This is a genomic window from Streptomyces sp. NPDC001508 (assembly GCF_040298665.1).
Taxonomy (GTDB): Bacteria; Actinomycetota; Actinomycetes; order Streptomycetales; family Streptomycetaceae; genus Streptomyces.
Genome location: NZ_JBEPAP010000008.1, coordinates 143,284 through 200,954, shown reverse-complemented (window position 1 = coordinate 200,954; position 57,671 = coordinate 143,284). Strand labels below are relative to the sequence as shown.

Here is a 57,671-nt window from a genome sequence, read left to right as displayed (position 1 = left end):
TCACAGTGCCTCTGAGGGGCGGTCAGGGCGAGTGCCCGCACCGCACACCCGCGTTCCTGGAACGGGGGGTTGCCATGGCCGTGCAGCGCATCAGTGAGGCTTCCAGCGCGGTGCACGCGACCGTGTACCGGACGTTCCTCGCGGTGCTGTCCCGGCACGGCCGGTGCGGGTGCCTCACCGACGCCCACGTGAACCGGCTGTTCACCGCCGCGCAGGCCAAGGGCGAAACCGCCAGGCACTGCACCGACGCGTGGACCAACGCCCGCACCGCACTGGGGATGTAGCCATGTCCGAGGACGAGAAGACTCCGGCCCGTCAGATCATCACCGACTACGCACAAGCGCACTTCCGGTACTTCCGCACCATCGACGGCACCGTGTACGCGCAGAAGAACGGCCACCCCGTCGCCCGGCCCATCCGCTCCCAGGGCACGACCGGCAGCCACCGGCAGGAACTCATGGTCGGCCTCTTCAAGGACGGCATCGGCGTGTTCAACGGCACGGCACTCAAGGAGGCACTCGACTTGATCGAAGCACTCGCCCTGACCGAGGACGTACAGCCCACCCACATCCGCGTGGCGCCCGGGTTCAACGGCGCGACATGGCTCGACTTGGGCCGCACCGACGGGCAGTCCGTCCGTATCCACCCCACCGGATGGGACATCCTCACCCCCGACCCGCAGGAAGTCTGCTGGCGGCGCACCCAGCTCACCGGCGAACTCCCCCTGCCCGCCAAGGACACCAACGGCAAGGGCATCGACCTCCTGCTCCGCCTGTGCAACTTCGCGAGCGCCGAGACTGAGTGCCTGGCCATCGCCTGGCTCATCGGCTGCCTGGAGCCGTCCGTGCCCGTCCCCGCACCGTTCCTCACCGGCCCGCAGGGGGCGGGCAAGTCCACCGGCGGCCGAATGCTCGTGCGGATCATCGAAGGGATGAGCGGCGACCTGCGCCGCGCGCCGAAGGACGAAGAGAACATGATCACGGCCGTCGCCGCCGGATGGGTCACCGCCCTGGACAACCTCTCCCACCTGCCCCCGGACCTGTCCGACCTCATGTGCTGCATCGTCACCGGCGCCGAGAGCATCAAGCGTGCACTCTTCACCGACGGCGACGTCGTTCGCTCCCGATACCGGCGCCCCATGCTCCTGACCGGAATCGACGTCGGCGTCATCCGCCCCGACCTCGCCGAACGCCTCCTCCCGCTCCGTCTCGTGCGGCCCCGGGTGCGGCGCACCGAGGCGGAGCTGTGGGCCGAGTACGCGGAGGTGCTGCCCGTCGTTCTCGGCTCGCTCCTGGACCTGACGGTCAAGGTCCGTGCGGTCGAGGCGGAGACCCCCACCGATCTGCGGATGGCGGACTTCGCCCACCTGTGCGCGCAGCTCGATGCGGCTACCGGCTTCGGCTCGCTGGCCGCGTACCGGGCCAGCCTCGATGACCTCAACGACGACGTCATTGAAGGAGATCTGCTGGCTCAGACGGTTCTGCAGTACGCCGCCGGGCTCGACGCGGGCGCGGAAGTCCGTATGACGTCATCGGAGTGGCTGCACTGCCTCACCAGCCTCTACAGCGGCGAGGAGTGCCGTCCCCTGCCCAAGGGCTGGCCCACCACCGGCAAGGTTCTCTCCGACCGGCTCAAGCGGCTACAGCCGACCCTCGCCGCACGCGGTGTCCTCATCGACTGGGGCCGCACCCGCTCCGCCCGCTACATCGAGATGACCCGCCCCGCCGGTCCGCCCCCGCACGAGCAGGAAGCGGCGTTCTGACCTGCGCCACCACGGCGCTGCACCGAACAAGCAAGAGGAGCACCCCCGGCCCAGCGTGCTCCTCTTGCTGTTCCGGCGGCGGCCGCCGTTGCACAAGACGCGCCGCGCAGCGGCTCCTTCTTCACGTCCTGAGCCGCGCACCACCACAGACACCACCCCTTCTCTTTCCTAAGAGAAGAGACACTACGTCACCCACGTCACCAGCCACACGAAACCGATCCCTGACCAGCGGCTACAACGATGACGCACGACGGCCAAACCTGCGTCATCCCGCGTCACCCGTGTCACACGTGACAGAGCCCCGCCCCCACCTGTGACACGCCCCAAGCCGCCCGCGTCACCACATAAACACAGGTCAGACCCGCAAATGACGTGCGTGACGCGATGACGCAGAAATCCCCACCTCGGACACACGCAGCCTCCTGAGAAGCCCCCAAGAGCGCCTGAGGAGTACGCCCCGATGAGTACCCCCGTACTGGCCCACACCCAGTTGCTCTACACCCCGGAGGAAGCCGCCAAGGTTCTCCGCCTCGGCCGTTCCACCGTGTACGAGCTGATGGCCACCGGCGACCTCAAGTACGTCAAACGCGGCCGATCCCGCCGCATCCGCTGGGACGTACTTGAGGCATACGCGAACAGCCTCGAACTGCTGCCCAACTGAACAAGTCCACCCCTAGGCCGCCCCGGACCCCTGCTCCGGGGCGGCTTCCTGCATGGAGGAGTGCATTGAGCACCCGCAACCCCAACATGGAGTCGTCCATCTATCTGGGCAATGACGGCTGGTGGCACGGCCGCGTGACCATGGGCGTCAAGGACGACGGCAGTCCCGACCGGCGCCATCGTCGTGCTCGGACGGAAGCCGAAGTGAAGCGCAAGGTCCGCGAGTTGGAGGATCTACGCGACAAGGGACGCGCGCCCAAGGCCGGTCGCAAGCCGACCGTAGAGAAGTGGATGAACACCTATCTCACCGACATTGCGTCCCTGAAGCTCAAGCCTCGCTCCCTGGACGACTACTGGTCCAAGACCAGGAACGACATCATCCCGGGTATCGGCAAACACCGACTCGACAAGCTCCAGCCGGAGCACTTGGAGCGGATGTACCGCGCCATGCTCGACGAGGGACACGCGCCGTCCCATGTCCTCAAGGTGCACCGCATCCTGTCGCGTGCTCTGAAGATCGCCCACCGTCGCCGCCTGGTAGTTGAGAACGTGGCGACACTCGTAGACCCTCCGACCGTTGACGAGACCGAGGCGAACCCGTTCACAAGCGAAGAAGCCAAAGCGTTCCTGGAGGCTGCGGCCAAGCGCCCCACCTTCATGCGCTGGTGCGTCGGCGTCGGCATGGGCTTCCGGCAGGGCGAGACCCTTGGCCTCAGGTGGCCGTACGTCGATTTCGAGAACGAGCTGTTCCGCCCTCAGTGGCAGCTTCAACGGCTCACGTGGCGGCATGGGTGCAAGAACCCTCAGGCATGCGGTGCGAGGTTCCACCGGTTCGAGCCGTGCCCAGACGGCTGCACCACCCACAAGGGCTACAAGCGCGGCTGTCCGAAGCCGTGCCCGGAGGGCTGCACGGGGCATGCCCGTGCCTGCCCCGACCGGAAAGACGGTGGATTGGTCTTCACCCGCCCCAAGACCAAGAAGAGCCGGAATGCCGTGCCGATCCCGCCGCCGTTCATCCCCTACCTGCGCGAGCACAAGGCGCAGCAGGAAGAGGTCCGCGCCGAAGCGGGGGACGGGTGGGAGGATCACAAGCTGGTCTTCTGCCGTTCGGACGGGCGGCCCCTCGATCCTCGTCAGGACTGGGAGGAATTCAAAGAACTCCTGGCGGAAGCCGGGATCGATGACCGCCGTCTGTACGACGGCAGTCGCCACACCGCCGGCACGATCCTGAACGAACTCGGGGTCGACATGCCCACGATCATGGAGATCCTGCGGCATACCCAGATCAGTCAGACCCGGCGGTATGTCCAGGGTCGGTCGCATCTCTCGAAGGACGCGATGCGCCGCATGGGGGACCACTTCATGCCCCGCCCGACCAGTGCGGACCCCGTGCCGGAACCTCCATCTGAGACCAGAACTGAGACCGCCGATAGTCGCGCGGCCCGCGCCAAGCGTCGTCGTCGCGTCCGCTGAACGAAAAAGCCCAGCTCGGAGGCTGTCTGAGCTAGGCTTCGGTGGAGCCGCTTTCGGGATTCGAACCCGAGACCTACGCATTACGAGTGCGTTGCTCTGGCCATCTGAGCTAAAGCGGCATGCTGCCCGCAACTAGGGTGCGATCGGCAACGTCGGTAAGTCTACACAGTTTCCGAGGGTGCTTCGTACACGCCCCGGAGAGGCGGCCTCCGGGGCGTGCGGCGGGCTATGAGCAGCGTTTTCCGTTGGCCGGAGGGGTTCCCTCCAGCAGGTAGGCGTTGATCGCGGAGTCGATGCAGGCGCTGCCGCGGCCGTAGGCGGTGTGGCCGTCGCCGGCGTAGGTGAGCAGGCGGGCGGAGGAGAGCTGGTGGGCGAGTGACTTGGCCCAGGGGTACGGCGTCGCCGGGTCGCGGGTGGTGCCCACCACCACGATCGGGTCCGCGCCCTCGGCCTCGATGCGGTGCGGCTCGCCCGTGGCCCGCACCGGCCAGTACGCGCAGTTCAGGGACGTCCAGGCGAGGCCCTTGCCGAAGACGGGGGATGCCTTCTCAAAGGCCGGGAGCTCCTTCTCGACCTGCTCGGGGTTGTCGAAGGCGGGCGGGAGGTCGAGGCAGTTCACGGCGGCGTTGGCGAACATCAGGTTTGTGTACTGGCCGTCGCCGTCACGCTCGTAGTAGCTGTCCGAGAGCGCCAGCAGGCCGGCTCCGTCATTGTTCTTCATCGCCGAGGTGAGCGCTTCGCGCAGCCGCGTCCAGGCCGCCTCGTCGTACATGGCGGCGATCACCCCGGTGGTGGCGAGGGCCTCGCCGAGCCTGCGGCCGTCCGTGTCGCCGGCCGGGACCGGGTGCGCGTCCAGCTTGCGGAAGAAGGCGGCGAGGTGGTCACCGACCTGGGCCGGGGGCGTGCCCTTGCCGCCGAGCGGGCAGTCGGCATGCCGGACGCAGTCCTTCGCGAACGCCTGGAACGCGGTCTCGAAGCCCCTCGTCTGCTCCAGGTTCAGCTGCCGCGCGGACAGCGACGGGTCCATCGCGCCGTCCAGGACGAGCCGGCCCGCCCGTCCCGGGAACAGCCCGGCGTACGTCGCGCCGAGGAGGGTTCCGTAGGACGCGCCCACGTAGTTCAGCTTCCGGTCTCCGAGCACCGCCCGCAGGATGTCCATGTCCCGGGCGGCTTCCACCGTGGACACATGGCGCAGCAGCCGCGACGAGCGGGCCCCGCAGCGCTCCGCGAACTTCTTGTACCGCTCGACCAGCGCGTCTGTCTCCTTGCGGTCGTCGGGCGTGGTGTCCGTCTGCGTGTACGCGTCCATCTGCCGCCCGTCCAGGCACTCGACGGGCTCGCTGCGGGCGACGCCGCGCGGGTCCATCGACACCATGTCGTAGCGGGCACGGACCTCGGCCGGGTAGCCGATGCCGGCGAACTGCTGGAGGTAGCCGACCGCGGAGCCGCCCGGGCCGCCCGGGTTGACGAGGAGCGAGCCGAGCGGCCTGCCCTTGCCGGTGGCCTTCTTGCGGGCGACGGCGAGCCGTACGTCGCCCGCGTCGGGCTTGGCGTAGTCGAGCGGCGCCTTCAGCGTCGCGCACTGGAAGCCCTCGACGCCGCAGTCGCGCCAGGCGAGCTTCTGCCCGTAGTACGGCGCGAGCGCGGGCGGTGTCGAACTCGGCAGCGGGGCCAGCGCGGGCTGTGCCGCTTCACTGGTCGCCGTCATCGAGCCGCCGGCGGAGCACGCGGTGAGGAGCAGCGCGGCCGCCGTGAGGGCGGTGGCCAGGGCGCGGGCCGTGACCTTGGTCGGGCGGGGGGTTCGCCTGGTGTGCATCAACTGAGCGTAACGCTGAGCGACGTACCGGACGCGATGCGTGCTCTTCATGGCTCTTACGGGTGATGACGTCAACGATGCGATGGCCTGACCCCTGGACGAGTGAGCGGCGAGTCCGCGACCGGCGGCCGGGGTCAGCCCGCTCTCAGTGCCATCGTCATCGCCTCCACCGCGAGCAGCGGCGCCACATTGCGGTCCAGAGCCTCCCGGCACGCGGAGATCGCCTCGATGCGGCGCAGTGTCGCCTCCGGTGAACTGGCGTGCGCCACCCGCTCCACCGCCTCCTCGGCGTCCGTGCTGGCCATCGCCACGCGGGAGCCGAACTGGAGGGCGAGCACATCGCGGTAGAAACCGGTGAGGTCGCCGAGGGCGACATCGAGGCTGTCACGCTGCGTCCGGGTTCTGCGCCGCTTCTGCATGTCCTCCAGGTCCTTGATCACGCCCGCCGTGCCGCGCGGCAGCCGTCCGCCCTGGGCCGCGCCCAGCGCCGCCTTCAGCTCCTCCGTCTCCTTGCCGTCCGTCTCCTCGGCGAGTTGCTTGGCGTCCTCGGCCGCCGCGTCGACCAGTTGCTGGGCCGCCTTGAGGCAGTTGCCGACCTCGTCGAGGCGGAGCGGCAGCTTCAGCACGGAGGCGCGGCGCTCCCGCGCGGCCGGATCGGTGGCCAGCCGGCGGGCCCGGTCGACATGGCCCTGAGTGGCGCGGGCCGCCGCGGCGGCCACGTCCGGCTCGATGCCCTCGCGGCGGACGAGCATGTCGGCGACGGCGTCCACCGACGGTGTGCGCAGGTTGAGGTGGCGGCAGCGGGAGCGGATGGTGGGCAGCACATCCTCGATGGAGGGCGCGCACAGCAGCCAGACCGTGCGGGGCGCGGGCTCCTCCACGGCTTTGAGTACGGCGTTGGCCGACTTCTCGTTCAGCCGCTCGGCGTCCTCGACGAGGATCACCTGCCAGCGGCCGTTCGCCGGTGCCGTGAAGGACTTGCGGACGGTGTCCCGCATGTCCTTGACGAGGATCTCGTTGCCGACCGCGGCGACCGTGGACACGTCCGCGTGGGTGCCGATCAGCGCTGTGTGACAGCCGTCGCAGAACCCGCAGCCGGGGGCGCCGCCGAGCGCGCGGTCGGGGCTCACGCACTGCAGGGCCGCGGCGAAGGCCCGCGCCGCCTGGTTGCGGCCCGCGCCGGGCGGGCCGGTGAACAGCCACGCGTGCGTCATCCTGGACGCCTCCGGCGGCGGCGCGTCCGTGGCGGCGGCGGTGACGAGGGCGTCGGCGTCCCGGGCTGCCGCGTCGAGCAGCTCGCTCACCTTCTCCTGCCCGACGAGGTCGTCCCACACGGTCATGGGTCACTCCGCCCTTCCCTCACGTTCCGCATTCGGAATCCATTGTGCGGGTGCCCACTGACAACGGGTCGCCGACCGCCTTCGCCGACCGTATGCGCGGGCCGTATGCGCCAGCCACATTCGGTGACCACATTCGTGAACCGCATTCGGTGAACCGCATTCGGCGACGGCATCCTGCGGCCGGCATCCTGCAGCTGGCCGGTCGCGGCAGAACGCGTACCAAGTACACGCCCAGTACACGCCCACGCGGCCGGCGCCGCGGGGCGGTCAGCCGCGCCGCCCCCGGTCCCGCCGGTCCCGGTTCTCGTCGTACTCATCGGCCTCGTAGGACCCGAGCAGTTCGTCCGCCAGGGACGGCAGGTGGTCCAGCGGTGTCTCCTCGGCCCAGTCGGGCCGCGGGCGGCGCCGGGCCGCGCCGCCGGACTCGGCGTCTGCCTCTGCGTCGACCTGCGGCATCTCGCGCGTACGGTCCTCGGCGTTACCGCCCGCCGCCGAAGGCCGCTCCTCCCGGAAGAAGTCCCGCGGGACACGGTCCGCCGGATCGTCGGCCGGTACGGGCGGCAGCACGGCGGTCTCGTCCGCCGCGCCCGGGGTGACCGGCGGCAGCACCGCCGTCTCGTCGGCGGCCCCCGGCGCGACCGGCGGCTGCGGCAGCTTCGCCGTCACCTCGGACTCGGACTCCGCCTGCCGGCCGGGTCGGGCCCCGCCGTCCCGCTCCTCGCGCACCGGCCGCAGCACCGCCGTCTCGTCCGCCCCGGGCCTCACCACCGGCGTCTCCACGGTCGTGGCCTCCGGCGTCACTCCGGGAGCCGCCGGCCGAGGTGCCACGGGCTGCTGGGCCACGGCATCGGCCGCGGCCGCAGCCTCGGCGGCCCGGCGTCTGGCCTCCTCGGCCCGCAGCAGCGCCTCTTCGGCCTTGCGCTGCTTCTCCTGGCGCCGCGCCTCCTCTTCGGCGCGCAGCCTGGCCTCCTCCTCGGCCTGCTTGCGCCGACGCTCTTCCTCGGCCTTGCGGCGGGCCTCCTCCTCGGCACGGGCCTTCTCCTCGGCGAGGAGCCGCTGCCGCTCCTCCTCCGCCCGGCGCCTGGCCTCCTCGGCCCGCTGCCGGGCCTCTTCCGCCTGCCGTTCGGCCTCGCGCCGCTGCGCCTCCTCCAGCTCGCGCTGCTTGCGCTCCTCCTCCTCGGCCCGCAGCCGGGCCAGCTGCTCCTGGCGCTCGCGCTCCAGGCGCTCCTCCTCGGCCTTGCGGGCGGCCTCTTCCTCGGCCTTGCGGCGGGCCTCCTCCTCGGCGGCCTTGCGGGCCTCCTCCTGTGCCTTGATCTCGGCCTCGGACAGCGGCAGCACGATGTCGAGCCGGTGCCGGATGACGGTGGTGACGGCCTCCGGTTCCTGGCCCGCATCCACGACCAGGTAGCGGCCGGGGTCGGAGGCGGCCAGCGTCAGAAAACCGGCTCGCACACGCGCGTGGAACTCGGCGGGCTCCGACTCCAGCCGGTCCGGGGCCTCCGTGAACCGCTCGCGGGCGGTCTCCGGGGACACGTCCAGCAGGACGGTCAGGTGCGGGACCAGCCCGTTGGTCGCCCAGCGGTTGATCCTGGCGATCTCGGTCGGGGACAGGTCACGGCCCGCCCCCTGGTAGGCGACCGACGAGTCGATGTAGCGGTCGGAGATGACGACCGCCCCACGCTCCAGCGCGGGCCGCACGACCGTGTCGACGTGCTCGGCGCGGTCGGCGGCGTACAGCAGCGCCTCAGCGCGGTGGGACAGTCCGGCCGACGACACGTCCAGCAGGATCGACCGCAGCCGCTTGCCCACGGGGGTGGCTCCGGGCTCGCGGGTGAGCACGACCTCGTGCCCCTTGGCCCGGATCCACTCCGCGAGGGCTTCGGCCTGGGTGGACTTCCCGGAGCCGTCGCCGCCCTCCAGGGCGATGAAGAAGCCGTTCGCGGCGGTCGCCTGCGCCGGGTCGTCGCCGCCGAGCAGCGCATCGCGCAGGTCCTGCCGCAGCGGGACGCCGGCCCGGTCGTCGACCTTGGCCAGCACCAGCGCGGCCACCGGCAGCAGCAGCGCGCCGACCAGCATCAGTGTGAAGGCGGCGCCGCCGTGCGCGAACACGAACCTGCCGTTCTCCAGGCGGTGCGGCCCGATGAGAGCGGCCACCAGGGGCGCGATCAGCGCGCCGATCGCCACGAAGACCCGGACGACGGCGTGCAGGTGCTCGGTGATGCGCGGCCGGCGGTAGTCCTCGGTCTCCTGGTCCAGCAGCGCGTGCCCGGTGTTGGCGGCCACGCCCGCGCCGACCCCGGCCAGCGCAACGATCAGCACCACACTGGTGACGTCCGGGACGAGCCCGGCGACGAGCAGGGCCACACCGGTGAACGCGATGGCCAGCGACAGCAGCCGGCGGCGCGAGAGCGACGGCAGGACGGCGGGGGCGGTACGGATACCGACGACGACTCCGCCGGTCAGCCCGAGCACCAGCAGGCCGTAGAGCACGGGGCCGCCACCGAGTTCCGTGGCGTGCAGCACCGAGACGGCGACGGCGGCGGAGACGGCCCCGGCGACGGCGGCGCAGGCCGGCACCAGCAGCGGGATCGCGCCCGTGCGGCCCTTGTCCACGCCGGTCCCGGTCCTGGGGCGGCGCAGCCCTTCGAGCGGGGACCGCGGGCGCGGCGTACGCGTGCCGGGCAGTTCCAGGAAGGTCACCACCGACAGGGACGCGGCGAACAGCCCGGCCGCCACATACGAGCCGAGCGCCACCTGGTGCTGGTCGAACCAGGCGACACCGGTACCGAGCAGGTTGTTCAGGAGTGCCCCGACGACCAGGGCGGCGGCGGCCAGGGGTACCGCGGCGAAGCTCGTACGCAGCGCAAGCCGGCGCAGGGCGTCCATGTGGTCCGGCAGCGGCCGCACCGTCGCGCCCTCCGGGGGCGGGGCGGGCAGCAGCGCGGGAGCCGCGCTCTCCCGGCACACGGCCCAGAAGCGCTCGGCGACGCCGGTGACGAAGACGGTCACCAGGATGACGGCGAGCGCGTTGTCCGGTGTCCAGTCGATCCACAGCGGGGCGACGATCAGCAGCGCGGCCCGCAGGCCGTCGGCGCCGACCATGGTCCAGCGGCGGTCGAGCGGGCCTTCCTGGGAGGTGAGGGAGGCGAGCGGGCCGAGGAGGACGGCTCCGAAGAGCAGCGTCGCGAGGATGCGGGCCGCGAACACGGCCGTCACCGCGAACGCCACGCCGCGGTAGCCGTCGCCGAAGGAGCCCTCGGCGATGGCCGCCTGGAGGGCGAGCACAACCAGCACCAGCAGCGCGAGGGTGTCCCCCACGCCGCCGACCAGCTGCGCGCTCCACAGGCGTTTCAGCTCCGGCTGGCGCAGCAGGGCACGGACGGCGCGCTCGCGGGAATCCGCCACGAGTGCGTCGTCGGGGGTCGTGCTGTGGGCCGTTGGCTGCTCGGCTCGCGTCATGCGTTCAGCCTATCGGCAGCCACTGACAGCCAGCGGCGGCCGTCCGAACGTGCGCACGCCCCGACACCAAAGTGATGCCTGGGCGTGCCCTTTACGCACCGGATGGACGCGATGTGAGGGCCGACGACGCCGACCCACGCCGGCCCCGCCGTCCTGGGCCGTCAGTCCTCCACGGACGCCTTGGAAGCCGTCGCCTTCTTCGCGGTGGTCTTCTTGGCCGTGGTCTTCTTCGCGGCGGTGGTCGCCTTCTTGGCCGCCGTCTTCTTCGCCGCGGTCTTCTTCGCCGGGGCGGCCTTCTTGGCGGCCGTCTTCTTCGTCGTCTTCTTGGCGGGGCTCTTCGCCCGCTTCTCGGCGAGCAGTTCGAAGCCGCGCTCCGGGGTGATCGTCTCGACGCTGTCGCCGGAGCGCAGGGTCGCGTTGGTCTCCCCGTCGGTGACGTACGGTCCGAAGCGGCCGTCCTTGACGACCACCGGTTTGCCGCTGACCGGGTCCGCGCCGAGTTCCTTCAGCGGCGGTTTGGCGGCGGCGCGGCCACGCTGCTTGGGCTGGGCGTAGATCGCCTCCGCATCCGCCAGCGTGATCGTGAAGAGCTGGTCCTCCGACTGCAGCGAGCGCGAGTCCGTGCCCTTCTTCAGGTACGGCCCGTAGCGCCCGTTCTGCGCGGTGATCTCCACGCCGTCCGCGTCCGTGCCGACGACCCGCGGCAGCGACATCAGGCGCAGCGCATCCTCCAGCGTCACCGTGTCCAGCGACATCGACTTGAAGAGCGAGGCGGTGCGTGGCTTGACGGCGTTCTTGCCCGTCTTCGGGGTTCCCTCGGGGAGGATCTCCGTGACGTACGGGCCGTAGCGGCCGTCCTTGGCGACGATCGGGCGGCCGGTCTCCGGGTCGGTGCCCAGGGAGCGCTCGCCGCTCGGCTTGGCGAGGAGTTCCTCGGCCAGTTCGATGCTCAGCTCGTCGGGCGCCAGGTCCTGCGGGATGTCGGCGCGCTGGTGCTGCTCGGTGTCCTTCTCGCCCCGCTCGATGTACGGGCCGTAGCGGCCGACCCGCAGCACGATGTCGTTGCCCACCGGGAACGACGACACCTCGCGCGCGTCGATCGCCCCCAGGTCGGTCACCAGCTCCTTGAGGCCGCCGAGGTGGTCCCCGTCGCCGTTGCCCGCGTCGGCCGCGCCGCCCGTGGCCGTGCCCTCGCCGAAGTAGAAGCGCTTCAGCCACGGCACGGCCTTGGCCTCGCCGGCCGCGATGCGGTCGAGGTCGTCCTCCATCTTGGCGGTGAAGTCGTAGTCGACGAGCCGCCCGAAGTGCTTCTCCAGGAGGTTGACGACGGCGAAGGACAGGAAGGACGGCACCAGGGCCGTGCCCTTCTTGAAGACGTAGCCGCGGTCGAGGATCGTGCCGATGATCGACGCGTATGTCGACGGGCGGCCGATCTCGCGCTCTTCCAGCTCCTTGACCAGGCTGGCCTCGGTGTAGCGGGCCGGGGGCTTGGTGGCGTGCCCGTCGACCGTGATCTCCTCGGCGCTCAGCGCGTCGCCCTCGGCGACCTGCGGCAGTCGGCGCTCACGGTCGTCCAGCTCGGCGTTCGGGTCGTCGGCGCCCTCGACGTACGCCTTGAGGAAGCCGTGGAAGGTGATCGTCTTGCCGGACGCGCTGAACTCCACGTCCCGCCCGTCGGCGGCCGTGCCACCGATCTTCACGGTGACGCTGTTGCCGGTCGCGTCCTTCATCTGGGAGGCGACCGTCCGCTTCCAGATCAGCTCGTAGAGCTTGAACTGGTCACCGGTCAGACCGGTCTCCGCGGGCGTGCGGAAACGATCACCCGAGGGCCGGATCGCCTCGTGCGCCTCCTGCGCGTTCTTGACCTTCCCGGCGTACGTACGCGGCTGGGACGGCAGGTAGTCCGCGCCGTACAGCTGGGTGACCTGGGCACGGGCGGCGCTGATCGCGGTGTCGCTCAGCGTCGTGGAGTCCGTACGCATGTAGGTGATGTAGCCGTTCTCGTACAACTTCTGCGCGATCTGCATGGTCGCCTTCGCGCCGAAGCCGAGCTTGCGGCTGGCCTCCTGCTGGAGCGTCGTCGTGCGGAACGGGGCGTACGGCGAGCGGCGGTACGGCTTGGACTCGACGGACCGGACCGCGAAGCGGGTGTTCTCCAGTGCGGCGGCGAGGGCGCGGGCGTTCGCCTCGTCGAGGTGGAGGGTGTTCGCGCTCTTGAGTTGTCCCAGGGAGTCGAAGTCGCGGCCCTGCGCGACCCGCCTGCCGTCGACGCTCTGCAGGCGGGCGACGAGCGACGACGGGTCCGACAGATCCCCCGCGCGGCCGGATGGGGGTCCCCCCGCGGGAGCGAAGCCGACCGTGGGGGAGAAGGTGCCCGTCAGGTCCCAGTACTCCGCAGAACGAAAAGCGATGCGGTCGCGTTCCCGCTCGACCACGAGCCGGGTGGCGACGGACTGGACCCGGCCGGCCGACAGGCGCGGCATGACCTTCTTCCACAGGACCGGCGAGACCTCGTAGCCGTAGAGGCGGTCGAGGATGCGGCGGGTCTCCTGGGCGTCGACGAGCTTCTGGTTGAGCTGGCGCGGGTTGGCGACGGCGGCGCGGATCGCGTCCTTGGTGATCTCGTGGAAGACCATCCGCTTGACCGGGATCTTCGGCTTGAGGACCTCCTGGAGGTGCCAGGCGATCGCCTCGCCCTCCCGGTCCTCATCGGTGGCGAGGAAGAGTTCGTCGGAGTCCTTCAGCAGGTCCTTGAGCTTCTTGACCTGCGCCCTCTTGTCGGCGTTGATCACATAGATGGGCTGGAAGTCGTGCTCGACGTCCACGCCGAGGCGGCGCACCTCGCCGGTGTACTTGTCCGGCACCTCCGCGGCGCCGTTGGGAAGGTCGCGGATGTGCCCGACGCTCGCTTCGACTACGTAGCCGGGGCCCAGGTAGCCCTTGATCGTCTTCGCCTTGGCAGGCGACTCGACGATGACGAGTCGGCGGCCGCCCTGTGCGGTCTCGCTGGTCGGGGACAACTTCGCTCTTCTCTCCGGTCGACGCTTGGGGCCTCCCCAGGTCATTGTCCCGGGGTCGGGTGGTGGTGACGCTGCGGAGTGTGACGGTACATCCCGCCCCCGTGTCAAACGGGAAAAGCCCGCAACGGCCACTCGAACGGTAACCCGACTACCGCCATTCCTGCCGCCCGGACCGATGGGCGACCCGTAGGGCCGCGCCCGGAGGATGACGCTCCCCTTACGCCTGGAACAGCAGGCGCGACGCCCTCAGATGCGGGTGAAGCAGTACGCCCCGAGGCCCAGCGCGATCGCCGAAGCGAGGCCGGTGAAAGTCGCCGATGCGACCCGACTCACACCGTGGGCGATGGGCTCACGGCGGTGCAGCCGCGTGCCGGTCCATGCCAGCAGAGCGCCCCCGAACAGGGCGAACACCACTCCCGCGAAGATCGCCGGTCCGCTCTCCATGGTTCCTCGCGCCCCTTTCCCCCCGTCCGTGCGTACCCAGCGCCGGGAGACTGGCACGCGCGGGCGGCGCCCGGGCGAATCCGAGGTGAACGGGCGGTCGGCGAACCTTCCCGCCCACGTCCGAACCCCACCGCTCCCAAACCGGCCGCCCACCTCGTTCCGGACGATTTCCCCACGGATGACACGCAGGTCACAAAAAGCGCCGGCTACGGGTCATGGGGAGCCCATGGACCAGGTGGCGTCAGGGCGGCGCGCGGGTCACGAAGCGCTCGGCTCACAAAGCGCTCGGGTCACAGCAGACACGCCTGCCACAAACGGCGCATCAGTCACACGGCGCGCGCCGTCCCGCCCGGCAGGGGAACCGCAGAGTCACCGCCTCGCGCGCGTCACAGAGGCCACGTAGGCCACAGAGCGCCCCCGGCCAAGGGCGGGCCGCCTCGTCACGCCGGTTCCAGGAAGCCCTGCTCCACGAGGAGGCGGATCTGCGCCGGCGTACGGTCGCGCAGGACCACCGGATCCTCGCCCAGCAACTGGGCGATGGCGTCCAGAATGCGGCCCGCGCTCAGCGTGCCGTCGCACACGCCGGCGAAACCGGCGCCGACGGTGTCCACCTTGGTGGCGCGCCGCATCCCACGGTTCTGGCGCAGCACGACATGCTCCGGGTCCTCGGCGCCGGGCAGACCGACCTGCTCCTGTACGACCTCCGCGACGAGCCGGAAGTGGCTGTCGAGCAGCGCCGCGTCGTCATGCTCCCGGAGGTAGTCGAGGCGGGCGAAATGTGTCCGGACCGCCTCGCCGAGCGGCTGTTCGACCGGATGCGGCCATTCCTCCACGGTGACGGAGGGCGCCAAGGCCTCCGTCCTGCGCAGCGTGATCCATCCGAACCCGACCGCCCTGACCTTGCGCGCCTCGAACTCATCGAGCCAGGCGTCGTACCGCGCCTGGTACTCGGCGGCGTCCCCACGGTGGTCGCCGGCGTCCCTCAGCCACAGCTCGGCGTACTGCGTGATGTCCTGCACCTCGCGCTGCACGACCCATGCGTCGCACCCGCGCGGCACCCATGATCTGATCCTGTCCTGCCAGTCCTCCCCTTCCACGTGCTGCCAGTTGGCGAGGAACTGCGCGAACCCGCCCACGTTCAGCCGTTCCCCCGACTGCTGAACGAGCGAGCGGCACAGATCGTCCCCGCCCATTCCACCGTCCCGGTAGGTCAGCCGGGCGCGGGGCGAGATCACGAAGGGCGGGTTCGAGACGATCAGGTCGTACGTCTCCCCCTCCTTGACCGGCTCGAACAGCGATCCCTCGCGCAGGTCGGCGGCCGGGGCGCCGGACAGGGCGAGGGTCAGCGCGGTCATGTGCAGGGCGCGCGGGTTGACATCGGTCGCCGTCACGCGCGTGGCGTGCTGGGCGGCGTGCAGGGCCTGGATCCCGGAGCCGGTGCCGAGGTCGAGCGCGGCGGCGACGGGCGTGCGCACGGTGATGCCGGCGAGCGTGGTGGAGGCACCGCCGACCCCGAGCACCACCCCCTCGTCCCGGTTCCCGATGCCGCCCGCGCCGCCGACCGCGCACCCGAGGTCGGACGCGATGAACCAGTCCTCGCCGCCCGGACCGCCGTACGGCCGTACGTCCACGGTCGCGGCGACCGCGTCCCCGCCCGTGCGCACCAGCCAGCCGCTCTCCAGGCACTCCGCGAGGGGCAGTACGACCGCCACGCGCGCGTACGGGACGGGCTGCTGGAGCAGGAACAGCCGTACGAGCGTCTCCAGCGGCGTGTCGCCACGGGTCGCCCGGAGCGCGGGCACGGTCTCGCTGCGGGCCAGTGCCGCATAGGCCGGGGCGCCGAGCAGTTCGAGCAGCCCGTCGGCGGTGAAGGAGGCGCCGAGCAGGGCCTCGCGCAGCCGGGCGGCGGCATCGGGGCGGTCAAAGGACGGCAGGGAGCGCAGGGTGGCGTTACTCACGTGTCCCATTGTGTCCGCTCGTGCGGGCGGTGCACGTACCCGAGCCCTCCCGGAGTCGGCCCCGCAACAGCCCTCGGATCAGCCCCCGGATCAGCTCGCGGTCTGCGAGGCCGACGCGGACGCCGACTTGCAGGTCTCCTGCTTGGCCATCGCCTTGCCGACGTCGCCCTCCTCCAGGTTCTTGAGCGCGTCGTTGCCGGTCTCGCTCAGCTTGGACAGCGCCGTCGCGATGTCCTTGAGACCGTCGGCGAACTTCGCCTGGTTCTTGGTGTTCAGCTCGTCGACCTGCTTCTTCAGGGACGCGTACTGCGCCGAGATGGCGTTCAGCTCCTTGACGGCGTCCTGCTGCTTCTTCTCGCCGCCGTCGACGGTGGGCGCCCCGGCCGAGCTGACGGCGGCGCCGATCGCCTTGTAGGCGTCCGACATGTCCTGGAAGGCCTGCGCGTCCGTCTTCTGCACGTCCGCCGGCGCGCTGTTGTCCGAGGTCTGCTTCTGTATCGCGGTGTTGGCGGACGCGATCTTCTTGGCCTGCGGCTGCACCGCGTCGCAGACCTGCTTGGCCCAGGCGTCCAGCTTTTCGTTGGTGTCGTCGCCGCCGCATCCCGTCAGCGCCAGCGCCAGTACCGCGCCGCCGGACAGTGCGGCCGCGAGCTTCTTGTTCACCGGATCGGTCCCTTCCGTGGCTCTCGGCCCCCGGACCCTACACGCCGCACCGTCCGCATCCGCACGTCGTACGTCCGTTAATAACACTTTTGATAGCGTTTGCTCCGAGGGAGAGAAGGCTCACGGTCGCAGTGGGCGGGCGGGCGCATATGAAGCGGGCGGGCGGCGCGTCGATGCGCGCCGCCCGCCCGTTGAGCCTTGGTGAGACCGCCTACGGAACCACCGCGGGATCCGCCGACTCGGACACCCGCTCGGCGTCCTCCTCGTCGTCCCCCACGGCGATGCCACGGCGCTTGGAGACGTACACCGCGCCGACGATGACCACGAGCGCCAGGACCGCGATCAGGATCCGCACGCCGAGGCTCTTGTCGCTTCCGTAGGAGAACTTGATGATGGCCGGCGCGATCAGCAGCGACACCAGGTTCATCACCTTCAGCAGCGGGTTGATCGCCGGTCCCGCGGTGTCCTTGAAGGGGTCACCGACGGTGTCGCCGATCACCGTGGCCGCATGGGCCTCGCTGCCCTTGCCGCCGTGGTTGCCGTCCTCCACGAGCTTCTTGGCGTTGTCCCAGGCGCCGCCGGAGTTGGCGAGGAACACGGCCATCAGCGTGCCCGCACCGATGGCGCCGGCCAGATAGGAGCCGAGCGCGCCGACGCCGAGCGTGAAGCCGACGAAGATGGGCGCCATCACGGCCAGCAGACCCGGTGTGGCCAGCTCCCGCAGGGCGTCCTTGGTGCAGATGTCGACGACCCTGCCGTACTCGGGCTTCTCGCTGAAGTCCATGATCCCGGGCTTCTCGCGGAACTGCCGGCGCACCTCGAACACCACGGAGCCCGCCGACCGCGACACGGCGTTGATGGCGAGCCCGGAGAAGAGGAAGACGACCGCCGCACCCGCGATGAGGCCGACGAGGTTGTTGGGCTGCGAGATGTCCAGCATCAAGGTCATCGGCGCGCCAGCCCCGGAGAGCCGTTCGCCGACGTCGTGCGCCCCGGTCGTGATCGCGTCGCGGTACGACCCGAACAGCGCCGAGGCCGCCAGGACGGCGGTGGCGATCGCGATGCCCTTGGTGATGGCCTTGGTGGTGTTGCCGACCGCGTCCAGGTTGGTGAGCACCTGCGCGCCCGCGCCCTGGACGTCGCCGGACATCTCGGCGATGCCCTGTGCGTTGTCGGAGACCGGGCCGAAGGTGTCCATGGCGACGATCACACCGACGGTGGTGAGCAGGCCGGTACCGGCCAGCGCCACCGCGAACAGGGCCAGCATGATCGACGTACCGCCGAGCAGGAACGCTCCGTAGACGCCGAGTCCGATCAGCAACGCGGTGTAAACGGCCGATTCGAGACCGATCGAGATGCCGGCGAGCACGACGGTGGCCGGACCGGTGAGCGAGGTCTTGCCGATGTCGCGCACGGGGCGGCGCGAGGTCTCGGTGAAGTAGCCGGTGAGCTGCTGGATCACCGCGGCGAGCAGGATGCCGATCGCCACCGCCACCAGGGCGAGGATCCGCGGATCGCCGTTCTTTCCGCTGATCGCCGCGTCCGTGACGCCGCTGAGGTCGGAGTACTTCCCCGGCAGATAGACGAAGACCGCCACCGCCACCAGGGCGAGCGAGATCACGGCCGAGATGAAGAAGCCCCGGTTGATCGCGGACATGCCGCTGCGGTCGGCCCGGCGCGGGGCGACCGCGAAGATGCCGATCATGGCGGTGATCACACCGATGGCCGGTACCAGCAGCGGGAAGGCGAGCCCGGAGTCACCGAACGCCGCCTTGCCGAGGATCAGCGCGGCGACCAGGGTCACGGCATACGACTCGAACAGGTCGGCCGCCATGCCCGCACAGTCGCCGACGTTGTCGCCCACGTTGTCGGCAATGGTCGCGGCATTGCGCGGGTCGTCCTCCGGAATGCCCTGCTCGACCTTGCCGACCAGGTCGGCGCCGACGTCGGCGGCCTTGGTGAAGATGCCGCCCCCGACCCGCATGAACATGGCGATCAGGGCGGCCCCGAGGCCGAAGCCCTCAAGCACCTTCGGCGCGTCGGCCGCGTACACCAGTACGACACAGGAGGCGCCCAGCAGGCCGAGCCCCACCGTGAACATGCCGACGACGCCGCCCGTACGAAAAGCGATCTTCATGGCCTTGTGCGAGACGGTGGTGAGATCCTTTTCCGGTTCTCCCTCCGCCGGTGTCGCCTCCCGGGCCGCTGCGGCGACGCGCACATTACTGCGCACGGCGAGCCACATGCCGATATAGCCGGTGGCCGCCGAGAACGCCGCTCCGATCAGGAAGAACACCGACCGTCCGGCACGCTGATTCCAGTCGTCCGCGGGCAGCAGCATGAGCAGGAAGAACACGATCACGGCGAAAACGCCGAGCGTGCGCAGCTGACGGGCCAGATAGGCGTTGGCGCCTTCCTGGACCGCAGCAGCGATCTTCTTCATGCTGTCGGTGCCCTCGCCGGCCGCGAGCACCTGGCGCACCAGGATCCCGGCTACCACGAGCGCGGCCAGCGCGACGACCACGAAGACCGCCACCAGGACACGGTTGCCGTCGGTCAGGACTGCGGCTGCGAGGGTTGTGGGGTGGCCCAACTGATGAGGGGTAGAAAGCCCCGCCATTCGTCCTCCTTGACGCTTGGGCTGAGCTCAAGATGTGGACGGATTGTAGGTACCGGAACCTGATCAAAACAGAGCGCGGCAAACGGAATTAGCCTTCACTCGCTCTTCAGCAAATGATCGACGCCACGCCACCGAACCCGAAAGCGGTAATGCCTCAAAAGCATTGACGCCCGCATTGCCGCTTGATCAAATTATCGGGTCATTGATCGTGAATTTCTTCACGAATTTCGGGTGGCGGGGGCGGACGACAGCACGAAGGGCCCTGCTGAGCAGGGCCCTTGAGTGTGCCGCCCGACGGGGCGCACGCCACGGACGGCGCCGCTGGGGTGCCGGTGACAGATGATCGCACCGGCGGAGTGCCGGTGCTACGGAACGCCTCAGCCGAGCGCGACCGCCGGCGGCGTGGTCGGCCAGGTCATACGGATCTGCCCGCCGTGTTCCCCGGCGGTCACCTCCACATCGTCGACGAGGCCGCTGATGACCGCGAGGCCCATCTCGTCCTCCTCGGCCTCCGCGTCCGCGTCATGTCCGGATCCGCCGGGCGCCCGGTCACCCGGGGCCGAACGGGGCGCCTCGTCGCCGACCTCGATGGAGAACTGCTTCTCCTCCTCGACCAGCACCACCTTCACCGGCGCGGTGGTGCCGGAACTCTGGTGCAGCCCGACGGCGCGGGAGCATGCCTCGCCCACGGCGAGCCGGACCTCGTCGAGTACGGCCTCGTCCACCCCGGCCCTGCGCGCCACCGCTGCCGCCACCAGTCGGGCGGTCCGGACGTGCTCGGGCAGCGCGCTGAAACGGAGTTCAACGGTGGCCATGCATCCCCCTCGGAACTTCGGGCGTGCGGTCGGGGGGCCGGGCCGCCGAAAGCCCCGACCCCTGATCAACTTTTTCGACCCGGGCGACCGGCCCGGGACACGGTCCTACGGCGGATTCGGACCGCTCGGCGGCCCGAATCCGGTCGACGGACCGAGGTCAGTCGGTGGCCGCAACCGCTTCCTCGACCGAGGTGTGAATCGGGAACACCTTGGTGAGGCCGGTGATGCGGAAGATCTTGAGAATGCGCTCCTGGTTGCAGACCAGGCGCAGGGAGCCCTCATGGGCACGCACCCGCTTCAAGCCGCCGACCAGCACGCCGAGCCCGGTGGAGTCGAGGAAGTCCACGCCCTCCATGTCGACGACGAGGTGGAAATTCCCGTCGTTCACCAGCTCGACCAGCTGCTCGCGCAGCTTGGGCGCGGTATATACGTCGATTTCGCCACCGACCTCGACGACCGTACGATCGCCGACGGTACGGGTCGACAGGGACAGGTCCACGGATCCTCCAGCACCTTGCTATCGAGCGGTCGCCACTCGGGACACCTCGGCTTGCGGCCCCCGGGACGTACGCCAGCCGCGATGGCATTCAATCACTTACCGGCAGGCGTGCACGACGCCTTGGCCCCATTGTCCGTCACGCCGGTGACACACTCGGTCCCGATGGCCAAGAATCACCGATCCGATCGACCCCCGACGGACGCCGCCTCCCGCTTCGCCCCGGGCACGGTCCTGCACCGGCTCGCCTCGGGGCCGAGCCGGTCTGCGCGCATCACTCATACGGAGCACTTGCCCCCGCGCGCGGGACGCCATGCCGTCTGGCCCGACCGGATCCGTGCGGAGGTCGTCGCGGCCGTCCAGGCCGCGGGCATCGATCACCCCTGGGCGCACCAGGCCCTGGCCGCCGAGCACGCCCTGGACGGCGACTCGGTGATCGTCTCCACGGGCACCGCCTCCGGCAAGTCACTGGCGTACCTCGTGCCGGTCCTGTCCGCCCTCCTGGACGGCTCCGAGGCCCCGAACGGCCGCGGCAGCACCGCGCTGTACCTGGCCCCCACGAAGGCCCTCGCGGCGGACCAGTGCAGATCGGTGAAGGAATTTTCACAATCGCTCGGCACCGCGGTGCGTCCCGCCGTCTACGACGGAGACACGCCGTTCGAGGAACGCGAGTGGATCCGCCAGTACGCCAACTACGTCCTCACCAACCCGGACATGCTGCACCGGGGCATATTGCCCTCGCACGCCCGCTGGTCCTCCTTCCTGAAGTCCCTGAAGTACGTCGTCGTGGACGAGTGCCACACCTACCGCGGGGTCTTCGGCTCGCACGTCGCCCAGGTGCTGCGCCGGCTGCGCCGCCTGTGCGCCCGCTACGGCGCCTCCCCCGTGTTCCTGCTGGCCTCCGCGACCGCCGCGGAGCCGTCCGTGGCGGCCCGCCGGCTGACCGGCCTGCCGGTCGTCGAGGTCGCCGACGACGCCTCACCGCGAGGGGAACTCGTGTTCGCCCTCTGGGAACCTCCGCTCACCGAACTGCACGGAGAGAAGGGCGCACCCGTCCGCCGCACCGCCACCGCCGAGACCGCCGACCTGCTGACCGACCTCACTGTGCAGGGCGTGCGCTCGGTCGCCTTCGTCCGCTCCCGGCGCGGCGCCGAGCTAATCTCGGTGATCGCCCAGGAACGTCTGGCCGAGGTCGACCGCTCCCTGCCCGGGCGCGTGGCCGCCTACCGGGGCGGCTACCTCCCCGAGGAGCGACGCGCCCTGGAACGCGCCCTGTACTCCGGCGAGCTGCTGGGCCTGGCCGCCACGACCGCCCTGGAACTCGGCGTCGACGTCTCCGGGCTGGACGCCGTGCTGATCGCCGGATACCCGGGCACGCGCGCGTCCCTGTGGCAGCAGGCGGGCCGCGCCGGACGCTCCGGCCAGGGCGCCCTGGCGGTCCTGGTCGCCCGCGACGACCCGCTGGACACCTTCCTCGTGCACCACCCCGAAGCCCTGTTCGAGCAGCCCGTGGAGTCCACGGTCCTCGACCCCGACAATCCGTACGTCCTGGCCCCGCACCTGTGCGCGGCCGCCGCGGAGGTTCCGCTCACCGACGAGGACCTGGAGCTGTTCGGCCCTGCCTGCGCGGAACTGCTGCCGCAGCTGGAGGCCGCGAAGCTGCTGCGCCGGCGGACCAGGGCCTGGCACTGGACGCGCCGCGAGCGGGCCGCCGACCTGACCGACATCCGCGGCGCGGGCGGCACGCCGGTGCAGGTCGTGGAGACCGGGACGGGGCGCCTGCTGGGCACGGTCGACGCGGGCGCCGCGCACTCGACCGTGCACGAGGGTGCGGTCCATCTGCACCAGGGCCGCACCTACCTGGTGCGCTCGCTCGACCTGGAGGACTCGGTCGCCCTGGTCGAGCAGGCCGAACCGTCCTACTCGACGGTCGCCCGCGACACCACGTCCATCTCCGTCCTGGAGACGGACATCGAGGTCCCCTGGGGCGCGGGCCGACTCTGCTACGGCTCCGTAGAAGTCACCAACCAGGTCGTCTCCTTCCTGCGTCGACGTGTCATCACCGGTGAAGTGCTGGGCGAGTCGAAGCTCGACCTCCCTCCTCGTACGCTGCGGACGCGCGCGGTGTGGTGGACGGTCACCGAGGACCAGCTGGACGAGGCCCGGATCAACCCGGAGATCCTCGGCGGCTCCCTGCACGCCGCCGAGCACGCCTCGATCGGCATGCTGCCGCTGTTCGCCACCTGCGACCGCTGGGACATCGGGGGCGTCTCGGTGCCGCTGCACCCCGACACGCTCCTGCCGACGGTCTTCGTGTACGACGGCCACCCGGGCGGCGCAGGCTTCGCCGAACGCGCCTTCCACACCGCCCGCGAATGGCTGGCCGCCACCCGCGAGGCCATCGCCGCCTGCGAGTGCGACGCCGGCTGCCCGTCCTGCATCCAGTCCCCCAAGTGCGGCAACGGGAACGAGCCGTTGCACAAGCGAGGAGCAGTACGGCTCCTCACGACCCTGCTGCGGGATGCCCCGCGGGAGCCGGGGGCCCGCCAGGAGACACCGGATGTCGGGCAGGCACCAGGAGCCGGCCACGCGCCAGAGGCCGGGCAGGCGCCAGGAACTGGGCAGGCGCCAAAGGCCGGGCAGGCACCGGGAGCTGAACGGACTCCGGGGCTGGGGCAGGCTTCGGGTCCCGAAGAGACGCCGGGACCTGCGCGCGTTTCGGAATCCCAGTAGCAACCGCGGTCTGAGCAGACACCGCGCTCTGAGCAGCCGTCTGAGCGGACGCCGGTTCCTGCGCGGACGCCGGCCCCCGGTGAAAGGCCGCGGCCGGAGCCGGCGCGACGGTCGGCGGGGGTGCGGGCAGCGGGTCCTGCGCAAGCGGTCCCGCAGGACCGGCCCGCGCCCTGACCTCAGCCGCGAACGGCCCGCCACCGGCCGCCGCGGTGACGTCCGAGGTCTCCCCCACGATCGCGCACCGCACCAGCCGCGTGCCCTGCGCGCCCGCCACCCGCTCGGCCCGGGCACAGGCCCCCTGTCTGCCCTCGGACCAGTGGTCCGCCGCCGCGAGCGCCGCGAGATCCGCGCCGCCCGCCGCCCGGTGCCGGATCACGACGGCCTGCCCGAGGGCGAGCACGACGCCGAACACCACGCACAGGACGGCGATCGCCCCGACACTCCAGACGGTGGCGGACCCCTCATCCGAAAACCGCGCGGCGCCCCACCCGGGCGAGCGACCCGAGAGCCGCTTCCGAAGCCACCCAGGAAGACAACCCGGGAACCGCCCCCGGCGCCCCCCGGTCAGACGGCCCGAGAGGCAGCCACGAAGCCACCGGGGAAGACGGCCGAAACAGTCCGGGCGGCCACCCCCACGCCATCCGGGCGACCAGCCCCGGACGGAGCAGCGGAAGTGCTCCGGCACACAGCGCCTCATGGGTTCGGCTCCGCCGCCGGTGCCCCCACCGTCTCCTCCGCGGCCGCCACGGCCTCCTCCCGCACCTCCAGGGGCAGCGCGCCGAGCAGTGGCGGCCGGGCCACGACCGTGACGCGCACCTGGTCTCCCTCACGGGTGACCGTGACCTTCGCGCCGCCCGGTGCCGCCGCGCGGGTGACCTCCACGACCGCGTCGGCGGGATCCTGCCGGGCCGCCGCCCGCGCACCCGTCCTGGCCGCGTCCACGCACTGGATCTGCGCCGCCACCACGAACAGCCCCCAGACAAGGGCCATCGTGAACGCCACGAGGACGGGCAGCACCACGGCCGCCTCCGCCGTCACGAACCCCGCATCGCGCCTCTCCTTCCGCTCACATCCGCGCACTGAGGGCTCGCTTCACGATGGCCTGCAGTTCCGCACGGACCTGGCCGCTCGTCACGACCTCGTAGAGCAGCAGGGCGAACCCCACCGCCGCGACGATCCCCATCGCGTACTCGGACGTCACCATCCCCGAGTCCCGGCGCCGCACCACGCGCAGCCGGGCCCACACCTTCTTGACCTTCACGTTCATCTCAACTCCCTTGTTCAGTGGCCTTGTCGGCCCCATCTGCCCTGCCAGTCGTGCAGTCCCGCCAGTGATGTCGGCCTGTCGGCGGGCCGGTCGTGCCGGCGGATCAGGCCGCCGCCGGCGCAGCACCGCCGTCTCACCTCGTCATCCACCACCCCCTCGCACCACTCCCCCGGCCAGCCCGATCACCACGGGCAGGACGCCGACGGTGACGAAGGCGGGCAGGAAGCACAGCCCCACCGGCGCGGTGACCATGACGGCCGCTCGGCGGGCCCGCGCCGTCGCGGTGCGCGCCCACTGCGCGCGGGCGTCCGTGGCGAGCCGGGCGACGGGTCCCGCCGCGGGCAGCCCGGACTCGTCGGCCCGCTCCAGCAGCCGGGCCAGCGGCCGGGCACCCGGCAGGGCCGCCAACCGCCGCCAGGACTCGGCCGGTTCACCGCCCAGCCGCACCTCCGCCGCACCTCGCGCGAGCCCTTCCCCGACCGGTCCCGCAAGGGCCTCCCCGACGGCCTGAGCGGCGACCACCGGGCCGGCGCCGGCCGCGATGCACGCCGCCAGAAGGTCAGCGGCGAGCGGCAGTTGGCGTGCCGCCTCGGCGGCATCGGCCTCCTCCGCCCCCTTCGCGGCCCTCTGCCGGCGCCGCCACCGCCACAGCGCCGCGGCCACGCCCAGCCCCACCATGGCCCCCGCGGTTCCGCCCACCAGCGCCCAACCGGCGCACACGGCGCCGGCCCACGGCAGCCACCGCCGTACGGCAGCGCGCATCTCGAAGGCCGACTGCCCGGCAGCCCTGCGCGAGGTGGGCGGCCGCGTGGCCGACGCACGGGGCATCAGCAGCCCGGCCAGCCGTCCGCGCGCCCGGCGCTCGCGCCGCCCCGCCGTCAGTTGCCGTACCAACCAGCCGAGCGCCAGCGCCGCTCCGGCCGCCGCCCCCAGCCTGTGGACAACGTCCGCACTCATGTCGCCTCCGCTCCCCGTACGATCCGCGCCGCCCACCACAGCCCGGCGGCCTCGAAGAGTCCGCCGACCACCAGGCAGCCCAGTCCCGCTCCCGTGTGCAGCAGCACCCGCAGCGGGCCGGCGCCCATGGCCGTACCCAGCAGCAGCCCGAGGACGGGCAGGGCCGCGAGCATCACGGCCGTCGCCCGGGCACCCGCCAACTGGGCCCGCAGATCGGCGCGTTGGTCCCGCTCGGCGCGCAGGGCCGCGTCGAGCCGGTCGAGACCGGCCGCGAGTCCGGCGCCCTGGTCCACGGCCACCCGCCAGCACGCCGCGAGCCCCAGCAGCCCCTCGGCACCCGGCTGCCGGGCCGCCGCGGCAAGCGCGCCCGGTACGTCCCCGCCGAACCGGGCCGCCGCGAGGACCGCGGCCTGCGTGTCCCCGAGCCCGCCGCTGTCACGCGCGGCACACAACAGCGCCTCCCCGGGCTGCCGTCCGGCGCGCACCTCCCCGGCGAGCGCCCCGCACAACGCGATCACCGCATCCGTCCGCCGCTCCCGGGTCCGCCGGGCCGCCCTGGCCAGCCGCATCCGGCGCAGTACGGGCACGCCGGCCGCCCCCGCGACGGCCGGAATCACCGACGTACCCAGCAGCGCAAGCAGCAGCCCGATGCCGAGGGCCCACCATTCGCCACGCAACCGGCCGTGCAGGCGCCGCAGTTCGCCCGCGGCCAGGCCCCTCCGGGGTGGTCCCGTCCCCACGACTCCGCCACCCGCGAGCAGCAGCCGCGCCCGCCGCGCGCCGTGGTGCCGCTGGCCGAACAGCCACACGGCCACCGCGACGCACGCCCCCGCGGCCCCCGTCGACATCTCATGGATCACTGTCATCGCCCCCACCGTTGGGTTCACTTGCCTCACCGTGGAGCAGCCCGCGCAGCCGCTCCCATCCGCGCTCGCGCGCGAACGCCCCCGGGGTCCAGCGCAGGGCCGGGACCGTCCGGACCAGGCCCGCGGGGTCCCGCTCCAGGACGTGCACTTCGGCGATCCGGCGGCGGCCGGTCCGGTCCCGGATCAGGTGCAGCACCACCGACAGCGCTGCCGCCAGCTGGCTGTGCAGGGCGGCCCGGTCGAGCCCGGCGGCGGTGCCCAGGGCCTCCAGGCGGGCCGGGACGTCCGCGGCGGCATTGGCGTGGACGGTGCCGCAGCCGCCCTCGTGCCCGGTGTTGAGGGCGGCCAGCAGATGCACGACCTCGGGGCCGCGCACCTCGCCCACGACCAGCCGGTCGGGGCGCATCCGCAGCGCCTGGCGCACCAGGTCCTCAAGGGTGACCAGGCCGGCGCCCTCCTGGTTGGCGGGTCTGGTCTCCAGCCGCACGACGTGCGGGTGGTCCGGCCGCAGCTCCGCCGAGTCCTCGGCGAGCACGATCCGCTCCCCGGGTCCGACGAGCCCGAGCAGGGCGCTGAGCAGGGTTGTCTTCCCGCTTCCGGTACCGCCGCTGATCAGGAAGGAAAGCCGCGCCCGGAGCAGCGCCCGCAGGACCCGGTCCCCGCCGGGCGGCACCGTGCCCGCCGCCACCAGTTCGTCGAGGGTGAACGCCCGGGGCCGTACGACCCGCAGTGACAGGCAGGTGCAGCCGACGGCGACCGGGGGCAGCACGGCATGCAGCCGAGTTCCGTCGGGCAGGCGGGCGTCGGCCCAGGGCCGCGCGTCATCGAGCCGGCGTCCGGCCACGGCGGCCAGCCGCTGCGCGAGGCGCCGTACCGCCGCCGCGTCCGGAAAGGTCACCGCGGTCAGCTCCAGACCTCCGCCGCGGTCCACCCACACCCGGTCCGGGGCCGACACCAGGACGTCGGTGACCGACGGATCGGCGAGCAACGGTTCCAGGGGGCCGCTGCCGACCAGTTCGGAGCGCAACAGGGTGGCCGCGCCCAGGACTTCGGCGTCACCGAGCACCCGTCCCTGGTCGCGCAGCGCCTGCGCCACGCGCGCGGGTGTCGGCTCGGCGCCGCTCTCGGCCAGTCGGCGCCGCACGCCGTCGAGCAGCCTCGCGCCGTCCGCTGGTTCGAGGCCGGGAATCGCCCTCATGCGGCACCCGCCTCGACCAGCGTGCGCTCCCAGAAGTCCTTGCAGAACCGGGCCAGGGGTCCCCGGCCGGCCGCGGCGGGTGGTTTCCCGCTGTGATGCGGGCGCAGCAGCCCCGACTCGACGGGCACTTCGCCGACCAGGGGGAGGCCGAGCAGGCGGGCCACCTCGCGGTCGTCCAGTCCAGGCGCGTACGGCCCGCGTACCGCCACCCTCAGGTCGCGCAGGACCATGCCGACGGCGGAGGCCACCCGTCCGGCCGCCGCGACGGCGCGCAGTTCGGCGGGGACGACAAGGATCGCGAGGTCGAGCTGGGCGAGGACTTCGGCGACGCCGTCGTCCAGTCGCCTGGGCAGATCGACGACGACCGTGCCGCCGCGCCGCCGGGCGGCGGCGAGCACCGCCCGCACGGCCTGCGGCGGGACGGCGACGCAGTCGCCGCGATCCCAGCTGAGCACCCTCAGGGAGTGCAGCCGGGGCAGGGACTCCTCCAGGGCGCCGCCGCCGACCCGGCCGCGTGAGGCGGCGAAGGCCGGCCAGCGCAGTCCTTCGGCCGTCTCACCTCCGAGGAGTACGTCGAGTCCGCCGCCGAGCGGATCCGCGTCCACGAGCAGGGTGCGCAGTCCCTCACGCGCGGAGGTGACGGCGAGCGCGCACGCGAGCGTGGAGGCTCCGGCGCCGCCCCGGCCGCCGATGACGCCGACGGTGAGCGCGGGCCGTCCGACTCCCTCGGCGACATCGGCGATGCGGTCGACCAGCCACTGCTCGCCGTCAGGCAGCATCAGGACGTGGTCGGCGCCGATCTGGACGGCCCGCTTCCACACTCCGGAGTCGTCCTGGTCCCGGCCGACCAGGACGACTCCGCGTCGACGCGCGGCCCCGCGCACGCGCCGCGCGGCATCGTCACCGACCAGGATGAGCGGTGCCGCCTCCCAGCTGCCCCTGCGCTCCGGCACTCCGTGGTGGACCTCGGGTGTCGCGCCTGCCGCCGCGCACAGGCGCAGCAGGTCGTCGAGGAGTTCGGCGTCCTCGGTGACGATGAGCGGCCTGCCCGGGCGTCCTGAGACGGCGGGCGGTGGATCGTGAGTGACGGTTCCGGCCATGTGTGGTCCCCCTTCGCTGCATCTGCGCGCGGCCGATGCGGCCACGCGATTCCCGACCGTGTGAAGAACCGGCGACCGGCCTTCATATGAACGGCCGATACGAACCGGCCAAACGCGCGCCGACAAACGGAACCGGCCATGAACTCGTGGCGGGCGGAGCGCGTTGGAATCACGGTGCAGCGATCCCGGAAATCATGTGGATCTTGGTCGAAAACTGTGGACAACTCGGTGGCTGTGAATATCGCCGTCACCCAAACCGGTGACCCGTGCACGAGGCGCCATACGACTTCCGCAGCGCACCCTCGCGGCTACCGTGCGTGACGAATCATGGGCACACTGAAAGGGCGGCCGAAGCCGCCCTGCCACGGCACCGAGGCCGCCTGGAGAAGAGGAAAACCCACCCGGACATGCGACGACCCCCGCCGGGGGGGAGAGCGGGGGTCGTCCCCACGGCCGACTCGGGGGGGGAGGAGTCGGACCGGGTTAGCACGGTCGCGAACGATCCGTGACTTCCATGGTGTACCCGAGAGCCCTCTCAGGCAAACCCACGCGCCCCACCTTACGCCGAATGGTGGGCGCCTATGCTCAGGGTCGTGGAAAACCGCCCCTTGGCCCGCACTGCGGCCTTCTTTGACCTGGACAAGACGGTCATTGCCAAGTCGAGCACGCTCACCTTCAGCAAGTCGTTCTACCAAGGCGGACTGATCAACCGCAGGGCCGCGCTGCGTACCGCATACGCGCAGTTCGTCTTCCTGGTCGGCGGCATGGACCACGACCAGATGGAGCGCATGCGCGAGTATCTGTCCACCCTGTGCCGCGGCTGGAACGTCCAGCAGGTGAAGGAGATCGTGGCCGAGACCCTGCACGATCTGATCGACCCGATCATCTACGACGAGGCGGCCTCCCTCATCGAGGAGCATCACACGGCCGGGCGCGACGTCGTGATCGTGTCCACGTCGGGTGCCGAGGTGGTTGAGCCGATCGGTGAACTGCTCGGCGCCGACCGGGTGGTGGCCACCCGCATGGTCGTCGGTGACGACGGCTGCTTCACCGGTGAGGTGGAGTACTACGCGTACGGCCCCACCAAGGCGGAGGCGATCAAGGAACTGGCCGAGTCCGAGGGGTACGACCTCGACCGCTGTTACGCCTACAGCGATTCGGCGACCGACCTGCCGATGCTCGGGGCCGTCGGGCATCCGCACGCCGTGAACCCGGACCGGGCGCTGCGCCGCGAGGCACTCGCGCGCGGGTGGCCGATTCTGGACTTCCACCGGCCGGTCCGGCTCAAGCAGCGGCTGCCCGCGTTCTCGACGCCGCCGCGTCCGGTCCTGGTGGCCGCGGCGGCGATAGGCGCGGCGGCGGCCACCGCGGGTCTGGTCTGGTACGCCTCCCGGCGCCGCAGCTCAGTCGCCTGACCCCTCGCCGCCGCCCGATTGGCAGGCATTTGAACCCAAAAGTAAAGAACCATGGCCAGGGGTTCCGCTTGCTCCGGGCTTGCAGTACAAAGGACTCAACGGCCCGCGAGACCACAGGACATCCGAGAGGATCACCTTTCAATACGCTTTCGGCCCCACGGACCGAGCATGAACACCGGGCACCCACGCGACGTCGACCCGTCGATTACGGGCCAGCCGCACCAGGTGACGGGCGAAGATCCCGGCCTGATGGGCACTACATCGAGGACGCTTGGTAACCCGGCGAGCATGCCAGCGGCGGTACGAGGATTCGTACCGCCGCGGCCTTGTTCTCAGGCCGCGCCCCGCTGCAGCGCCTCGCACACCGCCGTCGACTCACGCACCCCCAGCTCGACCGCCTTGCCGCAGTGGGCGATCCAGGCGGCCATGCCCTGAGGAGTGCCGGCGACATAGCCGTCGAGGGCCGCCAGATAGGCCGCGCGGCCCAGTTCCGCGTGCCCCACCTCGGCCGGGCACACCGCCTTCGGGTCCAGGCCGCTGCCCACCAGGACGATCCGCCCCGCCGCGCGCGCGACAAGGCCGTTGTGGGAGGTGAAGGGGCGCAGCGCGAGCAGTTCGCCGTGCACGACGGCCGCAGTCACCAGGGCGGGAGCGGCGCTTCCCGCGACGATCAGCTCCGCGAGCCCCTCCAGCCGGCCGGACACCTCGTCCGCGCCCGGCAGCGGCAACTCGATCAGCGGCTCGTCGACGGGCTCGCCGTCCCGGCGCGGCCTGCCGGCCTCGTCCGCACCGCTCGCGGCGGCCACCAGGTGCAGCCGGGCCAGCACGCGCAGCGGCGACTGTCGCCAGACCGACAGCAGTTGGCCCGCCTCGGCGGTCAGCCTGAGAGCGGCGCCGAGCACGCGCGCGTCGCCGTCGGCGCCGAAGTCGGTGCGCCGCCGCACCTCCTCCAGGGCCCAGTCCGCGCAGGACAGCGCCGCGGAGCCCCGGGCGGCACGCAGTGCCGCCTCCGAGGTGATCTCGTTGCTGCGCCGACGCATGATCCGGTGCCCGTAGACCCGGTCCACGGCCTTGCGCACGGACTCCACGGACTCGGCCACCCCGGGCAGTGCGCCCAGGGCCGCGAGCGGATCGGCGGTCGCGCCTGTCGAACTCATGGGCACGACACTACGCACTGCCCGCGGCCGCCCCACGAAGGAGTGGTCTTCTTCTCATACTCTGCCACACAGCGACATCGCACGACTACTCTTCGTGAACATGAAAATTGCTTTCGTCGGGAAGGGCGGCAGCGGCAAGACCACGCTCTCCTCCCTCTTCGTCCGCCATCTCGCGGCCACGGGCGCGCCGGTCCTCGCCATCGACGCCGACATCAACCAGCACCTCGGCGCGGCCCTCGGTCTCGGCGAGGCGGAAGCGGCCGTGCTGCCCGCGATGGGCGAGCAGCTGCCACTGATCAAGAACTACCTGCGCGGCGCCAACCCGCGCATCGCCTCCGCCGAGACGATGATCAAAACGACCCCGCCGGGCGACGGCTCGCGGCTGGTCCTGGTGCGGGAGCCGAATCCGATCTACGACGCCTGCGCGCGACCGGTGGAACTCGACGGCGGCGCCGTCCGTTTGATGGTCACCGGGCCCTTCACGGACGCCGACCTGGGGGTCGCCTGCTACCACTCCAAGACCGGAGCAGTCGAGCTGTTCCTCAACCACCTCGTCGACGGCCGCGACGAGTACGTCGTGGTCGACATGACCGCGGGCTCGGACTCCTTCGCCTCCGGCATGTTCACCCGCTTCGACATCACGTTCCTCATCGCCGAGCCGACCCGGAAGGGGGTCTCCGTCTACCGCCAGTACAAGGAGTACGCCCGGGACTTCGGGGTTGTCCTTCAGGTCGTGGGCAACAAGGTGCAGGGCGAGGACGACCTCGACTTCCTCCGCGCGGAGGTCGGGGACGACCTGCTCGTGGCTTTCGGGCACTCGGACTGGGTGCGCGCGATGGAGAAGGGCCGGCCGCCCCGGTTCGAGTTCCTGGAGGACGCCAACCGCCGCGCCCTGCGCAAGCTGCGGGTCGCCGCCGACGCGACCTACGAGATGCGCGACTGGGAGCGCTACACGCGGCAGATGGTGCACTTCCACCTGAAGAACGCCGAGGCGTGGGGCGACGAGCGCACCGGGGCCGACCTGGCGGCGCAGGTCGACCCCGGGTTCGTGCTGGGCGAGGGCGTCGCCGCCCCCGCCTGACGGCTACTGCTTGACCGCCGGCGCCCCGGGCACCCCCTTCGGGGCCGGGGCCGGGCGGGCCGAGAGGAAGGACGCCCAGCCCTGCTTGGGCGCCTCGCCCACCTCCAGGGAGCGCAGCCTCTCCAGGGTCTGCGGGTCCTGGGCGTCCAGCCAGTCGGCGAGCTGCCGGAAGGACACGCAGCGCACCTCGGGCTTGTTGCACACCTGCTCGACGACCTCGTCGATGGCACGCATATAGGTGCCGCCGTTCCAGGACTCGAAGTGGTTGCCGATGACCAGGGGGGCGCGGTTGCCGTCGTAGGCCCGGTGGAAGCCCTTGAGCAGGCCGTCGCGCATCTGGTCGCCCCAGTAGTCGTACTTGTCGGGGTCACCCTGGGTCGAGGCGCCGGACTGGTTGACCATGAAGTTGTAGTCCATGGTCAACTGCTCGTAGGTGTGGCCGGGGAACGGCACGAGCTGCATCGACAGGTCCCACAGCCCTTCCTTCTTCTTGGGCCAGACCTGGTTGTTGACGCCGCTGGTGTCGTAGCGGAAGCCCATTTCCCGGGCCGCCTTCATGAAGTTCTTCTGGCCTTCCAGACAGGGGGTGCGGGCTCCGATCAGCTCCTTGTCGTAGTCGAAGGGCAGCGGCGCGGACTTCTTCAGGCCGCTGTTGGTCTTCCAGTTCTTCACGAACTGCTTGGCCTGGGTGATCTCGCTCTTCCAGTCCTCCACGGACCACTGGCCGACCCCGCCGTCGGTGCCGCAGAAGTGCCCGTTGAAGTGAGTGCCGATCTCATTGCCCTCCAGCCAGGCCAGACGCACTTGCTGGGCGGTGTCGGCGATGCCCTTCTCGTCGTTGAAGCCGATGTCCGAGCGGCCCGGTGAGTGCTGCGGGGGGCGGTAGAGGTCGCGCTTCTCCTCCGGCAGCATGTACACGCCACTAAGGAAGAAGGTCATGGTGGCGTTGTTGTCCTTGGCGACCTTGCGGAAGTGGGAGAACAGCTTCTGACTGTCCTCGCCCGCACCGTCCCAGGAGAACACCACGAACTGCGGTGGCTTCTCGCCGGACTTGAGCCGTTCGGGCTTGGGCAGGTGGGGTTGCGCCCCGGTGTAAGCGGTGGATCCGTCGCCGATCAGATGGAGCATGCTGTTGGGCGCCGGCGCTCCCTTCGCCGGGCCGGGCGCCCCTTCCTTCGAACCGCTGGAGCCGGTCGCGCAACCGACGAGCGACGCGGCACACGCCGCGGCGACCATGGCACCCACGGCGACCCTCTGGTTGGCGGCCATGTTCCGCCCACCTTCTTCCTTCTCTCAGGCAAACGCTGATCAGGCGTTTTGCGGCGATGTGCCGGGTTGTGCCGACAGCGCCGCCAAGGTCGCACGGGATCGAGAAGGACTAAATACGACAAGCCGATAAACAGTCCACTTCACCTCAACAGGTGAATATCTGCACCATTTGCGTAGAAAAGATATGCATGACCTTTACTCGCAATTACGATTCGTTTACTGAGCGTTGATTCATCCCGCCGCTGCACGCCGTGACCCACGGCCGCGACCGCCCCGTCATCGACGGGCCCCCCATTCCGCGACCGCGCTGCCCCGGAGGAGACGGGAACATGTCAGCCTGCGTCCACACCCGAACCAAGCACCCACACCAACCACACAGCCCGCCCCCTGCCCCGCACCGCCGGTTCCGCATCGCGGGCGCCGACCTGTCCGCGTCGATCGCGGTCTTCCTGATCGCTCTGCCTCTGTCCCTCGGCATCGCCCTCGCCACCGGCGCCCCGCTCCAGGCCGGCCTGGTCGCCGCCGCCGTCGGCGGGCTCGTCGCCGGACAGCTCGGCGGCAGCCCACTCCAGGTCAGCGGTCCCGCCGCCGGGCTCACGGTCGTCACCGCCGATCTGATCCACCGCTATGGATGGCGCACGACGTGCGCCATCACCGTCCTCGCCGGACTCTCCCAACTGGGCCTGGGATGCCTGCGCGTGGCCCGCAGCGCCCTCGCCGTCAGCCCCGCCGTGGTGCACGGCATGCTCGCCGGTATCGGCGTCACCATCGCCATCGCCCAACTGCATGTCGTGCTGGGCGGCACCCCGCAGAGCGAAGTCATCGACAACATCCTCGGTCTGCCCGCCCAATTGGCCGACCTGCACCCCGCGGCGGTGTCGATAAGCGCGCTGACCCTGGTCCTGCTCCTTGCCTGGCCGCGGCTGCCCGGCCGGCCGGTCCGGCTGCTGCGCAAGATCCCGGCCGCCCTGGTGGCCGTCACCGGGGCCACGGTCACCGCCTCGCTCGCCGGACTCGTCCTGCCCAAGGTCGACCTGCCGTCCTGGGGCAGCCATGCCCTCGCCGGACTGCCGGAGGGACCGGTGCTGGGCCTGGTCGCCGCCGTCTTCACCACCACGCTGGTGTGCAGCGTGCAGTCGTTGCTGGGTGCGGTCGCCGTGGACAAGATGGTCGCCGCCCGCCCCGGCCCAAAACCCCGCGCCGGCCGCTCCGACCTGGACCGGGAACTGCTCGGACAGGGCGCGGCCAACATCGCCTCGGGGGCGCTCGGCGGGCTGCCCGTCGCGGGCGTGGCGGTGCGGAGTTCGGCGAATGTGCAATCCGGTGCCGTGAGCCGGAACTCCACGATGCTGCACGGCGTTTTCGTAGTAGTCGCCGCGCTGCTGATGGTTCCGGTCCTGGACCTCATCCCGCTCGCCTCGCTCGCCGCCCTGGTGATGGCCGTCGGCATCCAGATGGTGTCGCTGCACCACATCCGCACGGTGACCCGCCACAGAGAAGTGCTGGTGTACGCCGTCACCACACTCGGCGTGGTGTTCCTGGGCGTCCTGGAGGGAGTGGCGCTCGGGGTCGCCGTGGCCGTCGCCGTAGCCATGCACCGCCTCACCCGCACCCGTATCACGCACGAAGAGAAGGGAGGAGTCCATCACGTACATGTATGCGGACAGCTGACGTTCCTGGCGGTCCCCCGGCTCAGCCGGTCCCTGCATCTCGTACCCCAAGGCGCCCACGCCGTGGTGGAGTTGGACGGTTCGTTCATGGACCACGCGGCGTACGAGTCACTGCAGGACTGGCGGACCTCACACACCGCGCAGGGCGGCACCACCGAGCTGACCGGTTGTCGCACGGGGATCCGGACCAGCGAGCGGCCGGCCTCCGCCGAGTGCCACTGCCGACCTTGGACACCGTGGCGCAACCACCAGTGCGCCATGCCATCCGGCGGCCGGGACGGCCGGGACGGCTCGTCGGGCGACGGCACGTCCGGACACCGGATGCCTGACGAGACCGGGCTGCCGACCACCGAGCCCGGCGCACGAGGCGGCGTAGGCCGCGGAGGAGACAGCGACGGCGCGGGTGCCGGCACCCACCCGTTCCCCGCCGCCTCCGGCCCTGGCACGAACCCAGTCGCCTCGGACACCGGCTCGGGCCCAACTCCCGGCTCCAGCACGGACTCCGCCTCGGGCTCGGGCTCGGAACCGGGTTTGGGTCCGGGTTCGGGTTCGGGTTCGGGTTCGGGTTCAGCCTCGGGCTCGGGTGCGGGCGCTGGATCGGAACCGGGTTCGGACACGGGCTCGGGCGTCGGCTCAGAACCGTGCTCGGACTCGGGCGTCGGCTCGCAACCGGGCTCGGGCTCGGGCCAAGGCTCTCGCTCCGGCACGGGCGCCGGCAGCGGCACCGGCACCGGCATCCGTGTCGGCGTCCGCTCCGCAGGCGGTCCCGACACTCGCACGGGTACCTGGGCCCTCACCGGAACCGGTACGAGCGCCGCCCACAGCTTCGGTGGGCATGAACTGGCCCGTGGGATCAGCGCGTTCCAGCGCAACACCGCGCCCCTGGTGCGAAATGAGCTGGCACGGCTGGCGCGGGAGGGGCAGCGGCCATCCCAGCTCTTCCTCACCTGCGCCGACTCCCGGCTCGTCACGTCGATGATCACTTCCAGTGGTCCCGGCGACCTCTTCGTCGTCCGCAATGTCGGCAACCTGGTGCCGCCGCCGGGCGAGGAGTGGGGCGACGACTCGGTGGGGGCCGCGATCGAGTACGCGGTGGACGTGCTGAAGGTGCGGTCCATCACGGTGTGCGGGCACTCCGGGTGCGGGGCCATGCAGGCCCTGCTCAACTCCGCCCCCGGGGACGGGCAGACGCCGCTCGGCCGGTGGCTGCGGCACGGGGAGCCGAGCCTGAAGCGGATGGCCGACGACAGCCGCCCCTGGGCACGGCTGGCCGGACGGTCGGCCGCGGACGCGGTCGAGCAGCTCTGCCTGACCAATGTGGTCCAGCAGTTGGAGCACCTGTATGCCCATGACTCGGTGGCGCGGGCGCGGGCGGAAGGCGGTCTGGAACTGCACGGGATGTACTTCCACGTGGGCGAGGCACAGGCGTATCTGCTCGGCGGGACGATCGGGGACGAGGTGTTCCAGCACGTGCCGGGTACGGAGGAGCCCTGACGGGCTTCGGGGGCAGGCCCGTCGTGGCTCGGCGACACGCCGGGCTGTGGCGGGGGCGGCGGTGAGTCCGCGGGACGCTGGTGGCACTCTTGGCGGCGCGGGTCCGTCCGCCGTGGCCGAAACGCCTGCATTCCTCGGCGGCGGGCGCTCGGTTGCCGTGGGTGTGAACTCGGGGAGGTCGGCGTCCGTGGGTAGAAGTAGCCGCGCCCCGCACAGAGGTCTAAACCAATTAATGGTCGGCCCTTGTCATCGGCCCCCTGGGTCTGATGAGCTGTGGCCTGGGACACAACGGACACCCTTCGAAAGGGAGATGTCGTGAGCAACGAAAGCCTGGCCAACCTCTTGAAGGAGGAGCGACGCTTCGCGCCGCCCGCTGACCTGGCCGCGCACGCCAACGTCACGGCAGAGGCGTACAAACAGGCCAAGGCTGACAGGCTCGGCTTCTGGGCCGCGCAGGCCCGCCGCCTTACCTGGGCCGAGGAGCCGACGGAGACGCTGGACTGGTCGACCCCGCCGTTCGCCAAGTGGTTCAAGGACGGTCGGCTCAACGTCGCGTACAACTGCGTGGACCGGCATGTCGAGGCCGGGCTGGGCGACCGGGTCGCCATTCACTTCGAGGGCGAGCCCGGCGACAGCCGCGCGATCACCTACGCCGAGCTGAAGGACGAGGTCTCCAAGGCCGCGAACGCTCTGCTGGAGCTGGGGGTCCGTGCCGGTGACCGGGTCGCGATCTATATGCCGATGATCCCGGAGACGGCGATCGCGATGCTGGCCACGGCCCGTATCGGCGCCGCGCACTCGGTGGTCTTCGGCGGGTTCTCGGCGGACGCGCTCGCCACGCGCATCCAGGACGCCGACGCCAAGGTGGTCGTCACCTCCGACGGCGGCTGGCGGCGCGGCAAGCCGTCCGCGCTCAAGCCGGCCGTGGACGAAGCGATCGCGCGCGTGGACAACGTGGAGCACGTGCTGGTCGTGCGCCGCACCGGTCAGGAGGTCGCCTGGCACGACGAGCGGGACGTGTGGTGGCACGAGATCGTCGAGCGGCAGTCCGCCGAGCACACGCCGGAGCCGTTCGAGGCGGAGCACCCGCTGTTCATCCTCTACACGTCCGGCACGACGGGTAAGCCGAAGGGCATCCTGCACACCTCCGGCGGCTACCTCACCCAGGTGGCGTACACCCACCACGCCGTCTTCGACCTCAAGCCGGAGACGGACGTGTACTGGTGCACGGCGGACGTCGGCTGGGTCACCGGGCACTCCTACATCGTCTACGGGCCGCTGGCCAACGGCGCCACCCAGGTCATGTACGAGGGCACGCCGGACACCCCGCACCAGGGCCGCTTCTGGGAGATCGTGCAGAAGTACGGGGTGACGATCCTGTACACGGCGCCCACCGCCATCCGCACGTTCATGAAGTGGGGCGACGACATCCCCGCGAAGTTCGATCTCAGCAGCCTGCGCGTGCTGGGGTCTGTCGGTGAGCCGATCAACCCCGAGGCCTGGATCTGGTACCGCAAGCACATCGGCGCGGACCGCACCCCGGTCGTGGACACCTGGTGGCAGACCGAGACCGGCGCGATGATGATCTCGCCGCTGCCCGGCGTGACCGAGGCCAAGCCGGGCTCCGCGCAGCGGCCGCTGCCCGGCATCTCCGCCACGGTCGTCGACGACGAGGCGAACGAGGTGCCCGACGGCGGCGGTGGCTATCTCGTCCTGACCGAGCCGTGGCCGTCGATGCTGCGCACCATCTGGGGCGACGACCAGCGGTTCCTCGACACCTACTGGTCGCGGTTCGAGGGCAAGTACTTCGCGGGCGACGGGGCGAAGAAGGACGAGGACGGGGACATCTGGCTCCTCGGCCGTGTCGACGACGTGATGCTGGTGTCCGGCCACAACATCTCGACGACCGAGGTCGAGTCCGCGCTGGTCTCGCATCCGTCGGTCGCCGAGGCGGCCGTCGTCGGCGCGGCGGACGAGACGACGGGGCAGGCGATCGTCGCGTTCGTGATCCTTCGGGGTACGGCGTCCGAGGACGACGGTCTGGTCGGCGAGCTGCGCAACCACGTCGGTGCCACGCTCGGTCCCATCGCCAAGCCGAAGCGGATTCTGCCGGTGGCGGAGCTGCCGAAGACCCGCTCCGGCAAGATCATGCGCCGTCTGCTGCGCGACGTCGCGGAGAACCGCCAGCTCGGTGACGTCACCACGCTGACGGACTCGACGGTCATGGATCTCATCCAGGCGAAGCTGCCGGCGGCGCCGAGCGAGGACTGACCAGCACCGCCGGAGGGGACGCCTTGACAGCGGGGCGTCCCCTCTGCGCACAACCGTGCGTACAACGTGCCGAAGGTCCCCCGTGGCGCGTTGGGTAAAAGGTAAAATAAGGGAAGCGTCAAAAGAACAACAAGATCCACAAGGTGTGCCGGGAAGTCTGGTCGGCATGTGCTCTGCCATGCCCACCGACCGGAGGTCTTCACTGTGACCGCGCCCCGCACCACCACCGCTCGCAAGGTTCTCGGCCGGCTCTCGCTGCCCGAGCGGAGGTTCGTCGGGGACGCGCTGCGCACCGAGACGGTCGGCGGCGTGCTGCTGCTCGTGGCCGCCGTCGCCGCGCTGATCTGGGCGAACATACCCGCGCTCGGGCACAGCTACGAAAGCGTCGGCCACTTTCACCTGGGCCCCGCCTCCCTCGGCCTGAATCTGTCCGTCGAGCACTGGGCGGCCGACGGACTGCTGGCCGTCTTCTTCTTCGTCGCCGGGATCGAACTGAAGCGCGAGCTCGTCGCCGGTGACCTGCGTGATCCGAAGGCCGCTGTCCTCCCCGTCGTGGCGGCCCTGTGCGGGATGGCCGTACCGGCCCTCGTCTACACCCTGACCAATCTCGTCGGCGGCGGCTCCACCGACGGCTGGGCCGTGCCGACCGCCACCGACATCGCCTTCGCGCTGGCCGTGCTCGCGGTCATCGGGACCTCCCTGCCGAGCGCCCTGCGCGCCTTCCTGCTGACGCTCGCCGTCGTGGACGACCTGTTCGCGATCCTGATCATCGCCGTCTTCTTCACGAACCGGCTCGACTTCGCCGCGCTCGGCGGCGCCGTGGCCGGTCTCATCGTCTTCTGGATGCTGCTGCGCAAGGGCGTGCGCGGCTGGTACGTGTACGTGCCACTCGCGGTCGTCATCTGGGCGCTGATGTACAACAGCGGTATCCACGCCACCATCGCCGGCGTGGCGATGGGCCTGATGATCCGCTGCACCACCCACAAGGGTGAAGACCGCTCGCCCGGCGAGCGGATCGAGCACCTTGTGCGCCCGCTGTCGGCGGGGCTCGCGGTGCCGCTGTTCGCGCTGTTCAGCGCCGGTGTGTCCATCTCCGCGCGGGCGCTCGGCGACGTGTTCACCCAGCCGGAGACCCTCGGCGTCGTACTCGGCCTGTTCATCGGCAAGACGGTCGGCATCTTCGGCGGCACCTGGCTCACGGCGCGCTTCACCCGTGCCTCGCTCAGCGACGACCTCGCCTGGCCCGACGTGTTCGCGCTCGCGACCCTCGCCGGCATCGGCTTCACCGTGTCGTTGCTGATCGGCGAACTCGCCTTCGTCGGCGATGCGGTGCTGACCGACGAGGTCAAGGCGGCCGTACTGACCGGCTCGCTCCTCGCGGCCCTGTGCGCGACGGTTCTGCTGAAGATGCGCAACGCCAAGTACCGCCGCCTGTGCGAGGAGGAGGAACGGGACGAGGACAGCGACGGCATCCCGGACGTCTACGAGGAGGACGATCCGGCCTACCACCTGCGCATGGCGGACATCTACGAGCGCAAGGCCGCCGAACACCGTCGACTGGCCCGGGCGAAGGCCGACGCACGCGAGGGGCTTGCCGAAGTGCCGGGCGGGGCAGGCGAGCAGAACGACCGTCCGGCATGATCTGACGAGACGGTACAAATTACGGGACCGTACGCAGTCAGGCAGAAGACGGATCCGTACGCGCGGCGTACGCAGAAAAGGGAGACCGCGATGAGCGCACCCGACGACAGCCCGGTCGGCGCCGAACGGAGCATCGGCCAGCTGGTCGCCTCGGCGACCAGCGAGATGTCGGCACTGGTGCACGACGAGATCGCGCTGGCCAAGGCCCAGCTGAGGCAGGACGTCAAGCGGGGCGCGGCGAGCGGCGGCGCCTTCACGGTGGCCGGCCTGGTCCTGCTGTTCTCCCTGCCGATGCTCAACTTCGCCCTCGCCTATGGCATTCGGACCTGGAGCGGCTGGAACCTCGCCGTCTGCTTCCTGCTGTCCTTCGCGGCGAACGTCCTGGTCACCGCCGTCCTCGGGCTGATGGGCCTGTACTTCGCGCAGAAGGCCAAGAAGGGCAAGGGACCGCAGAAGGTGGCCGCGTCCATGAAGGAGTCGGCGGGCGTCCTGCAGAACGCCAAGCCGCACCCGCGCCCGGAGCTGCCGCAGGATCGTGTACCCGAAGCCATCGAGGCTGTGGCACGCTCGTCGTCATGACGGACCCCGCCGCTCCCTCGGCCGTACGGATCGAAGGTCCCTGGACACACCGGGACGTCGCCGCCAACGGCGCCCGCTTCCACATGGCGGAGCTGGGCGACGGCCCACTCGTGCTGCTGCTGCACGGCTTCCCTCAGTTCTGGTGGACCTGGCGGCGGCAACTGGTCGCGCTCGCCGACGCGGGCTTCCGGGCCGTTGCCATGGATCTGCGGGGCGTGGGCGGCAGCGACCGCACCCCGCGCGGATACGACCCCGCCAACCTCGCCCTCGACGTCACCGGCGTGATCCGCTCCTTGGGCGAGCCGGACGCCGCGCTGGTCGGCCATGACCTCGGCGGCTATCTGGCGTGGACGGCCGCCGCGATGCGCCCCAAGCTCGTCCGGCGCCTCGCGGTCGTCTCGATGCCGCACCCGCGACGCTGGCGCGCCGCGATGCTGCGGGACGCCAGGCAGACGGTCGCCGGCTCCTACATCTGGGGCTTCCAGCGGCCGTGGGTGCCCGAGCGGCAGCTCACCGCCGATGACGGCGCGCTCGTGGGCCGGCTCATCCACGACTGGTCCGGGCCCAAGCCGCCGGACGAGCACACGGTGGAGACGTATCAGCGCGCGATGTGCATCCCGTCGACCGCGCACTGCGCTATCGAGCCGTACCGCTGGATGGTGCGGTCACTGGCCCGCCCGGACGGCATCCAGTTCAACCGCCGTATGAAACGGCCGGTGCGCGTGCCCACGCTGCATCTGCACGGCTCGCTCGACCCCGTGATGCGCACGCGCAGCGCGGCCGGCTCGGGCGAGTACGTCGAAGCGCCCTACCGCTGGCGGCTGTTCGACGGGCTGGGGCACTTCCCCCACGAGGAGGACCCGGTCGCCTTCTCCTCCGAACTCGTCAACTGGCTGAAAGACCCCGAACCCGATCGGTGACCGCGCCGATGCGCCCGGTATCCGGACGGGAACATCTGTCGTACGAACGGCCACATGCCCGGCGCATACGCCGATTGAGGGGCCTCGGGGCGGTTATCGACCTTGGGGCAGGGGCAGAGGTCCGGGTATGGGCTGGACGCACGACTACAGTGACGCACCCCGCAACCGCCGCTCGGCCAGTGGCCTGAATTCCCATCGGCCGGGCACTCCACAGGCAGCACCGGAGACGGACCTGCGCGTGGGAATCCCACGCATCCTGCGCCGCCGGGCCCGCTGGGTCTCGGTACGCCTGCGTCACGCCCGCAGCTGAGCACCCCGCCGGTCCGCCCTACAGGGCGCAGCTGTCGGTCCCCACCTGCTCGTTCGCCGTACGTCCCCGGACGATGTCCTGCTGGATCTCGTCGGCCGTGAGCGCGTACCCGGTCTCGGCGTCGTCGAGGGACTTCGCGAACACCACGCCGTACACCTTGCCGTCGGGCGTGAGCAGCGGGCCGCCGGAGTTGCCCTGGCGGACGGTCGCGTACAGGGAGTAGACGTCACGGCGGACGGTGCCGCGGTGGTAGATGTCCGGGCCGTTGGCCGTGATGCGGCCGCGCACGCGCGCGGCACGGACGTCGTACGCCCCGTTCTCCGGGAACCCCGCGACGATCGCGCTGTCGCCGCTCGCCGCGTCGTGGGACGTGAACCGCAGGGCGGGCGCCCTGAGGTCCGGTACGTCGAGTACGGCGATGTCGCGCCGCCAGTCGTAGAGGACGACCTTCGCGTCATATCTGCGGCCGACCCCGCCTATCTGCACGGTGGGCTCGTCCACGCCGCCGACCACATGCGCGTTGGTCATGATGCGGCGGTCGGCGAAGACGAAGCCGGTGCCCTCCAGGACCTTGCCGCACTTCTGGGCGGTGCCCATGACCTTCACGATGGAGTCCTGGGCGCGGGTGGCCACCGCGCTGCCCGCCAGCGCCGGGTCGGGCGGCTGGACGTCGGTGATCGGCTCGTTCGAGAACGGGCTGAAGACCTGCGGGAAGCCGTTCTGCGCGAGGACCGAGGAGAAGTCCGCGAACCAGGTGTCGGCCTGCGTGGGCAACGCCCGGGAGACCCCGAGCAGCACCTTGGAGCTGCGGACCTCCTTGCCCAGGGTCGGCAGTGTCGTACCGGCGAGGGCCGAACCGATCAGCCAGGCGACCAGCAGCATCGCCACGACGTTGACGAGCGCGCCGCCCGTCGCGTCCAGGGCGCGGGCCGGTGACCATGTGATGTGCCGGCGCAGCTTGTTGCCGAGGTGGGTGGTCAGTGCCTGCCCGACGGAGGCACAGACGATGACGACGACCACCGCGACGACGGCGGCGGTCGTGTTGACCTGCGCGTTGTCGGTGAGGGCGTCCCAGATGACGGGCAGCACATAGACCGCGACGAGCCCGCCGCCGAGGAAGCCGATCACCGACAGGATGCCGACGACAAAGCCCTGGCGGTAGCCCACGATCGCGAACCAAACGGCAGCGATCAGCAGCAGGATGTCCAGCACATTCACTTGTTCAAGCCTCGCCTCGTCACGCTCCGGTCCGACCGGCCCGGCCGGAGTGCCGAGGGGAGTCCCCCGGGAAAACACAACACGGACGCCACCCTGTCATGACCGCCAGTCGAGCGGGACCTGCCTGTCTCCGTCCCACGGGCGCTCCCAGCCGGCGTAGTGCAGCAGGCGGTCGATGATCCCCGCCGTGAAGCCCCACACCAGCGCCGATTCGACCAGGAATGCCGGACCTCGGTGGCCGCGGGGGTGGACGGCGGTGGCTCTGTTGGCCGGGTCCGTGAGATCCGCCACGGGGACGGTGAAGACCCGCGCGGTCTCGTTCGGATCGACGACGCCGACCGGGCTGGGCTCGCGCCACCAGCCGAGGACCGGTGTCACGACGAAGCCGCTGACCGGGATGTACAGCTTGGGCAGCACACCGAAGAGCTGGACCCCGCAGGGGTCGAGCCCGGTCTCCTCCTCGGCCTCGCGGAGAGCGGCCCGCAGCGGCCCGTCGGCCGTCGGGTCGCCGTCCTCGGGGTCGAGGGCGCCGCCGGGGAAGGCGGGCTGGCCGGCGTGCGAGCGCAGGGAGCCCGCGCGCTCCATGAGAAGCAGTTCGGGGCCGCGCTCGCCCTCGCCGAACAGGACCAGCACGGCCGACTGTCGTCCCGTCCCGTTCTTCGGTGGCAGAAAGCGGCTGAGCTGCAGCGGCTCGACCGTCTCCGCGGCGTGCACCACCGGGTCCAGCCAGCCGGGAAGCCCCTCCTTGCTGAGCGTCACCGGTCCGGTCCGCGTAGGGAGCGGGTGCATGCTCTTCGCGTGCGTAGCGTCGGCACGCGTCCCGTTCACGTGCGCGGTGCCCGTACGCGTAGTGCTCGCGTCCGCGTTGCCTGAATGCGGACCGCCGGTGTGCGTCCCGCTGGTGTGCGCCATGACCACCCCCGTTCTGCCGAGTCCAACGCCCTGTGGGGCCGGGATCGTTCCAGCCGGTCAAGCCAGGTTGACCGGCCTGTCACCCGGCCCCCAGCGGCGGCGCCGGCCTGCCGCCCGCGTCGAGGTAGGCCTGCGGCGGCTTGAGCCGCTGGCCGGGGAAGCCGCCCTTCTCGTACTTCAGCAGCTTCTTCGCCTTCTCCGGGTCGGTCTCGCCCTCGCCGTACGCCGGGCAGAGCGGGGCGATGGGGCAGGCGCCGCAGGCGGGCTTGCGGGCGTGGCAGATGCGGCGGCCGTGCCAGATGACGTGGTGCGAGAGGTCCGTCCAGTCGTTCTTCGGGAACAGCGCGCCGACGGCTGCCTCGATCTTGTCGGGGTCCGTCTCCTCGGTCCACTTCCAGCGCCGCACCAGCCGCTGGAAGTGAGTGTCCACGGTGATCCCTGGGCGGCCGAAGGCGTTGCCGAGGACGACGAAGGCGGTCTTGCGGCCGACGCCCGGCAGCTTCACGAGGTCTTCTAGGCGGCCGGGGACCTCGCCGCCGAACTGCTCGGCCAGCGCCTTGGACAGCCCTATGACCGACTTCGTCTTGGCCCGGAAGAAGCCGCACGGCCTCAGGATCTCCTCGACCTCCTCCGGGTTGGCGACGGCCAGGTCCTCGGGCGAGGGGTACTTGGCGAAGAGCGTCGGGGTCGTCTGGTTGACCCTGAGGTCGGTGGTCTGAGCGGACAGGACCGTGGCGATCAGCAGCTGGAAGGGGTTCTCGAAGTCCAGCTCGGGGTGGGCGTACGGGTACACCTCGGCGAGTTCGCGGTTGATCCGGCGGGCCCGGCGGACGAGCGCGGCACGCGACTCGTTCTTCGGGGGCTTCGCGACGGCCGCCTTCTCGGCACCAGACGCTCGGGCGGCCACCCTCTTGGCAGCTGCCTTCTTGGCGGACGTTTTCTTGGCGGGTGCCTTCTTGGCGACGGCCGGCTTCGTGGCGGCCGCGTTCTCTGCCGCCTTCTTGACGCCCGTCGACTTCACGGGTGCCGCCTTCTTCGCCGGGGCCGCCTCCTTCGCGGCATCCGCCTCACTCGCGGACACCGGGGCCGCCTTCTCTGTCGACGCCTTTTCTACCGATTTCACCTTTTTACTACCACCGCCCGGGCCCTGTTCGCCCACAGCGGAATCACGACGTACAACCACCCGCCCAGCCCCCTCGGCCTGTGCTCTACCGGCGATTTGGACACCCGGCCAGCCTAAGCCCCGGCACCGACATCCGGTCCGGACCCCTGGGATCAGCCCCCGATTGGCCCCCTGGCGCTTACCTCGGGACACCTGTGCGGCATCCTTGTGACAGATCACACTGTTTGGACCGTCCGGCAAAATGGGGAACACGGTCCCCTGGTACACCGGGGGAGCAAGATCCCTTGAGCAGGTCGACAAGGAGAGAACTCGTGGACGACGTTCTGCGGCGCAACCCGCTCTTCGCGGCTCTCGACGACGAGCAGGCCGCGGAGCTGCGCGCCTCCATGAGTGAGGTGACCCTGGCGCGCGGCGACTCCCTCTTCCACGAGGGCGACCCGGGCGACCGGCTGTACGTGGTCACCGAGGGCAAGGTCAAGCTGCACCGCACCTCCCCCGACGGCCGCGAGAACATGCTGGCCGTCGTCGGCCCCAGTGAGCTGATCGGCGAGCTGTCGCTGTTCGACCCGGGCCCGCGTACGGCGACCGCGACCGCGCTGACCGAGGTCAAGCTGCTCGGTCTCGGCCACGGCGACCTCCAGCCCTGGCTGAACGCGCGTCCGGAGGTGGCCGGCGCCCTGCTGCGCGCCGTCGCCCGCCGCCTGCGCAAGACCAATGACGCAATGTCGGACCTCGTCTTCTCCGACGTGCCCGGCCGTGTGGCGCGCGCCCTGTTGGACCTCTCCCGCCGTTTCGGCGTGCAGTCCGAGGAGGGCATCCACGTCGTCCACGACCTCACGCAGGAGGAGCTGGCCCAGCTGGTCGGCGCGTCCCGCGAGACCGTGAACAAGGCGCTCGCCGACTTCGCCCAGCGCGGGTGGCTCCGCCTGGAGGCGCGGGCCGTGATCCTGCTGGACGTCGAGCGGCTCGCCAAGCGTTCCCGCTGACCCTCCGGGGCAGCCGCCCCGACGACGGCGAGGCAGGCCTGGGCACGATCCCGGCCAAGGGCCTCGCCCGAGGGCCGTACGGCGGCCCCCACGCGCGTGTGCCGACGCGGTACGCGTGCGTGGGGCGCGAGGGCGTCGCCGCGTCGGCGGCCCGGGCGGGATCACCGCCTTCACCAGCGCGAGCGGACCGCAGGCGTGGCAGCTGCTGACGGCGGCCGAGTACGGCTGGGAACCGGTCGGCGGCCTCTTCTTCCCGCGGCGTACGTCGCGGACCTGGGCGCATGGCGCGTGGGAGTACGCGCGCGTGCAGGGCGTGAAGCGACTGTCAGGCTCGGCCTCCGTCCCCGGGTTGGGGAGTACGCGCGCGTGCAGGATGTGAAGACCGGCTGACCGCACCATCTCGGGCCGGGCGGACCCGGCCCGGCCGGCACATGCGCGTCGGTCACGCCCCGGCGACGAGCGGATCAGCCCGGCCCGACGCCGGCGCAACAAGACACCCGCGCAACTCGACGCCCCGCTCGACACCCGCGCAACTCGACGCCTCGCCCGGCGCCCGCGTCCGCCCCGCTAGATCAGGCCGTGTTCGCCGAGGTATTCCAGTTGGGCCCGTACCGACAGTTCCGCCGCAGGCCACAGGGAGCGGTCCACGTCGGCGTAGACGTGGGCCACCAGCTCGGCCGGGGTGCGGTAGCCGTCCTCGACAGCCGTCTCGATCTGGGCGAGCCGGTGGGCGCGGTGGGCGAGATAGAACTCGACAGCGCCCTGGGCGTCCTCCAGGACCGGGCCGTGGCCCGGCAGCACGGTGTGGACGCCGTCGTCGACCGTGAGGGACCTCAGCCGTCGCAGGGAGTCCAGATAGTCGCCCAGGCGGCCGTCGGGGTGGGCCACGACCGTCGTGCCGCGGCCGAGGACGGTGTCCCCGGTCAGTACCGCCCGATCGGCCGGGAGGTGGAAGCACAGCGAGTCAGCGGTGTGGCCCGGGGTGGGTACGACCCGCAGCTCCAGGCCGCCGATGGTGACCACGTCCCCCGCGCCCAGCCCCTCGTCGCCGAGCCGTAGCGCCGGGTCCAGCGCGCGCACCTTGGTGCGGGTCAGTTCGGCGAACCGGGCAGCCCCCTCCGCATGGTCGGGATGGCCGTGTGTGAGCAGGGTCAGCGCGACGCGCCTGCCCGCCTTCTCTGCCGTGTCCACGACCGTGCGGAGGTGGTCGTCGTCCAGCGGGCCCGGGTCGATGACCACGGCCAGGTCGGAGTCGGGCTCCGAGACGATCCAGGTGTTGGTGCCGTCCAGGGTCATGGCGGAGGCGTTGGGCGCGAGCACGTTGACGGCCCGCGCGGTGGCGGGGCCCGAGAGGACCTTGCCCCGGGGCCGGCCGGGCAGGGCTGCTGCGTCCGTCATGCGGGGCCTCCACCGGTGGGGGCGGTCGGTGCGGTCGGGATGTGCTTGGTGAACTCGTCGTGGCCCGGCCAGGCCAGCACGATCCCGCCGTCGACCAGGCGCGCGCGGGCCAGCACGGGCGTCATGTCGCGCGCGGGCGCGGCGGCCAGCGCCTCGGCCGCGGTCGCGTACGACGACAGCTGCCGCAGGGTCGCGATGGTGGGCGGCATCATCAGCAGCTCGCCCCTGTCGTACCCGGCCGCGGCCTCGGTGGGCCGGATCCACACCGTGCGGTCGGCCTCCGTGGAGGCGTTGCGGGTGCGCTGGCCCGTCGGGAGCACGGCCACGAAGAACCAGGTGTCGTAGCGGCGGGACTCGAACTCCGGGGTGATCCAGCGGGTCCAGGCGGCGAGCAGGTCGGAGCGCAGCACCAGTCCGCGGCGGTCCAGGAACTCGGCGAAGGACAGCTCGCGGGCGACCAGGGCGGCACGGTCCGCCTCCCAGTCCTCGCCGGTGGTGTCACCGGCCACCGACGCGGCCGTCGGCCCGGCCAGCAGGACGCCCGCCTCCTCGTACGTCTCCCGTACGGCAGCGCAGACGATGGCCTGCGCCCCCGACTCGTCGACGCCCAGCCGCTCGGCCCACCACGCGCGCGTGGGGCCCGCCCAGCGGACCTGGTGGTCGTCGTCGCGGGAGTCGACGCCGCCGCCGGGATACGCGTACGCGCCTCCGGCGAAGGCCATGGAGGCGCGTCTGCGCAGCAGGTGGACGGCAGGGCCGTGCGGGGTGTCCTTCAGGAGCAGCACCGTGGCCGCGCGTCTGGCGGGCACCGGTGTGAGGGTGCCTTCCGAGAGCGCGCGGATGCGGTCCGGCCACTCCCGTGGATACCACTGCCCGTTCGCCATGGGCGGAGGCTATCCCGATGTGAGCGAATGTTCGAGAGGTGCCCGAGGCCGGGCCTCACGGCACCAGCTCGACCTGGACCTCCACCTCCACCGGGGCGTCCAGCGGCAGCACGGCGACGCCGACCGCGCTGCGCGCGTGCACGCCCTTCTCGCCCAGGACCTCGGCGAGCAGTTCGCTGGCGCCGTTGACGACACCGGGCTGGCCCGTGAAGTCCGCGGCCGAGGCCACAAAGCCGACGACCTTCACCACGCGCGCGATGCGGTCCAGGTCGCCCGTGACGGACTTGACGGCGGCCAGGGCGTTGAGCGCGCAGGTGCGGGCCAGGTCCTTGGCCTCCTCGGCGGTGACCTCGGCACCCACCTTGCCGGTGACCGGCAGCTTGCCCTGAACCATGGGCAGCTGGCCCGAGGTGTAGACGTACACGCCGGTCCGCACGGCCGGCTGGTAGGCAGCCAGCGGCGGCACGACCTCCGGCAGGGTCAGACCGAGTTCTGCGAGCCTCGTCTCGACGGCGCCCATCACTGCTTCTCCCTCTTCAGGTAGGCCACCAGCTGCTCGGGGTTCGGCCCGGGCACGACCTGGACGAGCTCCCAGCCGTCCTCGCCCCAGGTGTCCAGAATCTGCTTCGTGGCATGGACGAGCAGCGGCACGGTTGCGTACTCATACTTTACGGGTGACACGATGGACCTCTTGATTCCCAAGCTGGTGAAGCTGAATGACCGTTCGCGGAGCAGGCTATACGCGGCAATCGGTCACCCCCGGGATCAGGGGCGGTACGAAGCGGGCCCGGCAGGGGAGCCACACCCCACACCGCCCGGCACGGCACCCCGCCGCGTTGTCGCGGGCACCCGGCCCACCCACCAAGGCACTGCGCCGCCGTGCCACGCCTCACACGAGACGACGCGGAAAAGCGCCCCATCTCTGCGAGACGGCCTAGACAGTACGCGGCACGGTTGCGTATTCCCACTTGGTCATGCGGCGACTGTATCCGCTGTTATCCACAGCCTCCCGCGTAGCCCGACGGCGGACTGGTTAGGCTCGAAGACGTGAGCAGGCTCCAGGTCGTCAGCGGCAAGGGCGGGACCGGAAAGACCACGGTCGCCGCGGCTCTCGCGCTGGCCCTCGCCACCGAGGGGAAGCGAACGCTTCTCGTGGAGGTCGAGGGCAGGCAGGGCATCGCACAGCTCTTCGAGACAGAGGCGCTGCCCTACGAGGAGCGGAAGATCGCCGTCGCTCCGGGTGGCGGCGAGGTGTACGCCCTCGCCATCGATCCCGAACTGGCTCTTCTGGACTACCTCCAGATGTTCTACAAGCTGGGCGGTGCGGGCCGCGCCCTGAAGAAGCTCGGGGCCATCGACTTCGCCACCACCATCGCGCCGGGCCTCAGGGATGTCCTGCTGACCGGCAAGGCGTGCGAGGCGGTGCGCCGCAAGGACAGGAACGGCCGGTTCGTGTACGACTACGTCGTCATGGACGCGCCCCCGACGGGGCGCATCGCCCGCTTCCTGAACGTCAACGACGAGGTCGCGGGCCTGGCGAAGATCGGCCCGATACACAATCAGGCGCAGGCCGTGATGCGGGTGCTGAAGTCTCCGGAGACCGCCGTGCACCTGGTCACCCTCCTGGAGGAGATGCCGGTCCAGGAGACCGCGGACGGTATCGCCGAACTGCGGGCGGCCCGGCTGCGGGTGGGCCGGGTCATCGTGAACATGGTGCGGCCGGAGGTGCTGGACGCGGCCGGCCTCGACCTCGTACGCACCGTGCCGCGGACCGCCGTGGCCCGTTCGCTGTCGGCCGCCGGGCTGGGCGGGGCGCGGCGCGGTGGGAACGCCGAGCGGCTGGTGGACCCGCTCCTCGAGCAGGCCACGGAGTACGCCGAGCGGTACGCGCTGGAGCAGGAGCAGCGCGCGGTCCTGGGCGAGCTGGAGCTGCCGCTGCACGAACTGCCGCTGCTCGCCGAGGGCATGGACCTCGCGGGCCTGTACGAACTCGCCACCGAGCTGCGCGAACAGGGGATGACATGAGTCCGGACCCGGCCCACGCACAGGACACCGCCCGCCATCGTCTCTCCCCCGCGCGCGTGCTCGACATCGATCCGCTGCTCGACGATCCCGAGACCCGGATCGTGGTGTGCTGCGGTTCGGGCGGGGTCGGCAAGACCACCACCGCGGCGGCCCTGGGGCTGCGGGCCGCCGAGCGCGGCCGGAAGGTGGTGGTGCTCACCATCGACCCGGCGCGGCGGCTGGCCCAGTCGATGGGCATCGACTCGCTGGACAACGTGCCGCGCCGGGTGAAGGGCACCGAGGACCGAGGAGGGGCATCGGACGACGACCCGGCCGGGGACGGCGGCGGGCGACGGGCCGGCGGGGAACTGCACGCCATGATGCTCGACATGAAGCGCACCTTCGACGAGGTCGTCGAGGCGCACGCGGATCCGGAGCGGGCCGCCGCGATCCTGGCCAACCCCTTCTACCAGTCGCTCTCGGCGGGCTTCGCGGGCACGCAGGAGTACATGGCGATGGAGAAGCTGGGCCAGCTGCGGGCAAAGGACGAGTGGGACCTCATCGTCGTCGACACCCCGCCGTCCCGCTCCGCGCTGGACTTCCTGGACGCGCCCAAGCGGCTCGGTTCCTTCCTGGACGGGCGGCTGATCCGGCTGCTGACGGCGCCGGCGAAGCTGGGCGGCTGGGCGGGGATGAAGTTCCTGAACGCCGGGATGTCGATGATGACCGGCACCCTGGGCAAGCTGTTGGGTGGTCAGCTGCTGAAGGACGTACAGACGTTCGTGGCCGCGATGGACACCACCTTCGGCGGCTTCCGTACCCGCGCGGACGCGACGTACAAGCTGCTCCAGGCGCCCGGTACGGCGTTCTTGGTGGTGGCGGCCCCGGAGCGGGACGCGCTGCGCGAGGCCGCCTACTTCGTGGAGCGGCTGGCCGCCGAGGACATGCCGCTCGTCGGTCTGGTGCTCAACCGCGTCCACGGCAGCGGCGCCGACCGGCTGTCGGCCGAGCGGGCGCTCGCCGCCGCGGAAAATCTTGAGGAGCCCGGCATTGTGGATCAGGGGGACGGGAAAGCTGGACTTCGTAACTCTCCCGAGACGCATGACAGTTCAGAGTCCCCCGCTGCTTCCTCCGTATCCGAGCCCCGCCCCCCGGGCACGGACCCGGACGTCGACCAGCTGACCGCAGGCCTGCTGAGGCTGCACGCCGACCGTATGCAACTGCTCTCCCGCGAGCAGCGCACGCGTGACCGCTTCACCGCGCGCCACCCCGAGGTGGCCGTGGTGGAAGTGGCCGCGCTCCCCGGTGACGTGCACGACCTCGCGGGGCTGCGGGACATCGGCGACCGGCTCGCGGCCAAACGGCCGGAGCTGCCCGAAACACACACCGATGCGTGAGACGGAGCGCGTACCGATGCGTGAGAGGAGACGCCCTCTCACGCATGAGAGAGGACGGCCTCTCAGCTGACCGCCGCGTAGTTCTCGTACACCTCGTCGTCGAGGGGCACGATCCCGGCCCCGCGTTCGTACTCCGAACGCGCGGTCTCCAGGAGCCTGCGCCAGGAGGTCACGGTGGGCCGCCTGCGCAGCAGTGCGCGGCGCTCGCGCTCCGTCATGCCTCCCCACACACCGAATTCGACACGATTGTCCAACGCATCGGCCAGGCATTCGGTGCGCACCGGACATCCGGTGCACACTGCCTTGGCCCTGTTCTGCGCTGCTCCCTGAACGAACAGTTCATCCGGATCGGTAGTGCGGCAGGCGGCCTGCGCACTCCAGTCGGTTACCCAGCCCATACCGGCGCCGTCCTCTCCCGAATCGAGGCTCCCCCACGGCGGCAGCGGCATATTCACCGCCGCCAGTTGAGGACGTTACGGAAGGCGGGCACAGCGCAACACCCCCTTCGGGCCCAATCTTGAATGGCCCGAACGGACTATGGGTAAGCGGCAGATCACCCGCGGGAGTGAGCTGGTGACATGCGTGATCATCCCGGCAAAGCGGGACAGTTATGGTGCGCCACAACGGACGCCAAGTGACACACGAGGCGGATTCGGACACGCCTCCAACACATCTCGACATGCCCGACGAAGGAACCCGTTCGAGAAAGCCGAGAAGATCCGGAACGATTCGGGGTTGCCGGACGTATTGATAGGTGACCGCGCTGCTGTGACAGTTGAGAGCAGCTTAGGCCAAGGCATATACGCGTGTCCGGCGAATGAGAACGTAGGCTGCCCCTATGCCAAAGAAGCGCTCGGGCGGTGGTCTGTCGCCAACGCAGCAGGCCGCCAAGTTCCTCGGTGTCAGTGTCCTCGCAGGAGCCGTCATGGCCGGCATCGCGCTGCCCGCGGCGGGCGCGCTCGGCCTCGCGGCCAAGGGTTCGGTGCAGGGATTCGACGAGATCCCCGCCAATCTGAAGAGTCCCCAGCTCAGCCAGCGGACCACGATCCTGGACAGCCAGGGTCAGCAGATCGCCACGGTCTATTCCCGGGACCGCACGGTGGTGGAGCTCAAGGACATCTCGCCGTACATGCAGAAGGCGATCGTCGCGATCGAGGACTCGCGCTTCTACCAGCACGGCGCGGTCGACCTCAAGGGCGTGCTGCGCGCCCTGAACAAGAACGCGCAGAGCGGCGGGGTCGCCCAGGGCGCCTCCACGCTCACCCAGCAGCTGGTGAAGAACTACTTCATCGAGGAGGCCGGCGACGACCCGACCAAGGTCGCCGAGGCCACCCAGCAGACACTGGGCCGCAAGGTCCGCGAGCTGAAGTACGCGATCCAGATCGAGGAGAAGCTCGGCAAGAAGAAGATCCTTGAGAACTACCTGAACATCACGTTCTTCGGACAGCAGGCCTACGGCGTCGAGGCCGCCGCCCAGCGCTACTTCTCCAAGCACGCCAAGGACCTCAGCCTCCAGGAATCGGCGCTCCTCGCGGGCATCGTGCAGTCCCCGAGCCGCTACGACCCGGTCAACGACGAGGCCGAGGCCACCAAGCGGCGCAACGTGGTCCTCCAGCGCATGGCCGAGGTCGGCGACGTCTCCCAGCAGGAGGCCGACAAGGCCAAACAGGCCCCGCTCGGGCTGAACGTCAGCCAGCCGAAGAACGGCTGCATCACCGCGGTCAAGGGCGCCAGTTTCTTCTGCAAGTACGTCGAGAACGTCTTCCTCAGCGACCCGGTTTTCGGCAAGACCAAGGAAGCCCGCGCGAAGGTCTGGAACCGCGGCGGCCTGACGATCCGCACCACCCTGGACCAGCAGGCCCAGGACTCGGTCCAGGCCTCGCTCAAGAACCACATCAACAAGTCGGACTCGGTCGCCGCCGCCGCCACCCTGGTCGAACCCGGCACCGGCAAGATCCTCGCCATGGGCCAGTCGAAGCCGTACGGCTACGCGAAGGACGAGACCGAGTACAACTACTCGGTCAACCGCGACATGGGCGGCTCCAACTTCGGCTTCCCGACCGGTTCGACCTTCAAGCCGTTCGTGGCCGCGGCGGCGGTCGAGGGCGGCAAGCCCCCGACGCAGGAGTACGCGTCGCCGTACAAGATGGAGTACCCGAGCCCGGTCCAGCGCTGCGACAGCCAGCCCTATGTCAACGTCGACCACACGACCGCCGAGAACGAGAACAAGTCGGAGGTCGGCCCGTACCGGATGAAGGAGGCGATGGCCAAGTCGGTCAACACCTACTTCGTCCAGATGATCGCCGACATCGGGCTGTGCCCGGTGATGAAGATGGCCGACGCGCTGCACGTGGTGCAGGGCAACGGCGACAAGCTGCCCCAGGAGCCCGCCATCGCGCTCGGCGCGGTGGGCCTGTCCCCGCTGACCATGGCGAGCGCGTACGCCACCTTCGCCTCGCGCGGCATGTACTGCACGCCGGTCGCCATCGAGTCGATCACCCAGAAGGTCGGCAACGAGCGGAAGTCCCTTGAGGTGCCGAAGTCGACGTGCTCGCGCGCGATGAGCGAGCAGACCGCCGACACGGTCAACACCCTGCTGCGCGGCGTGGTCGACTCGGGCACCGGCCAGCAGGCCGGCCTCACCGACCGAGAGAGCGCCGGCAAGACGGGCACCACGGACGAGCGCAAGAACGCCTGGTTCGTCGGCTACACGCCGAACATGTCCGGCGCGGTCTGGGTCGGCAGCCCCAAGCAGAACGTGAAGATGAGGAACATCACCATCGGCGGCGTCTACCGCCCGCTCGTCTACGGCGGTGAGGTCCCCGGCCCGATCTGGAAGGACGCCATGTCCGGCGCCCTGCAGGGCAAGCCCGTCCAGTCCTTCAATCTCATCGACATCCCGGACGACAACGGGGACGGCAACGGGCACGGCAGGGACCGGGGCGACCCAAACGGCAACGGCGACAACCGCGGCGGGGACAACGGCGGCCTCATCGGCGGCCTGACGGACGGCGGCGCGAACGGCAGCCCCAACCCGGCACCCACCCTCTCCTTCCCGGGCAACTTCATCCAGGGCCAGGGCAATGGTGGGCAGAACGGAAACGGGGGGCAGCGGCCTTAACGCTGAACGGGGGCGCGGCTTTGACGCCAGGGCACGCCGACGGAGGAGCGGCGGCCTCAACGCCCCGGCACACCAGCGGAGGAGCGGCGGCCTCAACGCCCCGGCACACCAGCGGAGGAGCGGCGGCCTCGACGCCCCGGCACACCAGCGGAGGAGCGGCGGATCGGGCGCTTCGGGGCCCGTGGCTCGGGGCGCTTCGCGTCGCGACTGGGGACACGGGCGCCTCAGTGGGGAGGCCGGTGCCTCCGGCGCTTTACGCAGGGACTGGCGGCACGGGCGCCTCGGCCGGGGGCCGGTGCCTCCGGGCGCGTGGCTGATGTTCGACGCGGCGGGGCCGCACTCTGACTGGGTGCGGCCCCGTTGCGTGAGGTGGGGGTGGGTTGGGTCGGCTCGGGAACGTCGAATGCCGTACGGCCGGTCGCCATGGGGCCCGGGGCCACTCCCGGTACGGAGGGGGCGACCTGCCAGCAGGGTTGGCACCGGACGGCCGGGCGAAGCCGGGGCCGCCGGGCTCACCCAGGACGAACGGTCCGGCATCGGGCTTGCCGGGCTCACCCAGGACGAGCGGTCCACCCCAAGGTGCGCTGGGCCACCGGTGCGGATGGGCCGCCGCCGGTGCGGATGGGCCGCCCCGGGCCGGACCCGGAGAGGGACCCCAGGTCAGCCCCAGGTCAGCCGGGTCAGCCCTGGAGCAGCTTCTTGACCGCCGCGGCGACCCGGCCGCCCTCCGCCTGGCCCGCCACCTTCGGGTTCACGATCTTCATCACGGCGCCCATGGCCCGAGGCCCCTCCGCACCGGCCGCCTTCGCCTCCTCCACGGCCTGGGCGACGATCGCGTTCAGCTCCTCGTCGGACAGCTGCTTGGGCAGGTACGCAGCAAGTACCACGCCTTCCGCCTTCTCCCGCTCGGCCTGCTCGGCCCGACCACCCTGCGCGAAGGCCTCCGCCGCCTCCCGGCGCTTCTTGGCCTCCTTGGTGATCACCTTCAGGACCTCGTCGTCGGACAGCTCACGCTTCTCCTTGCCCGCGACCTCCTCCTTGGTGATCGCGGCGAGCGTCAGCCGGAGCGTCGAGGAGCGCAGCTCGTCGCGCTCCTTGATCGCGGCGTTGAGGTCGTCGTGCAGCTTCGACTTGAGCGTGGTGGTCATGGGTCCGATTGTCGCAGGTGCGAGCGCCCGGTCGCCCGTTGATTTCGGGGGTGGTCGGACGCCGGGTGGGTGTCCGGATCTGACACGATGGTCGTATGCGCGCGCGATACGGAGTACCCCTCGGAGTCATGGCGGTCGGCGCCGCCGGTCTGGCCTACGCGGCGGGGATCGAGGTCCGTTCCTTCCGGCTCCGCCGGGTCACGGTCCCGGTCCTGCCCCCGGGCATGCGCCCGCTGCGCGTGCTCCAGGTCTCCGACATCCACATGGTGGGCGGCCAGCGCAAGAAGCAACGCTGGCTGCGCTCGCTGGCCGGCCTGCGCCCCGACTTCGTGATCAATACCGGCGACAACCTGTCCGACCCGGAGGGCGTGCCCGAGGTACTGGACGCGCTCGGCCCCCTGATGGAGTTCCCCGGCGCGTACGTCTTCGGCTCCAACGACTACTACGGCCCCAAACCCCGCAACCCCGCCCGCTACTTGTTGGAGAAGGTGAGCGGCCGCCACGGCCTGAACGGCAACCCGCCGGTCGTGGGCGCGATCCACAACCCGTGGGAGGACCTGCGGGACGGCTTCGACGCGGCGGGCTGGCTGAACCTGACGAACACCAGGGGCGTGCTGAAGATCGAGGGCTTCTCGGTGGAGATGACGGGCCTGGACGACCCGCACATCAAGCGCGACCGCTACGAACACGTGGCCGGCGGCCCGTCGGGCGGCGCGGACTTCTCGATGGGCGTGGTGCACGCTCCGTACCTGCGCGTACTGGACTCGTACGCGGCGGACGGCTACCCCCTGATCCTGGCCGGCCACACGCACGGCGGCCAGCTGTGCATCCCCTTCTACGGCGCCCTGGTCACCAACTGCGACCTGGACGCGGACCGGGTGAAGGGCCTGTCCACACACACGGCGCAGGACCGTACGTCCTATCTGCACGTCTCCGCGGGCTGCGGCACCAACCGCTACACACCCGTACGGTTCGCGTGCCCGCCCGAGGCGACGTTGTTGACGCTGGTGGGTCGGGAGTAGCGGA

Annotated in this window: 45 protein-coding genes, 1 tRNA gene and 1 pseudogene (1 of these 47 running past the window's edge); 18 read left to right on the top strand and 29 right to left on the bottom strand. The window is 71.0% G+C overall.

Translation table 11 applies throughout. The features are described from left to right. The 4 genes from ABT245_RS11085 to ABT245_RS11070 form a co-directional block, all read left to right on the top strand. A protein-coding gene (locus ABT245_RS11085; protein WP_351731604.1) for a bifunctional DNA primase/polymerase crosses the window boundary here: on the top strand, positions 1-284 show its 3' portion. 556 nt of this gene lie to the left of the window's left edge; only the last 284 of its 840 coding nucleotides appear in the window; its start codon lies off the left edge, out of view; the stop codon is at positions 282-284. Positions 285-286: 2 nt separating this feature from the next. Continuing rightward, positions 287-1,762 carry an AICE element replication initiation protein gene (locus tag ABT245_RS11080; RefSeq protein ID WP_351731602.1) on the top strand — a complete coding sequence of 492 codons (1,476 nt, stop codon included), beginning with the start codon at positions 287-289 and terminating at the stop codon, positions 1,760-1,762. 460 nt (positions 1,763-2,222) lie between these two features. Beyond that, positions 2,223-2,423, top strand: coding sequence for a helix-turn-helix domain-containing protein (locus tag ABT245_RS11075; protein ID WP_351731599.1), 201 nt, complete (start codon positions 2,223-2,225; stop codon positions 2,421-2,423). A 65-nt stretch (positions 2,424-2,488) separates the two neighbouring features. Beyond that, on the top strand, positions 2,489-3,895 hold the full coding sequence (locus ABT245_RS11070) for a tyrosine-type recombinase/integrase (RefSeq protein WP_351731597.1): 1,407 nt from the start codon (positions 2,489-2,491) through the stop codon (positions 3,893-3,895). A gap of 42 nt (positions 3,896-3,937) precedes the next feature. Here ABT245_RS11070 and ABT245_RS11065 read toward each other — a convergent pair. From ABT245_RS11065 to bldG, 11 genes are all read right to left on the bottom strand, one after another. Beyond that, positions 3,938-4,014: transfer RNA gene (locus ABT245_RS11065), tRNA-Thr, on the bottom strand. Between the two features lie 107 nt (positions 4,015-4,121). Next, positions 4,122-5,711 carry an alpha/beta hydrolase gene (locus ABT245_RS11060; RefSeq protein WP_351731594.1) on the bottom strand — a complete coding sequence of 530 codons (1,590 nt, stop codon included), beginning with the start codon at positions 5,709-5,711 and terminating at the stop codon, positions 4,122-4,124. A 134-nt stretch (positions 5,712-5,845) separates the two neighbouring features. After that, positions 5,846-7,051 carry a DNA polymerase III subunit delta' gene (locus ABT245_RS11055; RefSeq protein ID WP_351731591.1) on the bottom strand — a complete coding sequence of 402 codons (1,206 nt, stop codon included), beginning with the start codon at positions 7,049-7,051 and terminating at the stop codon, positions 5,846-5,848. Between the two features lie 267 nt (positions 7,052-7,318). Next, positions 7,319-10,510, bottom strand: coding sequence for a dTMP kinase (gene tmk, locus ABT245_RS11050; protein ID WP_351731588.1), 3,192 nt, complete (start codon positions 10,508-10,510; stop codon positions 7,319-7,321). A gap of 161 nt (positions 10,511-10,671) precedes the next feature. Continuing rightward, entirely contained in the window at positions 10,672-13,530 is a 2,859-nt protein-coding gene (gene topA / locus ABT245_RS11045) for a type I DNA topoisomerase (protein ID WP_351731586.1), read from the bottom strand. Between the two features lie 246 nt (positions 13,531-13,776). Beyond that, a complete protein-coding gene (locus ABT245_RS11040) occupies positions 13,777-13,974 on the bottom strand; it encodes a hypothetical protein (protein ID WP_351731583.1) in 198 nt (65 codons plus the stop codon). A 440-nt stretch (positions 13,975-14,414) separates the two neighbouring features. Beyond that, positions 14,415-15,941, bottom strand: a complete 1,527-nt coding sequence (locus ABT245_RS11035) for a DUF7059 domain-containing protein (RefSeq protein WP_351731580.1) — start codon at positions 15,939-15,941, stop codon at positions 14,415-14,417. Positions 15,942-16,022: 81 nt separating this feature from the next. Further along, the gene (locus ABT245_RS11030; RefSeq protein WP_351731578.1) at positions 16,023-16,595 is read right to left on the bottom strand and encodes a small secreted protein; all 573 of its coding nucleotides are present in this window, start codon (positions 16,593-16,595) and stop codon (positions 16,023-16,025) included. A gap of 211 nt (positions 16,596-16,806) precedes the next feature. After that, on the bottom strand, positions 16,807-19,215 hold the full coding sequence (locus ABT245_RS11025; protein WP_351731575.1) for a sodium-translocating pyrophosphatase: 2,409 nt from the start codon (positions 19,213-19,215) through the stop codon (positions 16,807-16,809). 377 nt (positions 19,216-19,592) lie between these two features. Beyond that, the gene (locus tag ABT245_RS11020) at positions 19,593-20,030 is read right to left on the bottom strand and encodes an ATP-binding protein (protein ID WP_351731573.1); all 438 of its coding nucleotides are present in this window, start codon (positions 20,028-20,030) and stop codon (positions 19,593-19,595) included. 157 nt (positions 20,031-20,187) lie between these two features. Beyond that, a complete protein-coding gene (gene bldG / locus ABT245_RS11015; RefSeq protein WP_010986038.1) occupies positions 20,188-20,529 on the bottom strand; it encodes an anti-sigma factor antagonist BldG in 342 nt (113 codons plus the stop codon). An 81-nt stretch (positions 20,530-20,610) separates the two neighbouring features. Between bldG and ABT245_RS11010 the strand changes: the two genes are divergently transcribed. Then, positions 20,611-23,259: a DEAD/DEAH box helicase gene (locus ABT245_RS11010; protein ID WP_351731571.1), complete on the top strand. Its 2,649-nt coding sequence runs from the start codon at positions 20,611-20,613 to the stop codon at positions 23,257-23,259. Positions 23,260-23,404: 145 nt separating this feature from the next. On the opposite strand, the pseudogene ABT245_RS11005 reads toward ABT245_RS11010, so the two are convergent. The 7 genes and pseudogenes from ABT245_RS11005 to ssd all read right to left on the bottom strand — a co-directional run. Next, positions 23,405-23,827, bottom strand: a pseudogene (locus ABT245_RS11005) (Rv3654c family TadE-like protein); the annotation flags it as partial. A 125-nt stretch (positions 23,828-23,952) separates the two neighbouring features. Further along, entirely contained in the window at positions 23,953-24,297 is a 345-nt protein-coding gene (locus ABT245_RS11000) for a TadE family type IV pilus minor pilin (protein ID WP_351731568.1), read from the bottom strand. 28 nt (positions 24,298-24,325) lie between these two features. Further along, a complete protein-coding gene (locus ABT245_RS10995; RefSeq protein ID WP_351731566.1) occupies positions 24,326-24,526 on the bottom strand; it encodes a DUF4244 domain-containing protein in 201 nt (66 codons plus the stop codon). Between the two features lie 141 nt (positions 24,527-24,667). Continuing rightward, positions 24,668-25,483, bottom strand: a complete 816-nt coding sequence (locus ABT245_RS10990) for a type II secretion system F family protein (protein ID WP_351731564.1) — start codon at positions 25,481-25,483, stop codon at positions 24,668-24,670. Beyond that, positions 25,480-26,349: a type II secretion system F family protein gene (locus tag ABT245_RS10985; RefSeq protein WP_351731562.1), complete on the bottom strand. Its 870-nt coding sequence runs from the start codon at positions 26,347-26,349 to the stop codon at positions 25,480-25,482. The genes ABT245_RS10990 and ABT245_RS10985 overlap by 4 nt, the downstream gene beginning before the upstream one ends. Further along, positions 26,333-27,547: a TadA family conjugal transfer-associated ATPase gene (locus ABT245_RS10980; RefSeq protein WP_351731560.1), complete on the bottom strand. Its 1,215-nt coding sequence runs from the start codon at positions 27,545-27,547 to the stop codon at positions 26,333-26,335. The genes ABT245_RS10985 and ABT245_RS10980 overlap by 17 nt, the downstream gene beginning before the upstream one ends. Beyond that, positions 27,544-28,647: a septum site-determining protein Ssd gene (ssd, locus tag ABT245_RS10975; RefSeq protein ID WP_351731557.1), complete on the bottom strand. Its 1,104-nt coding sequence runs from the start codon at positions 28,645-28,647 to the stop codon at positions 27,544-27,546. Before ssd ends, ABT245_RS10980 begins: the two co-directional genes overlap by 4 nt. A gap of 581 nt (positions 28,648-29,228) precedes the next feature. On the opposite strand from ssd, the gene ABT245_RS10970 reads away from it, so the two are divergent. Then, the gene (locus ABT245_RS10970) at positions 29,229-30,062 is read left to right on the top strand and encodes an HAD family hydrolase (protein ID WP_351731554.1); all 834 of its coding nucleotides are present in this window, start codon (positions 29,229-29,231) and stop codon (positions 30,060-30,062) included. Between the two features lie 332 nt (positions 30,063-30,394). On the opposite strand, the gene ABT245_RS10965 is transcribed toward ABT245_RS10970, so the two are convergent. Next, the gene (locus ABT245_RS10965) at positions 30,395-31,219 is read right to left on the bottom strand and encodes a Fic family protein (protein WP_351731552.1); all 825 of its coding nucleotides are present in this window, start codon (positions 31,217-31,219) and stop codon (positions 30,395-30,397) included. Positions 31,220-31,319: 100 nt separating this feature from the next. Between ABT245_RS10965 and ABT245_RS10960 the strand changes: the two genes are divergently transcribed. After that, the gene (locus tag ABT245_RS10960; RefSeq protein WP_351731550.1) at positions 31,320-32,300 is read left to right on the top strand and encodes an ATP-binding protein; all 981 of its coding nucleotides are present in this window, start codon (positions 31,320-31,322) and stop codon (positions 32,298-32,300) included. A gap of 3 nt (positions 32,301-32,303) precedes the next feature. Here the strand turns inward: ABT245_RS10960 and ABT245_RS10955 are convergent, their stop codons facing one another. Continuing rightward, on the bottom strand, positions 32,304-33,569 hold the full coding sequence (locus tag ABT245_RS10955; RefSeq protein ID WP_351731547.1) for a polysaccharide deacetylase family protein: 1,266 nt from the start codon (positions 33,567-33,569) through the stop codon (positions 32,304-32,306). Between the two features lie 329 nt (positions 33,570-33,898). Between ABT245_RS10955 and ABT245_RS10950 the strand changes: the two genes are divergently transcribed. The 6 genes from ABT245_RS10950 to ABT245_RS10925 all read left to right on the top strand — a co-directional run bounded on the left by ABT245_RS10950 (position 33,899) and on the right by ABT245_RS10925 (position 42,454). Continuing rightward, positions 33,899-36,733, top strand: coding sequence for a bifunctional SulP family inorganic anion transporter/carbonic anhydrase (locus ABT245_RS10950; protein ID WP_351731545.1), 2,835 nt, complete (start codon positions 33,899-33,901; stop codon positions 36,731-36,733). Positions 36,734-37,048: 315 nt separating this feature from the next. Beyond that, positions 37,049-39,004: an acetate--CoA ligase gene (gene acs / locus ABT245_RS10945; RefSeq protein ID WP_351731542.1), complete on the top strand. Its 1,956-nt coding sequence runs from the start codon at positions 37,049-37,051 to the stop codon at positions 39,002-39,004. A 204-nt stretch (positions 39,005-39,208) separates the two neighbouring features. After that, complete coding sequence (nhaA, locus tag ABT245_RS10940; RefSeq protein WP_351731540.1) at positions 39,209-40,645, top strand: Na+/H+ antiporter NhaA; 1,437 nt, start codon at positions 39,209-39,211, stop codon at positions 40,643-40,645. Between the two features lie 90 nt (positions 40,646-40,735). Next, entirely contained in the window at positions 40,736-41,224 is a 489-nt protein-coding gene (locus tag ABT245_RS10935; protein WP_351731537.1) for a phage holin family protein, read from the top strand. After that, positions 41,221-42,144, top strand: coding sequence for an alpha/beta fold hydrolase (locus tag ABT245_RS10930; RefSeq protein WP_351731535.1), 924 nt, complete (start codon positions 41,221-41,223; stop codon positions 42,142-42,144). Before ABT245_RS10935 ends, ABT245_RS10930 begins: the two co-directional genes overlap by 4 nt. Positions 42,145-42,271: 127 nt before the next feature. Then, positions 42,272-42,454 (top strand): hypothetical protein, encoded by a 183-nt coding sequence (locus ABT245_RS10925; protein ID WP_351731533.1) that lies wholly within the window; start codon positions 42,272-42,274, stop codon positions 42,452-42,454. Between the two features lie 18 nt (positions 42,455-42,472). Here the strand turns inward: ABT245_RS10925 and ABT245_RS10920 are convergent, their stop codons facing one another. The 3 genes from ABT245_RS10920 to nth form a co-directional block, all read right to left on the bottom strand. Then, positions 42,473-43,672: a MarP family serine protease gene (locus ABT245_RS10920; RefSeq protein ID WP_351731530.1), complete on the bottom strand. Its 1,200-nt coding sequence runs from the start codon at positions 43,670-43,672 to the stop codon at positions 42,473-42,475. A 96-nt stretch (positions 43,673-43,768) separates the two neighbouring features. After that, a complete protein-coding gene (locus ABT245_RS10915; protein WP_351731528.1) occupies positions 43,769-44,461 on the bottom strand; it encodes an NUDIX hydrolase in 693 nt (230 codons plus the stop codon). 202 nt (positions 44,462-44,663) lie between these two features. Then, positions 44,664-45,605, bottom strand: a complete 942-nt coding sequence (nth, locus tag ABT245_RS10910; protein WP_502982106.1) for an endonuclease III — start codon at positions 45,603-45,605, stop codon at positions 44,664-44,666. Positions 45,606-46,018: 413 nt separating this feature from the next. Between nth and ABT245_RS10905 the strand changes: the two genes are divergently transcribed. Beyond that, on the top strand, positions 46,019-46,693 hold the full coding sequence (locus ABT245_RS10905; protein ID WP_023547771.1) for a Crp/Fnr family transcriptional regulator: 675 nt from the start codon (positions 46,019-46,021) through the stop codon (positions 46,691-46,693). A 567-nt stretch (positions 46,694-47,260) separates the two neighbouring features. Here ABT245_RS10905 and ABT245_RS10900 read toward each other — a convergent pair. Genes ABT245_RS10900 through sp36 form a run of 4 tightly spaced genes read right to left on the bottom strand, consistent with a single transcriptional unit; the run spans position 47,261 to position 49,656 of the window. Beyond that, entirely contained in the window at positions 47,261-48,091 is an 831-nt protein-coding gene (locus tag ABT245_RS10900; RefSeq protein ID WP_351731523.1) for an MBL fold metallo-hydrolase, read from the bottom strand. Next, positions 48,088-48,975 (bottom strand): NUDIX hydrolase, encoded by an 888-nt coding sequence (locus tag ABT245_RS10895; RefSeq protein WP_351731521.1) that lies wholly within the window; start codon positions 48,973-48,975, stop codon positions 48,088-48,090. Before ABT245_RS10895 ends, ABT245_RS10900 begins: the two co-directional genes overlap by 4 nt. A gap of 55 nt (positions 48,976-49,030) precedes the next feature. Further along, positions 49,031-49,495, bottom strand: coding sequence for a RidA family protein (locus ABT245_RS10890; RefSeq protein WP_351731518.1), 465 nt, complete (start codon positions 49,493-49,495; stop codon positions 49,031-49,033). After that, complete coding sequence (sp36, locus tag ABT245_RS10885) at positions 49,495-49,656, bottom strand: Sp36 family protein (RefSeq protein ID WP_351731516.1); 162 nt, start codon at positions 49,654-49,656, stop codon at positions 49,495-49,497. Before sp36 ends, ABT245_RS10890 begins: the two co-directional genes overlap by 1 nt. Positions 49,657-50,022: 366 nt before the next feature. Between sp36 and bagA the strand changes: the two genes are divergently transcribed. Both bagA and bagB read left to right on the top strand, forming a co-directional pair. Beyond that, positions 50,023-51,000 (top strand): ATPase BagA, encoded by a 978-nt coding sequence (gene bagA, locus ABT245_RS10880; RefSeq protein ID WP_351731513.1) that lies wholly within the window; start codon positions 50,023-50,025, stop codon positions 50,998-51,000. Then, positions 50,997-52,376 carry an ATPase BagB gene (gene bagB / locus ABT245_RS10875; protein ID WP_351731511.1) on the top strand — a complete coding sequence of 460 codons (1,380 nt, stop codon included), beginning with the start codon at positions 50,997-50,999 and terminating at the stop codon, positions 52,374-52,376. The genes bagA and bagB overlap by 4 nt, the downstream gene beginning before the upstream one ends. Before the next feature lie 62 nt (positions 52,377-52,438). Here the strand turns inward: bagB and wblA are convergent, their stop codons facing one another. Next, positions 52,439-52,774, bottom strand: a complete 336-nt coding sequence (gene wblA / locus ABT245_RS10870) for a transcriptional regulator WblA (RefSeq protein WP_351731669.1) — start codon at positions 52,772-52,774, stop codon at positions 52,439-52,441. A gap of 440 nt (positions 52,775-53,214) precedes the next feature. Here wblA and ABT245_RS10865 point away from each other — a divergent pair, with 440 nt between their 5' ends. Next, the gene (locus tag ABT245_RS10865) at positions 53,215-55,497 is read left to right on the top strand and encodes a transglycosylase domain-containing protein (protein ID WP_351731508.1); all 2,283 of its coding nucleotides are present in this window, start codon (positions 53,215-53,217) and stop codon (positions 55,495-55,497) included. Between the two features lie 680 nt (positions 55,498-56,177). On the opposite strand, the gene ABT245_RS10860 is transcribed toward ABT245_RS10865, so the two are convergent. After that, positions 56,178-56,645: a GatB/YqeY domain-containing protein gene (locus ABT245_RS10860; RefSeq protein ID WP_351731505.1), complete on the bottom strand. Its 468-nt coding sequence runs from the start codon at positions 56,643-56,645 to the stop codon at positions 56,178-56,180. A gap of 95 nt (positions 56,646-56,740) precedes the next feature. On the opposite strand from ABT245_RS10860, the gene ABT245_RS10855 reads away from it, so the two are divergent. After that, positions 56,741-57,667, top strand: coding sequence for a metallophosphoesterase (locus tag ABT245_RS10855; protein WP_351731502.1), 927 nt, complete (start codon positions 56,741-56,743; stop codon positions 57,665-57,667). Positions 57,668-57,671 lie beyond the last annotated feature (4 nt).

What these genes read in the sequence shown, in the direction of transcription:
- ABT245_RS11080 (WP_351731602.1), top strand. Translation starts at nt 287, where the DNA reads ATGTCCGAGGACGAGAAGACTCCGGCCCGTCAGATCATCACCGACTAC.
- ABT245_RS11075 (WP_351731599.1), top strand. Translation starts at nt 2,223, where the DNA reads ATGAGTACCCCCGTACTGGCCCACACCCAGTTGCTCTACACCCCGGAG.
- ABT245_RS11060 (WP_351731594.1), bottom strand. Translation starts at nt 5,711, where the DNA reads ATGCACACCAGGCGAACCCCCCGCCCGACCAAGGTCACGGCCCGCGCC.
- ABT245_RS11055 (WP_351731591.1), bottom strand. Translation starts at nt 7,051, where the DNA reads ATGACCGTGTGGGACGACCTCGTCGGGCAGGAGAAGGTGAGCGAGCTG.
- tmk (WP_351731588.1), bottom strand. Translation starts at nt 10,510, where the DNA reads ATGACGCGAGCCGAGCAGCCAACGGCCCACAGCACGACCCCCGACGAC.
- ABT245_RS11040 (WP_351731583.1), bottom strand. Translation starts at nt 13,974, where the DNA reads ATGGAGAGCGGACCGGCGATCTTCGCGGGAGTGGTGTTCGCCCTGTTC.
- ABT245_RS11035 (WP_351731580.1), bottom strand. Translation starts at nt 15,941, where the DNA reads ATGGGACACGTGAGTAACGCCACCCTGCGCTCCCTGCCGTCCTTTGAC.
- ABT245_RS11025 (WP_351731575.1), bottom strand. Translation starts at nt 19,215, where the DNA reads ATGGCGGGGCTTTCTACCCCTCATCAGTTGGGCCACCCCACAACCCTC.
- ABT245_RS11020 (WP_351731573.1), bottom strand. Translation starts at nt 20,030, where the DNA reads ATGGCCACCGTTGAACTCCGTTTCAGCGCGCTGCCCGAGCACGTCCGG.
- ABT245_RS11010 (WP_351731571.1), top strand. Translation starts at nt 20,611, where the DNA reads ATGGCATTCAATCACTTACCGGCAGGCGTGCACGACGCCTTGGCCCCA.
- ABT245_RS10995 (WP_351731566.1), bottom strand. Translation starts at nt 24,526, where the DNA reads ATGAACGTGAAGGTCAAGAAGGTGTGGGCCCGGCTGCGCGTGGTGCGG.
- ABT245_RS10990 (WP_351731564.1), bottom strand. Translation starts at nt 25,483, where the DNA reads ATGAGTGCGGACGTTGTCCACAGGCTGGGGGCGGCGGCCGGAGCGGCG.
- ABT245_RS10985 (WP_351731562.1), bottom strand. Translation starts at nt 26,349, where the DNA reads ATGACAGTGATCCATGAGATGTCGACGGGGGCCGCGGGGGCGTGCGTC.
- ABT245_RS10980 (WP_351731560.1), bottom strand. Translation starts at nt 27,547, where the DNA reads ATGAGGGCGATTCCCGGCCTCGAACCAGCGGACGGCGCGAGGCTGCTC.
- ssd (WP_351731557.1), bottom strand. Translation starts at nt 28,647, where the DNA reads ATGGCCGGAACCGTCACTCACGATCCACCGCCCGCCGTCTCAGGACGC.
- ABT245_RS10970 (WP_351731554.1), top strand. Translation starts at nt 29,229, where the DNA reads ATGCTCAGGGTCGTGGAAAACCGCCCCTTGGCCCGCACTGCGGCCTTC.
- ABT245_RS10965 (WP_351731552.1), bottom strand. Translation starts at nt 31,219, where the DNA reads ATGAGTTCGACAGGCGCGACCGCCGATCCGCTCGCGGCCCTGGGCGCA.
- ABT245_RS10960 (WP_351731550.1), top strand. Translation starts at nt 31,320, where the DNA reads ATGAAAATTGCTTTCGTCGGGAAGGGCGGCAGCGGCAAGACCACGCTC.
- ABT245_RS10955 (WP_351731547.1), bottom strand. Translation starts at nt 33,569, where the DNA reads ATGGCCGCCAACCAGAGGGTCGCCGTGGGTGCCATGGTCGCCGCGGCG.
- ABT245_RS10950 (WP_351731545.1), top strand. Translation starts at nt 33,899, where the DNA reads ATGTCAGCCTGCGTCCACACCCGAACCAAGCACCCACACCAACCACAC.
- ABT245_RS10935 (WP_351731537.1), top strand. Translation starts at nt 40,736, where the DNA reads ATGAGCGCACCCGACGACAGCCCGGTCGGCGCCGAACGGAGCATCGGC.
- ABT245_RS10930 (WP_351731535.1), top strand. Translation starts at nt 41,221, where the DNA reads ATGACGGACCCCGCCGCTCCCTCGGCCGTACGGATCGAAGGTCCCTGG.
- ABT245_RS10925 (WP_351731533.1), top strand. Translation starts at nt 42,272, where the DNA reads ATGGGCTGGACGCACGACTACAGTGACGCACCCCGCAACCGCCGCTCG.
- ABT245_RS10915 (WP_351731528.1), bottom strand. Translation starts at nt 44,461, where the DNA reads ATGCACCCGCTCCCTACGCGGACCGGACCGGTGACGCTCAGCAAGGAG.
- ABT245_RS10900 (WP_351731523.1), bottom strand. Translation starts at nt 48,091, where the DNA reads ATGACGGACGCAGCAGCCCTGCCCGGCCGGCCCCGGGGCAAGGTCCTC.
- ABT245_RS10895 (WP_351731521.1), bottom strand. Translation starts at nt 48,975, where the DNA reads ATGGCGAACGGGCAGTGGTATCCACGGGAGTGGCCGGACCGCATCCGC.
- ABT245_RS10890 (WP_351731518.1), bottom strand. Translation starts at nt 49,495, where the DNA reads ATGGGCGCCGTCGAGACGAGGCTCGCAGAACTCGGTCTGACCCTGCCG.
- bagB (WP_351731511.1), top strand. Translation starts at nt 50,997, where the DNA reads ATGAGTCCGGACCCGGCCCACGCACAGGACACCGCCCGCCATCGTCTC.
- wblA (WP_351731669.1), bottom strand. Translation starts at nt 52,774, where the DNA reads ATGGGCTGGGTAACCGACTGGAGTGCGCAGGCCGCCTGCCGCACTACC.
- ABT245_RS10865 (WP_351731508.1), top strand. Translation starts at nt 53,215, where the DNA reads ATGCCAAAGAAGCGCTCGGGCGGTGGTCTGTCGCCAACGCAGCAGGCC.
- ABT245_RS10860 (WP_351731505.1), bottom strand. Translation starts at nt 56,645, where the DNA reads ATGACCACCACGCTCAAGTCGAAGCTGCACGACGACCTCAACGCCGCG.
- ABT245_RS10855 (WP_351731502.1), top strand. Translation starts at nt 56,741, where the DNA reads ATGCGCGCGCGATACGGAGTACCCCTCGGAGTCATGGCGGTCGGCGCC.